This is a genomic window from Natrinema gari JCM 14663 (genome assembly GCF_000337175.1).
In the GTDB taxonomy this organism is placed as follows: Archaea; Halobacteriota; Halobacteria; order Halobacteriales; family Natrialbaceae; genus Natrinema; species Natrinema gari.
In genome coordinates, this window is the sequence record NZ_AOIJ01000057.1 from 1 (window position 1) to 57,208 (window position 57,208).

A 57,208-nucleotide genomic window follows, 5' to 3' on the forward strand; every position below is an offset into this window, starting at 1 on the left:
CTCCCTCGCGCCATCAGAGATGTGTATAAGAGACAGGTGTCCGGTCTGTCGGGTCGTGTCGGTCACGGTCGGCCTTCGCTTCCGCCGCGCGACTCGAGCCCGTTCAGTCGACGGTATCGCGGTCATCGTCGTCCCGACGGATACGGTTACCGTCCCCTCTCACGCGCTGGACACGGTTATCGCCCCACTCGAGGCGTCGCCGTCGCACGACCGCGTTCCGCTCCGCGTCGGACGGGTGGGGCAGCGAGGACGATGGCTGCGCCGGCTGTCCCATCCCCTCGCCCGGGTCGGCGCGTCGGGTGCGGTCGCCGAACAGCAGTTGCCGGGCGTGTACCCCGATCGACCGAGCGCGTTGCCCGGACGCTACCGCGATCGCGACGACGCCGCCGACGCCGAGCAGTACCTGGAGCGGTCGGGCGTCGCGTATCGTCAGGATCGCCGCAGCCAGCGGCGGGAGGTCGGCGGCGTGCGAGACGTCCAGCAGGACGCGGTCGGAATCGGCGTACAGCTCCCGAACGAACCGACCGTTGTCCGGTCGGTCGAGCATCGCGTTGATCACGAGGCTGGGATCGCCGACCGCGACGACCCGTCCCCGACCGACGTCCTCCACGGTCGCGACCGGATGGGTGCCGAGTTGGTCGCCCGGCTCGAGCGAATCATCCTCGGGGGTCAAATAGGCGAGATCGCTCGTCGTTGCGAGCACCGTCGTGTTCTCCGCTCCCGGTTCGATCGCCGTCGCGTAGTTGAGCGTCAACCGGTCGACCCCGTCGGTCAGCGAGTGGTTCTCGACGCCGGTCGCGACCGGCATCGCCGGCCCGCCGTCGTTCTCGTACTCGTCGCGTAGCAGGCGGCCGTCCGCGCGGGCCGTCGCACCGACGTCGGCCAGTAGCTCGTTCCCGTTCTCGCCGGCGTTCTCGAGGACGACGAGCGTCCCGCCGTTCTCGACGAACGTCCTGATCCGCGCGGCTTCCGCGTCGGTGTAGGAGCTCGCCGGTGCGACGACGAACGCGACCGTTCCGTTGGCGGCGGCTGTGTCGGCAAACGCCCCGTATCTCGTCGACTCCCGGACGAGTTCGCTCTCGACGCCGGGCTCGGCCGCGATCTCGTTGCGGAGGTCGGTCGTACCGTCCCAGGTGGGGTTGTGCGGGCTGAACGCCGCCGTGGATGTCGCCGCGACGATCACCAGCGCGACGACGGTCACCAGCGTGAGCGCGAACAGGAGGACGCGGGGCCAGACGAGTTCACCGTCGTCGACCATGCCGGCGTCCCATCTCATGGGATCACCTCCAGCGGAAGCACTGCGAGCAGCCGGCGGGCGACGAGCAGGGCGAACCCGATGACTCCGAGTACCGTGAGCCACCTCAGCCGCGACCGCCACCTCGGCGTCACGTTGCCCGGCACGGTGAGTTCGGTGACGACGAGCAACCCGATCAACGAACACGTGAAGAACAGTTCGGCGGAGAGTGAACCGAACACTGACAGGAGGAGTACCGTCGCTACCATCCAGGCGAGCTGTCCACGGACGAACCGCATCCGACGCGGGGTCGCCATTCAGCGTCCATTCGGCCTCGAGAGCTCTAACTATGTGGTGAGTACCGAGCGGTAGGGGGTCACTATTCCCAGCGGGTGCGACGCTGTCCGGGGTCCGAACAGGTGCGATTGCGACGCTACCCGGAGCCCTAACGGGCGCAATATCTCCCGACGTGGGTTCGTACTACGGCTCTCCTCGCATACTGACCGTGAGGGGAGCACGGATACGACCCGTCAGAGGATCACGGATACTAACTCGGTAATACTAGATGAAACGTCACACCCGTTTCCGGACGGCCCGCTGCTGAACGGGGGTGATCGATCGGATCGGCCAAGTATTACGAACATATGGATGTAAACCATCGGATAGTCGTCCGTCAGGGTCGCCTCGAGACCGGTTCGCGGGACTCGTCGGAACGGCCCCGCGCCGATGGAGCGGCTCGAAAGTCAGTGGCGGGGACTCGTCCATACTACCTGTAGACTGACCATTCTCTAGAAATAGTTTTTGTGTTATATTTCTGCGATCGGCTTTCTCCTGCTATCGACTCCCGGTCGGTTCCGTCCCGGCGTCGGCGGCGACCGAACTGGAACCACGCAGACTGACCGTTGATGAGCGCTATCGGGATGTGATTGTCTCGAGGGGTGGGCGGCTCGAGGCTATACGACTGATCAGCCCGATTATCTTCAATCTGCGGGTTCGGTTCTACCATACGTATTCTGACTATCTTTCTATTCTGGTAGTTCTGTAGGTGGCCGGTCCCTTGAATCAGTGGTGGCCCGTCACCCTCCTCGTCGTAATGGCGACACTGCCGAGCGCGGGACGAGCGTCGGCCTCCGCTATGGGCTCACACACTTTCCCGTGGTGTCCTGCGAGCCGACTCGAGCGGACCCGAAAGCGATACGGCCCCCTTCTCCCTAGAGCAACCAATGAGTACCCTGTCGGGGAACTGGCGAGAGGCCATCGACGACGTGGACGCGGCGCTGATCGACGGCTATCAGAGCGGCTTCCCGATCGAAGAACGTCCGTTTCGCCGCGTCGCTACCGACCTTGGAATCGACGAAGCGGCGGCAGTCGACCGCGTCCACACCCTGCGGGAGACCGGCATCGTCCGTCGGTTCGGTGCGGTCCTCAACCCGCCCGTCATCGGTTCGTCGACGCTCGCGGCGGTCCAGGCTCCCGCGGACCGCTTCGACGAGATCGCGACGATCATCAACGACTACCGGCAGGTCAACCACAACTACGCCCGCGACCACGAGTGGAACATGTGGTTCGTCGTCACCGCTGGCTCGCAGGACGCTCGCGACGAGATTCTCACCGACATCCAGCGCCGTACCGGCTGTGACGTTCTGCCCCTGCCGATGCTGACGGAGTATTACATCGACCTCGAGTTCCCCGTCGTCAACGGCGACCGCTTCGCACGCGAATCGCTCGCGGGGCGGCTGGACTCCGCCGCGACCCGAATCAGCGAAGAAGCGACGGGCGATCTCTCCGCGCTCGAAGCCGACCTCCTACTCGAGATTCAGGACGGGTTCCCGCTGTCGACGACGCCGTACCGCGATATCGCCGACGAGATCGGCTATACTGTTGCGGACGTGCTCGCGGCCGTCGAGCGACTGCTCGAGCGCGGCTGTATCAAGCGCATCGGCTGCGTGATCAACCACGTCGTGACCGGGTTCGACGCTAACTGCATGGTTGTCTGGGACGTGCCCGACGAGTCCCTCGACGAGTGGGGCGAGCGGGTGGGCGGGCTGCCGTACGTCACCCTCTGTTACCACCGGCCCCGCCGACCCGACCAGCAGTGGTCGTACAACCTGTTTACGATGATCCACGGCCGCGATCCCGAGGCCGTCGACGCGAAGATCGACGAACTCGCCGCCGACTACCTCCCCGTCGACCACGAGCGCCTGTACTCGACCGAGACGCTGAAACAGACCGGCGCACGCTACGACGAGCTGGTCGGTCGCTGAGTCGTCCGCCGCGGACCGGGCTTAGGAGTTATCGCCGAGCGCGGTCCGGTCTTGATCGTTGAGTTCGCCGCGCCCCGTCTCGAGCAGTCGCCGATGTCTCGGCTGTCGCTTCTTTCAGCGAGGGGGCTGTTGAAACAGGTCACGGTCCGGTCCGCGAGGCGTACCACAGCCACGCGTCGAGTGATATCGCTGGAGTACAGGCCGGAGAGCGGTTCCCGCCTCCGTTTCGGAACTCGAGACCCCAGCCGTCGAATGAAATTCGGTCCCGCCCAGCGAGTCGGATCGGGTGTCGGGCGCACTGGCTCGAATACCCCGGGCGTCGAATGTAAGTACGCAAAATCGTCCGATAGATGCTCTTGGAACGGGTTTTGCGAATCTGAGCACCCCAACCGTCGAGTGAACTGTGATAGCGAGACATGCCCCTCGAGCGGCGGGTGACCTGTCAGCCACCCCGGGTGTCGAGTGAAATCTCCCGAAAAACGGGTTCGGCCCACCGAGCGACTCCGACCGTCGAGTACGGGCCCGATCTAACGGACCACCCCGACTGTCGAGTGAATTCCAGCCGTTACGTTCGATCGAGTTCCGAAAACCGGTTGTCGTCGTGAATAACGGCCTGTACGACGGACGGGTCCTCCAGGAGGTAGTAGTAATTCGTCACGCCGCTACTGTACCCGCGTCCGACCCGCTCGGTCCGTCCGAGAATATCGAGGAAGACCTGCTCGTCGAGTTTATCGCTCATTCGGCGCTGGGAGAGCGTTTCGATTCCGAGCGCGCTATCCGACGTAATGGTCTGATACGTCTCGTAAATCTCGCGGGTCGCGAACTCCTCCCGGTCGCTGTGTTGCTCCGCGAGCAGCGACAGCGCGTATACGGACGCCTTGATTTGTGTCGGTTGCCCCTCGAGCAGTTGGGAAAACCGATCGATATCGGCTCTCTCTCGAGCGTTCCGTACGTGCTCTTCGGTGACTTCCTCGGCGTCTCCGTCCTTCGCCAGTTCGCCGGCGTTCCGGAGGATATCGAGTGCTTTCCGCGCATCGCCGTGCTCTTGGGCGGCGAACGCGGCACTCAATGGGATGACGTCGTCCGAGAGAACGCCGTCTCTGAAGGCATCCTCGCGGTTCGACATGATTTCGCGGAGTTGATTCGCATCGTACGGCGGAAACACGAACTCACGGTCTTGCAGGCTGCTGAGGATTCGTTCGTCGAGCGATTCCTTGAACGAGATCTTGTTGCTGATCGCGATGATCCCTACGTTACAGGAGTCGAGCTTTCCGGCTTCCCCCGCGCGGGACAGTTGCATAAGGATCTCGCTGTCCTGGAGTTTGTCGATCTCGTCGAGAATGATGATCGCGACATCGTAACAGTGGTCGAGAATCGACCAAAAGCGCTCGTAGTAGACATCGGTCGATAATCCGGTAACGGGGATGCTGATGCCCGTCTCTTCCGGGTCGTTCAGCGTTTGTGCCAGATTGATCACGACACGCGTTTCGGTCTTCGTCTGCGTACAGTCGACGTATGCCCGCCCCAGCTCGGTCCCGTTTTCGACCGAATACTGCTGAGCACTCCTGGTGACGTGTTTCGCGACGAGCGATTTCCCAGTTCCCGTTTTCCCATAAATGAGCGTATTACGAGGTGACTGGCCTTTCACCGCAGGATGAATGCTCGAGGCGACGTTCTTGATTTCGCTGTCCCTGCCGATGATCCGGTCCTCGTTCGGCACGAGATCGATATCGAGGAGCTCCTTGCGGCTGAATATCGGGTCCTCCGTCGCCCAGAAGTCCTCGAGGGACCCGTTTTCGCCATCGGTGCCGTCTTCCATACCCGTCACGTACCGATGGGGGTTATTTATAGACTGGTGATTCGAAGACACCAGCCGTCGGATGTAGAGTACGGAAATCGATGCAACGAGGGCCTGTATAAACGATACCATACAGCGGCTGATTATCCTCATGTCGAGTGAATTGGAGCGCACAGACGCAGGATGTACAGTCCGCGATCAGCGGCTGAGCATCCCTCTTGGAAACACGTCTCGTGGGCACGCAGTGAAACGTACTCCCACACCCCAGGTGTCGAGTGTAGGTGTCCGAGAAGATGCCGTAGAGTTCCTAATAGGCGAGTCTACGGATGCCCCCCTTTCTTATCCGAGTGGGAATATTAGTGGAGTACGGTTACAGTTTCTAGCTATTAGTTATAAATCTTTCCCACTTTAGTTCTCCCTATTTGATGCTATCCGCTCGTCCGATACCTAATTGCTGTCTGAACCGGCCGTAATCGGACGCTCCCCTAGCTATTCGACCATCTACACTCGACACCCGGGGTGCGCGTGCTATCTCAAATCCCAGATACATAATGATCGATCGAAACGGAGTGAGTGACGGGTGTGAGTGACGGACGTGAATTGACAGCTACAAGACACAGCAAGACACGACTGAGAGAGGCAGCAAAACACGATCGAGAAACGAAACACGTGATCATCGTCTCGAGTCAAAACGGCTACATCGCCGTGGTGCTCCATCGCCGCGGTATATGATCACACGGATACACCGCCACCGTTTCGAGTTACACGGCCGTCGATATCGGTTCCGTCTATCGACCGCCGGTCACTCGAGCGCGTCGGCGACGAGTTCGATCGGCGTCGGCGGCTCCGCCGGGGCGTCGGGTCTGTTCTCGAGTTGGGTCCGACAGGAGGCACCGGGGGCGACGACGCGGTCGCCCGCGCTGTCCGCGACCTGGTCGTACAGAATGCCGGCGATGGCGTCGCTCATCGAGGCGTGTTCGGACTCGTAGCCGAAACTGCCGGCCATGCCACAGCAGCCCGAATCGAGCGGGTCGACCGCGTAGCCGGCCCGCCGGAGGACGCCGACGGCGTGGTGATCCTTGGCCACCGACTTCTGGTGACAGTGGCCGTGATAGATCAGGTCGTCGGTCGCCGCACGCTCGTCGAACGCGATGGCCGCGTCCAGGCGGAACGTATCGACATACTCGCAGACGCCGTAGGTCGCGTCTGCGAGCGTCTCGGCGGCCGCCGAGGGAAGCAGATCGCGGTAATCGGACTGGAACATGACGGCATCGGAGGGCTCGATGACGACCACGTCCCAGCCGTTGGCCACCCGTGGTGCGAGCGCGTCGACGTTCTCGCGGGCGGCGTCTGCCGCCTGCTCGAGGAAGCCCTTCGAGAACGCCGGGCGGCCCGTATCGCCGAGGTCGTCGGGGACAGTGACGTGGACGCCGGCGGCCTCGAGCACGCGGACGGCGGCCCGTCCGGCCTCGGGATGGCTGTAGTTGGTGTAGGTATCGGGATAGAGGACGGCCTTGCGGGCGGCATCGGCTTCGCGCACGCGAGCGCCGCCTCGCGTCTCGAACCAGTCACGGAACGTCGTCCCGTGAAACGTCGGCAGCGGTCGGTCGGCATCGATGCCGAGGGTCACCTCGAGCACCTTGCGTGCGCCCGGAAGCTTCGGCAGGGCGTTCGAGAGCGGGGTGAGTTTGCTCCCCCATCGCGAGAGGCGTCCGACGTTGGCGAAGAGCCGATCCCGGAGCGTCGCGCCGTTTCGCTGGTGATACTCGTGGGTGACCTCGGCCTTGAGCTTCGCCATGTCGACTTCGCTCGGACAGTCGATAGCACAGCCCTTGCAGCCGATACACAGCCCCATCACTTCTTCGACGAATTCGTCGGAGACAGCCTCGCCGGGCTCGAGATCGCCGCTCATCGCCTGTCGGAGCGCGTTCGCCCGTCCCCGGGTCGCCGTGATCTCCTCGTGACTCGCCCGGTAGGTCGGACACATCACGCCGCCCGTCGTCTCCTGTTCGCCGCGACAGCCACCGCAGCCGTGACAGAGTTCGACCATCCCCTGCATGCCGTTGTCAGTATCCCACTCGAGGACGGGCTCGAAACCCGCATCGAACTCGTAGTCGGGATCGAACCGCAGGTTCTCCCGCAGGTCAGTGGGCTCGTCCTCGCGGAAGACGACCTGGCCCGGGTTGAGAAGCCAGTCGGGGTCGAACGCCGTTTTGAGGCTCTGAAACGTGTCCCAGAGCTCGTCGCCGTAGCGTTTCCGGTTCCACTGGGTGCGGGCCCGGCCGTCGCCGTGTTCGCCCGAGACTGACCCTCCCAACTCGACCACGAGGTCGGTCACGTCGTCCGCGATGCCGTGGAGTTGCTCGAGGCCGACCTCGGTCTTCGTGTTCACCAGCGGCCGGACGTGGAGCACGCCGGGGCCGGCGTGGGCGTAGAAACTGGCGTAGGTGTCGTGTCGTTCGAGGATCGCTTCGAACTCCGCGACGAACTCGGGGAGCTTCGCCGGCGGGATCGCGGTGTCCTCGATGAAGCTGATATGCTTCGCGTCGGTCGTCCGCGAGAGCAGGATCGGGAGGCCGGACTTGCGGAGCTTCCAGAGCTTCGCGCGCTCGGCCTCGTCGTAGGCCTCGAGCGCCTCGAGCGCGAGGGGATCGGCGTCGTTGGCTGGGGCGTCGTCGGCCGGCTCCCCCGCCGGCGTCGCCGACGGCACGCGGTCGGCCAGCAGGCCCGCGACCTGCTTCTCACCGTGGGCCGTCTCCTCGGCGTAGAACTCCACGAGCAGGACGGCGTTGGTCCCGGCGGGCAGCATCTCGGTGACTGGCCCGAACTCCGCGGTATCGCGCGCCAGATCGAGCAACACGTCGTCTAGCACCTCGACCGCCGCGGGGTCGTGTGCGAGGATCGGCTCGACGTCCCGCATCGCCTCATGGAGGTCGCGGTAGCACAGCAGGGCGACGGCCTTCGTCTCGGGGACCGGCTCGAGCGAGACGGTCGCTTCGGTGACGATCGCTAGGGTTCCCTCGCTGCCGGCGAGCAGGCGCGCGAGGTTGACAGTCCCCGGCTCGCCGGTGTCTTCACCGCCGGGAAGGTCCTCGCCGCGGGCCTCGGCGACGAGCCGGTCGAGGTTGTAGCCGGACACGTTGCGCTTGAGATCGGGATACGTGTCCGCGATGCGATCCGCATCCTCCGCGAGGATACGCTCGACCGCGGCGTAGATTCGGCTCTCGAGGTCGCCGTCGGGGTCGGCCCGATCGCCGATCTCCGCGACGGTGACCTCGCCGAACCGGGTCACGGTGCCGTCGGCGAGGACGACTTCGACCCCTTCGATATAGGCGTCGGTTTTGCCGTACTGCAGCGAGTGCGACCCGGTCGAGTTGTTGCCGATCGCGCCGCCGATGGCGCTCTTGTCGCCCCACGCGGGATCGGGTGCGAACTTGAGATCGTGGGGTGTGAGGGTCTCGTTGAGCGTCCCGAGGATCGTCCCGGGCTGGACCGTCGCGGTCCGGGCGTTTGGATCGATCTCGAGGATGTCGTTCATGTACCGCGTGAAGTCGAGCACGACGGCCCGGTTGACCGTCTGCCCGGCGAGGCTCGTCCCGCCACCTCGCGGGAGGACCGGAATCCGCCGTTCCGCACAGTACTCGAGGATGCCCGCGACGTCGGCGGTCGACTCGGGGAAGGCGACGGCGATCGGCGTCCGCTCGTAGGCGCTCGCATCGGTCGCGTACAGTTCGCGGGAGTAGGAGTCGGCCCGGACCTCGCAGTCGCCGACCGTCTCGAGGTCAGCGACCAGGGCCGGGCGATCGACGTCGTCGCTCCGATAGTCGTAGTTCGCTCGCCGGTCGGCGGCCGGGTCGGCGCTCGGCTCCAGGGACATACCTCACCCTTACGCAGGCGCAGCTAAAAGTACCCGCGTTCCGACGATTCGTCGCGGCTCTCCCGCGCCATATCGGAGTCGTCTACCCGGGCATCGGACCCGTCATATCGCTCGGCGGGAAACGGTGATGGCCGGCTGGCGGATCTCGAACCACCCGGCCGATACGCGAGCGTTTCGATGCCCGCGACGATGACCGAATCCGAAAGTGGCCCCGTCGTTTTTCCACGTGCGCCCCCGGGGCCGCCGCCCGACCGGCGGGCGGTATCCCTTCTACCCGCGGCGTCGAAACAAACGATTTGCCTAACTAGTTGGGGATACACTTCGTGACGAACCCGTCCCGTAACGCGGCGACCGACGACGGCAGCGTTACGCGTCGTCGCCCCACTCGCCGCTCATGCCGACGCGCTCGCCGTCTTCCCAGACGTAGTAGCCCTCGCCGGTCTTCTTGCCGAGCTTGCCCGCACGGACCTTCCGGCGCAGTGACTGGGGTGGCTTGAACCGCTCGCCGAGCTCTTTGCGGAGGTGTTCCGCGATGTGCAGACGAACGTCCAGCCCGACGTGGTCGGTCAACTCGAGGGGGCCCATCGGGTGGCCGTAGCCGATCGACATCCCCTCGTCGATGTCGGCCGGGCTGGCGACGCCCTGCTCGACCATCCGGATCGCCTCGAGCCCCAGCGCCAGTCCCAGCCGAGACGTGGCGAAGCCGGCGGTGTCCCGAACGACCACGTCCTCCTTGTCGATACCCCGGACGTAGTCGACGGCGAACGCCTCGGTCCGCTCGTCGGTCTGCTCGGCGATGACGATCTCGACGAGGTCCATGATATGCGGCGGGTTGAAGAAGTGCAGCCCTACCGCCCGCTCGGGATGCTCGAGGGCGCTTGCCATCTCGGTCACCGACAGCGAGGATGTGTTCGACGCGATGACCGTCTCCTCGCTCGCCGCGTCTTCGATGTCCGCGAAGACCTCCTGTTTGAGGTCCATGTCCTCCGGTACCGCTTCGACGACGAGGTCGGCGTCCGCGACCGCGCCGGCGAGGTCGGTCGTCCCCTCGATGCGCTCGAGGGTCGCTTCCATCTCGTCCGCGGTGAGTTTGTCCCGGTCGACACCGCCCTGGAGGTTCTCGCGGATTCCCTCGAGTCCGTCTTCGACGAGGGGCGCTTCGATGTCCCGCAGGACCACGTCGTGGCCCGCCATCGCGGAGACCTGTGCGATTCCGTGACCCATGCTACCGGCTCCGAGAACTGCGATTCGCATGTGTGGGGCCACAGCGGAAACGGTCAAAAGCGTTCCCGTTCGAACAACTGCGCCCCGTGGCCGCGCCCCGTCTCGTCCCTTCCATCCGCGAACACAGCGCGTGCCGTCGGCCGTGCTCGAGTCCGACGAGGGATGAGCAGCGGACAGGACGGTATGACCACGCACCGCTTCGCAAGCACGTATCCGGAGCACGAACAATCAAACGAAATATGTGTTTGCAGGAGCTATTTGAGCACGGATGATTGTCCCGCGCCGACTCCGAACGCTCGTCACAGTCGGCGTCTACGCCCTTTTCATCTTTATCCCTGGATTCGGGCTCGTAGCGGAGCCGACCGACGTACTGGTCGCGCTTCCGATCGGCTGTGGCTCACTGCTTCTCGTCCATGCAGTGACGACGAATCAACTCGACGAACTCGGGTATGCGATCATGGGCCTGTACGCAGCGCTTCTCCTCACCTCAGTGAGTCTCAGTCTCATGTCCGTGATCGCTCCTAATGTCGTTCCGTCCGATCTCGTCGGGACAACGGGACCGGTCGGCGTGACAACCGTACTGGTCGGCGGCTATCTGCTCGCGATGCGAGAACACGGGCTGCAGACGGTGCCGCCGCGCCACGGGAACTGAAAGCACCGCTCGAACGGAGCTCCTTTAGTGTCGGAGCGAGTCAGTCAGTACCAATGAGCGATCGCCAGCCAGTCGTCGTCCAGGCAGTCAGAACGCCGCAAGGGAAACACGGTGGCGTCTTCGCCGAAACCGGCAGCGAGGAGCTGTCGGTCCCGCTCGTCGACGAGCTGCTCGAGCGCACGGGCCTCTCGGGCGAGGACGTCGACGACATCCGGTGGGGGTGTGCCAAGCAGGTCAACGAGCAAAGCAACAACATCGCGCGGGTGATCGCCCTCCTGTCGGACTTGGGCGAGGGCGTCCCCGGTACTACGATCGACCGGCTCTGTGCCTCCTCGGCGGAGGCGATCATGAGCGCCAGCGACGCGATCCGGGCGGGCCAGCGCGATGTCATCGTCGCCGGCGGCGTCGAGAACATGTCCCGCAACGAGCGCCGGAAGGGGATCGACTCCTACGACGGCATCGCCGAGCAGTACGACGCGGCCGGGCTCGCGATGGGCCAGACCGCCGAAACCGTCGCCGAGGAGTTCGACATCAGTCGGGACCAGCAGGACGCGTACGGCGCGCGCAGCCAGCAACGGGCCTGCGAGGCCACCGCGGCGGGCGCGTTCGACGCGGAGATCGTCCCCATCGAGACGGCGGACGCGCTCGTCGAGGAGGACGAAGGCCTCCGCCCCGGAACGACCAAAGAGACGATCGCCGACCTCCCGCCGGCGTTCCGCGAGGAGGGCACCGTCACCGCCGCCAACGCTTCGCAGGTCTCCGACGGCGCTGCCGGCGTCCTCATTACGAGCCGCGAGTTCGCCGAACGGGAGGGCCTCGAGATCATGGCCGAGGTCGAGGACCACAACGTCGCCGGCGTCGACCCGACGATCATGGGGATCGGTCCGGTCCCCGCAGTCCGGGATATCTGGGATCGAAACGGCCGGTCGGCCGACGACTACGATCTCGTGGAGCTTAACGAGGCCTTCGCCAGCCAGACGATCTACTGCCGGGACGAACTCGGCTTCGATGACGACCGGGTCAACGTCAACGGCGGCGCGATCGCCATCGGCCACCCGCTCGGTGCGTCGGGCGCTCGCCTCCCTGTCACGCTGATCCACGAACTGCAGCGTCGGGGCGGCGGCCTCGGCCTCTCGACGATGTGCGTCGGCTACGGGCAGGGTGCGGCGATCGAGTTCCGTGTTCCCGAGCCGTAGGCTCGAGTCGGCAGTCGATCGCGTCTCGGCCCCGAAACCGACGGCGGCCGTCGGGACGGGGTACTGTCCGACACCAGGCCGTCTCCGTCCGACGGGCTCGCTCGCGGCCGATTAGAGGATCTGGTCGGCGATGATGTTCTTCTGGATCTCGCTGGTACCCTCGTAGATCTTCGTGATGCGGGCGTCGCGGTAGTAGCGCTCGGCGGGGTAGTCCGTGACGTAGCCCGAGCCGCCGTGGACCTGAATCCCCTCGTCGGCGACTTCGACTGAGATCTCGCTCGCGAAGTACTTCGCCATGCTCGAGTACTGCGCGGCGACGTCCTGGTTTTCCTGCTCGACCTGGGTCGCGGCGCGGTAGGTCAGCGAGCGAGCGGCCTCGACCTTGGTGGCCATCTCGGCGATCTTGTGCTGGATGGCCTGGAAGTCCGAGATCTTTTGGTCGAACTGCTCGCGCTGGGTGGCGTACTCGATGGCGGCATCGAGTGCACCCTGGGCGGCACCGACGGCCTGAGCGGCGACGCTGGTCCGGCCGGAGGCGAAGAACTCCATCAGCTGGTAGAAGCCCTTGTCGACCTCGCCGATGACGTTCTCCTCGGGGACGCGAACGTCGTCGACGACGACCTCCGCGAGGTCGGAGGCGCGAATACCCAGCTTGTTGGTGATCTTGTCGGTCTCGATGCCGTCGCGGTCCATCTCGACGAGGAAGGCGGTGATGCCCTTGTGGCCCTCGCCGGGGCTGGTCTTGGCCATCAGGACGCCGACATCGGCGACGGTGCCGTTGGTGATCCACATCTTGTTGCCGTTGAGGACGTACTCGTCGCCGTCCTTCTCGGCGACCGTCTCGATGCCGGCGACGTTCGAGCCGTGGGCGGGCTCGGAGATCATCGAACAGGAGGCGGTCTCCCCGTTGGCGATTTTGGGCAGCCACTCCGCTTTCATCCAGTCGTCCCCGAACTCGATGATCATGTCCGTTCCGAAGCCGGCGGAGCCGACGGCCGAGCCGATACCGGGGTCGGCACGCCAGAGCTCTTCGGTGACGATCGTCGAGGAAATCTTGTCCATCCCGGCACCGTCGTATTCGATCGGGATGTTCGGCGCGACGAAGTCGTATTCAGCGGCCTTCCTGCGCAGTTCTTCGGGATACTTGTGCTCGCGGTCGTGTTCCTCGGCGACCGGTTTCAGCTCGTTTTCGCCGAATTCGCGGACGGCGTCACGGATCGCCTCGTGCTCGGCGGACAGCTGGAATACCATATCGTTTGCTTGGTGTCGTCTTACAAAGTAGCTTCGGATACACCCGACATTTGTTTCTGTTAATCCTGTCGCTGTGTCGACTGCGCAGCGGAAACGGATCGGCGTTCGATGCGGTCCCGGAACCCGCAATGCCTACTCGTCGCGGAGTTCGAACTTCTGGACCTTGCCGGTCGTCGTTCGGGGAAGCTCCTGGACGAACTCGACTTCGCGGGGGGGTTTGTACTCCGCGAGGTTCGTCAGGCAGTACTGTTTGATATCTTCTGGGGTCGCGTCGGCGTCGGGTGTGGGGACGATAAATGCCTTGACGGTCTCCCCGCGGCGGTCGTCCGGAATCCCGACCACTGCGGCGTCGGCGACGTCCTCGTGTTCGAACAGCAACTCCTCGACTTCGCGCGGATAGACGTTGTAGCCGCCGGTGACGATCATGTGCTTCTCGCGATCAACGATGTAGAAGAAGTCGTCCTCGTCCCAGTAGCCGATGTCTCCGGTGTGGAACCACCGCTTGCCGTCCGCCTCGGTAAACGCCTCCTCGTTGGCCTCGGGGAGCCCGTAGTACTCCTTCATCACGTTGGGGCCGTGGATGACCAACTCGCCCGTGATCTCGTGGAGGTCAGCCGCCTCCTCGTCGATCGGTCCCTCCGCGACGCGGGGTACTTCCTCGAAGTGCTCGTCTACGATCTTCGCCTCGACGCCCTCGAGCGGTTGCCCGATGCTGCCCTTCCGACGCGCGTCGTTCGTGTTGGCGTGGGTGACCGGACTCGTCTCGGTCAGGCCATAGCCCTCGTTGAGTTGGACGTCCCACAGCTCCTCGAACCGGTCGAGGACCTCGAGCGGGAGACTCGCGCCCCCGGAGTTGGCAAAGCGCAGCGCCTCGAACTCGTACTCGGCGGCATCGGGCTGGTTGATCATGTCGTTGAACATCGCGGGAACGGCGAACATGATCGTGATCTCGTCGTCCTCGAGTTGGTCCATGACCGTCGGGGCGTCCCACTCGGGCACGGGGTAGTAGGTCCCGCCGCTGTACATCGCACCGTTCATGACGACGGACATGCCATAGATGTGGAACAGCGGAAGCGTGCCGATGAGCCGGTCGGACGCTTGGAACCCGCCCGGCGGGACGCTGGCGTTGGCCCGCGTCGTAAAGGCCAAATTGTGGTGGGTCAACAGAACGCCCTTCGGCGTGCCGGTCGTCCCCGAGGTGTACGGCTGGACCGCGACATCGTCGTCAGCACGCTCGACGATCGCTTTGGTGTCGTCCGCGAGGAAGTCGTCGAACGCGGTGGCACCCTCGACGGCTGCCCCCACGCTGATCACCTGTTCGACCGCGGTGTCGTCTTGCACCTCGAGAACGTTGGGGACGAGGTCCGCCAGCGAGACGACCGCTTTCGCCCCGCTGTCGCTCAGCATGTGGCTGATCTCGCGGGCCTTGTACTGGGGATTCATCGGGACGATGATCCCGCCGGCGCGGAGCGTGCCGTAGAAGGCGGTGACGAACTGCGGCAGGTTCGGGAGATAGACTCCGACGCGGTCGCCCTCGCCGATGCCGCGGTCCTCGAGCGCCTGTGCGAACTGCCCCGCTCGCTCCCAGAACTCCTCGTAGGTCCGTTCGGACCCCTGATACGCGATCGCGGCCGAATCGGGGTTCGCTTGCACGGTCTCGCCGACTTCCCTCACGAGATTTGTCATACCTTGTGTATGGTTGTCTGAGGCCCACAAAAGGGTTGTTACTCGGTAATTACATTTACTTCGGTTGTTCCCGAAACCGGGAGCGATACCCGGTCGCGGAGCGGTTAGTCGAGGGTCGATGTGTCGGGATGGGGCCCAGATTCGGGGTCGGTCGGTCGCTCATAGCCGACGACGTATCGAGCGTGTGCCAACACGCCGACGATCGCAGCCGCGGCAACGATTTGGACCCCGACGTGGACGATCGAGCCGAACATCGCACAGAGCGTGGCAGCGATGTAGAGGCCGCGGGCCGGTGCCGAGAGTTCTCGAGCCCCGTCGAAACCGATCGTCGCGACAATCAGGCCGACGGTGCCGGCGAGTACCACGGGGAAGGCGATGAGGGTCTCCCGTGACCAGTAGATCAGACTCTCGTTCGCGATGAACGCATAGGGAATGACGAATCCGGGAGCGCCGAGTCGAAGCGCCTGTTTACACGAATCGAGGAAGTTCGCGCCCGCGATTCGCGATCCGATGGCGACCGAAATCGCGACCGGTGGAGTGATCGCCGACAGCATCGCGAAGTAGAACACGAACATGTGCGTCGCGATCGGTGGTGTTCCGAGCTCGGTGATCGGTTTCGCGACCAGAATGGCCACGAGGATGTACGCCGCGGGTGTCGGCATCCCCAGCCCGAACAGGATACTGGCGATCATCGCGAGGACCAACACGACGAACAGTCCCCCGCCGAAGCCGAGCAGACTCACGTCGCCGAGGCTAACGATCGATGTCGCAACGCGGGCCGTCAGTCCCGTCCCCTCGAGCAGTTTGACGATCACGCCCATGGCCGCGAGGACGCCGACCAGCGGTGCCATGTCGACGCCGCCCTGTTTGAACCCGTCGACGGTCTGCTTGCTCGTCGCGACGAGGTTCCCAAGCAGGTCGTCGCCCCGTACTTCTCGACCGAGGATTTCGGCTGTCACTTCGTCAGAACCGATGCCGACGACACCGACGACGAAGTTCCGAACGAACATCACGCCGACGATCGCGAAGATCGTATTCATGCCTGCTGACAACGGTGTGTACCGCAAATAAACGAGCGTGTACAGGAGGACGCCCATCGGGACCGTGAAGTGGATCCCTTTGAGGAGGAGTCGCCACCTGAACGACGAGAGGTCGTTCGAGATCCAGCCGAACTTGAGGATCGTGAAATGAACCGCGAGACAGACGCTGAAGTAGAACAGCGCCGCCGGAATGATCCCCGCCCGAACGATGTCCAAATACGGGACCTGAACGATGTCAGCCATCAGGAACGCGGCCACGCCCATCACCGGCGGCAGCATCTGGCCGCCCGCGGAGGCGACCGCCTCGATCGACGCGGCGATGTCGTCGCTGACGCCCTGATCTTTGATCATCGGAATCGTGAAACTGCCCGTCGTCGCGGTGTTTGCCGCCGCACTCCCGGTGATCGAGCCCATGATCATACTCGAGATGACGGCGATCTGGACGACGCCGGTCCGGAGGCTCGTCCCGAGTTCCGTCCCGATCTCGCGGACGAACTCCATCAATCCGAACGCCTTCGCGATCCCGGCGAACATGATGAAGATCGCGACCCACGTCGACCCGATACCCATGAGCGTCTCGTGATAGACGCCACTGATCCCGATCGCGCCGTTCTCGGCGATCTGTTCCCAGCTTTGTCCCGAGTGCTGGAAGACGCCGAACAGTCGTGGACCGACTGCAGCATGGGCGTACGCGATCGCCGCGACGGCAACGGCCGCGATCACGGTCCCGAACGCCCGCCGAGTGGTATCGATCGCCAGCGCGATCAGGACGACGCCGACGAGGTGATCGGTGGTGGTGTAGCCGAGGATATATGCGTCCTCGTCGAGCCGCGTGAAGTTCGTGTAGACGTGATACATCGTGAGCAACGCCACGACCGCGAGGGCGAGGGCGGCGTACGGATCGATCCGCTCCCAGGCCCGCCGCACTCGCTCGAGTCCATCGCCGGCGCTTCCGCCGGTCGTCGAGGAGTCCGCTGCGGCGAAATCACCGTCGGCGTTCTCGTTGCGGAACGTTCTGTGAGCGTAGTCGAGGTAGTACAGCGCGATCCCAATGCCGAAGAAGAGGATCATGTACCGTGCGTCCCGCTTTATCCATCCTGGTTCCGGGACGAGTCCGCTGAGGGGCCACCCGCCTACGAGGGACACGGCGTACACGACAGTGTATCCCGTTAGGATGACCCCCAATCCATACACGAGGAGCCCGAGGGCAACCTCGAATCGCCCACGCTCGGAATATGTATCAGACATCGGTCCCGTTAGTTACCGCCGTCGGCGATGAAGAACCACGGCAGATCGTAGAAGTGGACGATCTGTGCCATCTCGAAGTCGAGTGCACTGTAGTTGCCAGCCCCGTCTTGGACCTCCTGTGCCGACCAGTTCTGGATGTACACCATCTCGGCGTCCTCCTGGTCGAGCGCACCGAGGTTGGCCTCGGTTCCCTGGCTGGTCTGGGCCTCGACGAACAGGTCGTCGGTCCCGTCGTTGACGGCGCTGGCCATCCCCTGGTTGGCGGTGTATGCCGTTGTCGTCGATGTCGATGTCCGCATCCGAACGTTGGTGTCACCGGTGGCTCCGCCGCTTGCGCTGCCGCCGGCGCGCTCGAACTCGTCGCCCCAGATGCCGATCTCCTCGTAGAAGTCGGCCGCGGCGTCATGGAAGGGCACTCCGTCATACATGTTTTCGATCCAGAACTCCTCGTCCTCGTAGGTAGCCAGGACACCGTTGTATTCCGCCAGTTCCTGTTTCTGTTCGTACAGCGTCTCGAGGAACGTATAGACCGTATCGTACTCGAGGTCGGCCCGGGAGACGAAGTTGTACGCGAAGGTCGGCGCGGGGACCTCGTCGGGGGCGTCGACGTTGTCGATCTGGCCTGTCTCGGCCGGCTGAATCAGCAGCCGGTCGTCGTCGTTCCAGGCTTGCTCGGTCTCGTCGGTCACATCGAGCACGCGGAGATCGTCGACCGTACTCGCCGTCTGCTGGAGCCAGCTGGGAACGATCGAGAAGTTCATCAGCGTCCCGACGCCGACATCGAGTTGGTTCTCGTTGATCGCGTTGCCCTGTTCGCCGTAGCTCGTACTCGCACGATCGTAGCCGTCGGTTGCATGCTCCAGCGCACGCTCGAGTGCCGGAGCGGTTCCCGACCCCGTCGGCGTCGGCGACACCGCCGTATTCTCACCGATATCGGAGAGGGTCTCGAGGTTCTGACCGCTACCGCTGTTCGTCTCACCGCCGATACAACCGGCGAGAGCCGTTGTGGCTCCAACACCAGTGGCTGCGAGGACTGATCTGCGAGTCATGCTCCTATCCGTGAACTTGTGCCTGTTCGCCATGCCACATTCCTTCATAGTTTCGTATTATAATACTTCCGCTATCAGTCGATCCGCCGCCGGCCGAGATATGAGACGACCAGAACCGAGCCACACCGAACTCTAACCGACCGGTCTGGGATGCGGACTATCCCTCAGAGCACTACGCGTTATCCGTCCACGGACGGCCGCCCGATGCCATCTCGCTGACCGGTCATGTGACAACTAGTATCGCAATACCTATTGTGCCATTTGCATACGTCTAGGTATGCTGGATTTCGTTCAGCTCGAGGCAGACCTCGGCCAAGAAGAGCGGATGATCCGGGACACGGCCCGCGAATTCGTCAACGAACACGTCAAGCCCGACATCGGCGAGCATTTCGAACAGGGGACGTTCCCCAAGGAACTCATTCCGAAGATGGGTGAGCTCGGCTTCTACGCCCCCAATCTCGAGGGCTATGGCTCGCCGAACGTCTCGGAGACGGCCTACGGCCTGTTGATGCAGGAACTCGAGGCGGGCGACTCGGGGCTGCGATCGATGGCGTCGGTGCAGGGTGCGCTCGTCATGTACCCGATCCACGCCTACGGGAGCGAGGAACAGAAAGCGGAGTGGCTGCCGGAGATGGGCCGCGGCGAGGCGATCGGCTGTTTCGGCCTCACCGAACCCGAACACGGCTCGAACCCGTCGGCGATGGAGACCCGCGCCGAGCGTGACGGCGACGGCTACGTCCTGAACGGCTCGAAGACGTGGATTACGAACTCGCCGATCGCCGACGTTGCGATCGTCTGGGCCCGCGACAAATCGACCGCGGACGATCCCGTTCGCGGGTTCCTCGTCGAAACCGACCGCGACGGCGTCACGACCAACAAGATCGACGACAAGCTCTCGCTGCGGGCCTCGATCACGGGCGAAATCGGACTGAACGACGTCCACGTGCCCGAGGAGAACGTCCTCCCGGGCGTCGAGGGGATGAAGGGGCCGCTGTCCTGTCTCACGCAGGCTCGCTACGGCATCGCCTGGGGTGCGGTCGGCGCGGCCCGGGACTGCTTCGAGGAGGCCCGCCAGTACGCGACGGATCGCGACCAGTTCGGCGGCCCGATCGGTCGGTTCCAGCTCCAGCAGCGCAAGCTCGCGGAGATGGGGACCCAGATCACGCTGGCGCAACTGCTGGCCCACCGACTCGCCGAACTCAAAGAGCGCGGTGAGATGCGACCACAGCACGTCTCGATGTCGAAGCGAAACAACGTGCGGATGGCCCGGAACCAGGCCCGGATCGCCCGGGAAATGCTCGGCGGGAACGGTATCACGACGGACTACTCGCCGATGCGTCACATGTCCAACATGGAGACGGTCTACACCTACGAGGGCACCCACGACATTCATACGCTCGTTCTCGGCGAGGAGTTCACCGGCATCCCCGCCTACCGGTAACCACCGACCGTTCGAACCCCTTTCCGCTTCTCGATCGCGTCCGTCTTCCGCACTCAGCGCCCAGCACGTCCGCTCGCCCCACCGGGCCGAGTCGAATCCGGAACGCCCGTTCCGCTCGGTGACATCCGAATCCCAGTATCCGGAACATTGATTGCGACGTGCGAAGAGTGTCGCGTATGGGTACGGATGGGGACGAGACCGGCGGAACGGGCGTCTCGACGACGCGGAAAACGTTTGCACTCCTCGAGGCGCTCAAAGACGAAGAGGGCGTCACGATCGCGGCGCTCACCGAGCGGACGGACCTCCCAAAGAGCACCGTCTACCGTCACCTCCAGACGCTGACCGATCTGGGGTACGTGATCGAGCGCGACGGGGCGTACTACGTCGGTTTCCGCTTCGTCGAACTCGGCGAGCAAGCCCGCTCCCGGAAAGTGGGATACACGGCGGCCAAGCGAGCCGTGTTCGAACTCGGTCAGGAGACGGACGAACGAGCGGTGTTCATCGTCGAAGAGGCCAGCGAGGCCGTCTACGTCCATCGCTACGGTAGCCTCTCGAACACGATGATCGGCCACCGGCGGCCGCTGCACTCGATGGCATCGGGCAAAGTCATTCTCGCAGAGTGGGACGACGCCGCGGTCGCCGACTACATCGACGACATCGGCCTCGAGACGATCACGCCGAACACGATCACCGATCCCGACGCGCTGTTCGACGAACTCGAGCGAATCCGCGGTCGGGGATACGGGGTAAACAATCAGGAACACATGGAAGGGCTTCGCGGGGTTGCCGTCCCGGTCTATACGCCCGACGACGACTTCCTCGGGTCGCTGGCCGTCTTCGGACCGACCAGTCGATTCAGCGACGACTACGTCCACGACGAACTTCCGACGCGACTGCGGAACAAAGCCGGCGAGATCAAGGTGACCCTCGCCTACGGCTAACCGGCCCGCGAGTATCGGTCGCGGCCATCCTCGTCCAGCCGAGCGTTTCACCGACCGAAACGCGGACGGCGAAAACCGATCGCCCAGGTCGATGGATGCTCGTCCCACGGCGCTTCTTTTGCCGCGCGGAACCTCTGTTCCAGAATACGGCCGAGCGGTTTCGCATACTGGAATAGCGTTTCATACTGGAACGTTGTTTCCTCAATTCTCGTCCGCGCGTAACGGCGCAGTCGATTCCGAGCCACCGGCCGTGTTTCCCCGTCGAGATCCGTGCTCAACTGCCTATCTGCAGTGTATGTCCGGTACTTGTCTCGAGATCCAGTCACCGTTCTCGGAACAGTGTTCCGCTCCCATTCCAGGAGGGCTAATTACCACAAAATATTACGATTCGATCCGTTAGTTGGGGTGTGAAGCTCGGCGACCGATCGACTCGGCTATCCGGACCCGTCCCCTCGACCGGACCCGACCGAGGGTTTATGAGTCAACCCGCGGCCAACGGTGGTATGTCGGATCATCTCCGACGATCGCGACGGATAGTTCTCCGAACAGTCGGTGCCCTGGGTACGGGAGCGGTCACCGCAGTGACGACTGCCGGCGTGACATCCGGACAGTCCGCCGACCGACCCGATCACGCGACGACCCCGAGACGTGGGCGACCACGCTCTCGAGGGGCGTCATCGTCGGCCGATGGCGGGATCGGCGATCGCCTCGATGGCACCGATCTGTACATCGGTGTCGTCGACCGCATCGTTGACGGGGAGCACGTCGTCCTCCTGTTGGAAGACGGCGAATCGGTCGTCGAGCAACTCGTGCTACCGGTCGACCGCTTCGCTACTATCGCGCCGGACGACATCCTGCTGGCTGTCGCTACGGACGGTCAGTTGCATGCGTCCCGACGCGTTCCCTCGAAACCGAACGGGTGTCCCGATCCGGATTTCCAACGGCTCCCGTCCGACGGGTGAGACGACCACCACTCGACTATCGTTCCAACTGCAACGGGTCACACTGATCGCACAGCGGTCGTGCGATCAGGTGTGCAGTGATTCAGTGGCTACCATAGCCGGCCACCGCGGTGCGTCCGTCCGCTCTCGGATCCGGTCACTGCCGGTCGTGTCTTGCCGCTATCGATGGGTGTGACCCAATTACACTGGCCGGAACCAGCAAGTACAACGCGTAATGCTCGGTGTCGCCTGGATCGAACTACGATGACGGAACCATCCCCGCTCGAGATCGGGTTCGATCGGCCGGGTCCCGCCAGCCTCCGCGCCGCGTTTTTCGGCGTCTGGTTCGTCGATCTCGTCGCGACGATCCTGTTCTTTACCGTCCCGTACGCGGCCGAACTGAATCCCATGACGGTTTTCCTGTACGATCTCTTCGGGCTCGTCGGCGTCGTTTTCGCCGCTCTCATCTACGCCGGATTCGTGATCGGTATCGGTCACGTCCTCTCGAGGCCGTTCGATGTCGGTTTCGTACTGGCCGTCGTGGTCCTGTACACCCTCTTCGCGAGCAACAACGTCGTTCTCCTGGTCTCTCGCGAGTCGTTGCTCGCACCGATCGTGCCGTAATCGAAATGCGTTCGCGGCCGACCCGTTCGGTCGCGGTGTGACCCGAAGCGAACGGTCCGCGATCGGACAGCCACGACCGTGTCGGTGGTGCTCGTCGCCGGTTCGTCGATGGACGACGACCCGCAGGATCGACGCGTTCACGACTGCTGCCGTCGCCGCCGAATCGATGCCCCACTTTACAACAGTATCTTTGTAATTAATGGCTTGCCCGACGCAGTCGATACGGGACCGACCGTTCTCGAGAGGCAATCGGGATCATCGGAGACTGCCGAACCCGATCCCCCGTGTCCCGCCGTCATGGCCCTCGCCAATATGATTTTCACCCGTCACGTATATAGTTGATACTGGAGCATATCGCACGCTTGTTTGAATACGTATGAATATATGCCGACTGAGCTTCGACTGCCGTTCTGCTTCACTATCGTTTCTAACTGGTCGGTACAAGGACTCTTCGGTGGTGATTCGTTAGGACGGTGTGAAAACGAACACTAAAACCGACTCGCCCTCTTTACGCCGTTCCACTGCGATAATTGGACGGCCCGAGCGACGGAAAACCGCCAACGCCGTCGAAATCAACTTCTTACGGCTCGGACACCGCTGGCAGTCAGCGACCGATCGCCTCGAAATGATGGGCGTGCTATCTGTCTGCATCTATAGTACTCTGTGATTCTGTGAGATAGTGTATTGTGCCGCTCTCGCCGGCGCGCGATTTCCGACGGAGACAGTTGCAGTCCGCTCCCGACCCGTCCGGTTGTAGCAGTCCTCAAGCGGTAACTGGCGGGACTGCTCACACGAGTTTCGTTGGATATGACTTCGGACGTCGGGTTTTCGTTCGACCGATATGACCCCTCACAGTAGCACGGACGCGTCATCCAGGAGTTCGCTCGTGACGAGCAGTGGTCCAACTCGGATTTGAACCACCGGAAGACGTTCCGGGTCGCTCACTTCGTTCGCTCCCGGGCTGTGACTTCCGTCATTCAAATCCGAGTAGGGTTCCATAGCTACGGCTCACGAGGTTGCTCGCAGCAGAAGTATGGGCCAACTCGGATTTGAACCGAGAGCCTCCACCTTATCAGAGTGGCGCTCAACCTAATTGAGCTATTGGCCCGCGTCGCCGTCTTCTTCGCACTCAGTAGTTGCTCGGTGGGACGTTTAAGCGTTTCTTTCTCCGGGACCCGTGGGAATCGCTACCGAGCGAGGGGATCGTCGTCCCGCTCATCGTCCGCGTCGTCGGCGTGTTCGTCGCCGAAGTCGATCGTATACGAGTCGTCGTTTTCGTCGACGGTGTAGGCGTCGTCGCCGAGATCGTACGTCCCGCTGTTGGTCGATTCGGTGGCGTTGCCCGCCGTCCCGTCATCCGGGAAGCCGAACGTCCAGACGGTGCCGCTGGCGAACCCACCCGTCTTCTTGTCCGCGTAGGGGACGATCACGAAGCGCTTGAGGGCGGCTCGGATCGGAATCCGTGTCAGCGGCACGGCGAGCAGGAAGCCGATGACGTCGGTCACCAGCCCGGGAGTCAACAGGAACGCTCCGGCGGCGATCAGCAGTCCTCCGTCGAGCAGTTCGTTGGTCGGCGGCTCCCCTGCGGCCATCGTCCGTTGCATCTTCCGGATCGTTCGCCGCCCTTCCGCACGAACGAGGAGCATCCCGACGAGTCCCGTCAACACGACGAGCAGCACCATCCCGACCCAACTGATGAATCCGAACTGGGTGACGATCACCGCGAGCAAGACGGCATCGAGAAACGGGATGAGCAACAGCGCGAAGATCCACCGGAGCATACACCGATATAGCCACCGAAGGGTGAAAATCCTTTACTCTCGTTCCACGAACGGAATCGACGCCGCTCGTGGCCCGCTCGAGGGGGTGCGAGCGAACGAAGGGCTTACGCCGTCGACTCACCTGGGTCCGGTATGGACGATACGACCCGCGTCGAGTGGCGCGAGTGGGGACGGGACGCCTTCGACGAGGCCGCGGCGGCTGACGTTCCCGTCTTGCTCTCGCTGACCGCGACGTGGTGCGATCACTGCCACGAGATGGACGCGGAAACCTACGCCGAGCCCCGTATCGCGGCCAACGTCAACGACAGTTTCGTCCCGGTACGGGTCGATGTGGACCGGTACCCGCGCGTTCGCGACCGATACAATATGGGTGGTTTTCCGTCGACGGTCTTTCTCGCACCCGACGGCGCGGTCCTGACCGGTGCGGGCTATCTCGGTCCCGACGGGATGCGACAGGTCCTCGACAGCGTCCGAACCATGTGGGACACGAAAGGCGACGGTGCAGCGCGCATCCCTCGACCGCTCCGCGAGGACAACCCGCCGGCCGGTGAGGTAACGGCCGACATCGAGTCGACCATGCTCGGCCAACTCTCGGAAAGCTATGACGAGACCGCGGGCGGCTGGGGTCAACACCCCAAGTTCCCGCTGCCCGACGCCCTCGAGTTCGCGCTCAAACGGGACCGCGAAATGGCGCTGCGATCGTACGACGCGGTCGGTGCGAACCTGCTAGACGAGTACGACGGCGGCTTCTATCGGTTCGCAACCGACCGCGACTGGGCCGGGCTCCAACGCGAGAAGCTCTTGGACTCGAACGGCGCGCTCGTGCGTGCGTTCGCCAACGCCTACCTTCACACCGGAACGGACGAGTACCGCGAGCCCGCCGATCGCACGATCGACTTCCTCACGACGACGCTGTGGAACGCCGAGGCCGACGCCTTCGCGAACAGTCAGGCTCCCGGCGAAGACGATGCCCACAGCCTCGACGCGACCGACCGAGCGGCCGCCGACGAGCCGCCGGTCGACGACGGCGTCTTCGCGGGTTCGAACTCGCTGGCGATCGACGGACTGCTCACTTATTACGCCTACACCGATGACGACCGGGCCCGCCGGTACGCCGAGCGCGCGCTCGCGACCCTCCGGGCGGACCTGCTCGAGGACGGCGTCGTCCGTCACGCACGCGAGCAGGCGGTCGAACGCGACGCCGACGACGCGGTCCCGCTCCTCGCGAACCAGGCCCGCGTGCTGGCGGCGCTGACGACGGCCGCCAGTACCATCGAGACCGCTGTCCTCGACGATGCGACGGCTGTCGCGGAAACGACGATCGACCGACTCCACGACGAGGACTCGTTCCTCGACGGTCCCGCCGAAGGCGTCGGTCTATGCGACCAGCCGCTCCGGCCACTGGACTCGAACGTCGCGTTCGCGGATGCGCTGATCGATCTGGCCGCCCTCACCGGGAACGACCGCTACCGCGAGTTCGCCCGGGAGACCCTCGAGGCATTCGCGGGGGCAAGCGACCGGTTTACCGTTCAGGTCGCTCGCTACGCGACGGCCGCGTCCCGACTGCTCGAGGGGCCGCTGGTGATCAGGGTCGCCGCCGCGCCCGGAACGGACCTCCACCGTGCGGCGCTCCGAGTCGCGGACCACGAAAAGGTCGTCGTCCCCGATGCCGATCTCGCGGCTGGAACGGCGCGAGCCGAACGGGGCGACCGCCTGTCGGCGGCTGCCGAAACTCCGGGCGAGTTGAGCGAACGCGTCCAGTCCCTTCTCGACTGATATTCAGCCCCGAAACGGCCGAGGACGACGACGTATCAAACTACCGTAGCGTTTATGTCGCTTCGGTCGGTCCGTTATGACATGGCCAGTCTCAGGGACCTCGGGCTCTCCGAGTACGAAGCTCGAGCCTACCGATCGCTGCTCACCACCGGCCCGACAACGGCCAAGGAGCTGTCACGAGCGAGTGACGTCCCGATGGGTCGGATCTACGACGTGCTCAACAGTATCGAACAGTACAACCTCGTCCGGACGCAGACCGCGAGCCGGCCGAAGAAGTACGTCGCCGTCGAACCCACGACGGCCCTCGACCGCCTGCTCGAGGACAAGAAACGGGAACTCGAGGAAAAGGCCGACCAGTACGAGTCGATCGTCGACGATCTGGCCGACGAACTCGACGCGGCCGAGCCGGTCGAAGAGCAGTTCTGGACCGCCGCCGTCGGTCCCGACGAGACGATCGACCTCCTCTTGGAGCGGCTGGCGGCCGCCGACCGGGACATCGTCATGGTGTCTTCACATCCCTCCCCTCAGTGGGACATGCAGGCGGTCAGCGAGGAGATCAACGCCCAACTCGAGCACGCGCTCGATCGCGGCGTCTCCGTCGACCTGTTGCTGACCCGTGAGATGGTCGGTTCGATGTCGGAGGCAGTGGGCCAACGCTATCGCGAGACCTTACAGCAACGCGACGACTTCGATGTCCGCACCTACGACGATGTCACGGGGTCGTTCAATATCATCGACGGCGTCGAAGTCTGCATTCAGGTCCCGAACCCGCTGTCCTCGGGGGAAGCATTCGGGATGATCGACCTCAAGGACCCCGAGTTCGCCGCGAACGTCCACGAGGAGTTCGTCCCGCGGTGGGAAGACGCCGACCCGCTCGAGTTCTAGTTCTCGATTTCCTCGCGGAGCGTCCCCATCTCGACGATACGCTCGGCGTGGGCGTTGTGCTGGTGGATCGACTCGTCGTTGGACTGGCTCATCGTGATCACCGCATCGTCGGCCAGGTGGTCGAACTCCTCGACGACGCCTTCCGCCAACGCACGGACGCAGTCCTCGACGAACTTCGCGTCGGCGTGGGCGTCGTACGTCATGTAGTCCTCGTCGGGCCGCTTCGCGAGGTTGTAGATGCGCGCGCTCATCGAGTCCCGAGCGATGTCGATGATGTCGTTCAGATCGACCGACGGGTCGCCGCTGGCTTCGACCGCCAGCGTCGCGTGCCCTCGCTGGGAGTGACCCGGCTGTGGCACCTCGTCGAGGAACGCCGTGATCGTTTCCTCGTCGACACCCAACTCCTCGAGCGTGTCCTTCGCACGGGCCGTCGACATGCCCTGTGAGCAGGGACAGACGGTCATCCCGGTGACCCGTGCACCGATCTCCTCGCGGGTGCCCTCCTCGGTCGCCGTCGCCGACGCGACGATGTCGACGGTGTGTTGGGTCTCGCGGTCGCTGGCGGGCGTCTGCTCGCGGCGCATGAATTCGGCTTCCATCGAGACTTCCGCCTTCGAGGTGTAGTCGTGGCGCTCGAGCAACCGCTCGGCGGCCTCGCCACAGACTTCCTCGACGCCGTAGGCCTCCTCGCGGGTGGCGTCCTCCAGAATCTCGTCGATGACCTCCATGTTGCGGCTCATGTCCGCGCCCTTGCGCCAACCCGGGAGGTCGACGAAAACCTCGAACTCGGCGGTGAGGACGATCGGACGCTTGTCCTCGCGGGCGATCTTGACGAGCTTGTCGACGCCGGTGACGCCGACCTGACTCAGGCCGACGGTCACGTCCGGCGACGTCGCCTGCACGTCCGGCAACTGATGACTCATTGACCGCATTCAGGGTAGCGGGTGATTCAACCTTTCGGAACCGGGTATCGATTGCGCGGCTCCGCTCGAGCCGTCCGGATCAATGGGTTCTCCGCATGCGTTGTGCTCCCACACGACTCGAGCCAAGACATCAGATTGGTTAGTTAAGCACGCTAATAACACTCCCAACAGCAGAGAACTAACTCCGATACTGATCGATCGAGCTGTATTTATATTACGTTATTCTAACACGTCTATGGGTCCTCGACGCTCGCGACGGGAGTCGCTCGAGTCCGGTCGGACCGTCACTCACCGCTGGCTGGAGCGGGCCGTACGGTTCGTTCGACCGAATTGTGCCGTGGTAGCGCCGTCCCCATCGAACGCGAAATCCGTGCGACGGCGTGACCGAAGCGATACGAGTGGTGCTGCGTCGAGGGGGTCATGAACCGACGCGAATTCCTCGCCGGCGCGGGTGCCCTGTCTGCTGTGCTCGGAGCGGGGTGTCAGACCCTCCGAGACGACCCGGACCCGGCGTTCGAAATCCGAACCGTCCGGACGTACCAACCCGACGGTGGAACGGTTCTGGTGGTGACGACAGTCGAAAAGCGAAACGGCGTCCCCGGGCACGTAACGCTCCGTGCGGAACTCCGGATCGACGGCGGCTACGACCACGCGTTCATCCAGGAGTACGTCGTTCCCGCGGACGTTTCCGAGCGAACGCTCGCAGTTCCGTTCGAGTCCGACGAACCGGTGTTCGAGAACGCGACGTACGACGCGCGAGTGAAACTCCTTCGCGAGGGCGAGGCGGATAGCCGCTGGACGACCGGCGACGGGACGGCAAACGAGACCCGATGAGGAACGTCCCGTCTCACTCTGCGACGCGTCCCGACGTTGACGTTTTGGGGGCCGAACGCTTCGAACGCGTTCTCTCGACGTTCGATGCGGCCTCTCGTATGGAATGTCGCGTCGCGGCACCGACCGAGTCAGGCACTCGATCGCTTCGCTGAAGTGGCGACCTGTCCGTTGGCTTCGCCGTTCTTTATATGCTTCTGGTCACAAGGTAAAGCTACGACGGGACGATGCCATTCTGCAGCCCGGTGAATTACACCCGATAGTCACGCCGCCGTATTTTCGGCTCTCGTTCGATTGGCAACTGGACGGCAGTTCCCGGCGACCGGCGGCGTCACGCATCGCTCGAGCCAGCGGAGAGTCGTTTCGCCGCGTCCCACGCGAAAGCGAGCACGAACGGAAAGCGCAGCGAGTCTCGTTTGAACTGTTCTCGCCGCGCATTCGTCGCACTCCGCTCCGTTCTTTAAGTGCTTCTGATCACAAGGTAAAGCTATGACGGGCATTCGTCACCCGGCCTTCTCGTCCCGTTTCCACGACCTCGAGTCACAGCCATGCCGTCCGTCCCGAAGCACGTCCACGAGACCGTCGACGGCCACCTCGCTGCGATCGAACGCGAGGCGGATGTCGCGGTCGCGCTGGCGGCCGCCCGCGGGAGCCGCGCCTGGGGTGCGGCGAGTCCCGACAGCGATTACGATGTCGGCCTCGTCTACGTTCCGACCGATCTGCGGCGGTATGCCCACCTCGACGGCGTCACGGAGGGCATCGTCGAGGACCGCGGCGAGTTTGAGTATCAGGGCTGGGACGTGCGGACGTTCGCGCGGCTGCTGGCCGACTCGAACGAGGGCGCGATCGACCTGCTTCGGAGCCCGATCCGCTACCGAACCGCGTACGACCCCGCCGACCTCCTCGCGTACATCCGGCGGACGTACAACTCCCTCGACCTCTATCACACGTGGCGCGGGATCGCGACGAGCAACTACCGGAAGTACGTCTCGCACCATCTGGTCAGCACTGACGACGAAACGTTTCCGATCCTCGACGCGGACAGCGCGGACGGCGACGTGTACACCGTCGAAACCGACGCCGGAACGCGGACGATCCCGGCCGACGACGAGCGATTTACCGAGACGCAGACCAAGCCCACGGTGAAGCGAAACCTGACGATCGTCCGGGCTGCCATGTCCGCCCGCTACCTCCGGGAGACGGGGGCTCGCGGTAGCCACGACCTGCCGGCGCTCGCGTTCGAGACGTTCCTGTGCGAGCAGGCACCCGCGGTCTTCGACACCGAGCGGATCGACTGCGCCCGCGAACTGCTCGAGCGGAAACGGGCGGGCGACGGGGACAGCGAGATCGGCGACGCCGTCGGTCGCGCGTTCGCACATCCGGCACGGGAAATCGATCCCGCGATTCACGCTCGGGACGGCCCCGAGATCGACCGACTGGACGGGTTCATCGACGACTTGATCGCCGCGGTTCGGTGACGCCGACGGACCCACCTCACCCCGACCGCTCCTTAAGTGTCTCTGGTCACAAGGTTAAGCTACGAAGGGCTTTTCGCGGACCGATCACCTCGACCGGCGAGCGCTCGGTCCCGCTCGAGGACTGGGACCCGTCGAGACGTGTTCGAGTGGCTGTTTGTCCGATGCTCTGGCATATCGGACGGAGCGAGCCTTTTTCACGCTCCCTCTCCGAGCGACAGACGATGCAAGACGACGGTGCCGACTCTGGTCCAGGTTCCGAGCGAGCCGTGGACGGCGTCGAACCGGAGCCCGCCCGTGACCGCCGCCTCGAGACCCGGCCCGGGTCCGGGTCGCTCTCGCGGGCCGACGTGCAGCGCGATTCGACGGTCCGCCAGTGGGGCGTCGTCACGCCGAGCGCGACGGTCATCGGCCGCGCGGACTCAGCCGACGCGGACATCTCCGAGAGCGTTCGTCGCCTCCACGACGAACAGCACGCGGCGACGCCGGGCTACAGCGAGCGTGCGCACCGACTCGACCGGCTCCGAACGACGCAGGCGCTTTGTAACGCGCTCGAGGTAACGCCGTGGCAACGTGACCTCGCGCTGGGCGTCATGGACGAGATCGATCTCACGGAGTTCGGGAGCCAGCGTGCGATCGAGAAGGTCGCGCTCGTGGTGATCCGTCACGTCGTCGATGTCGACCGCCAGCAGTACTTCGGGCTGGACGACATCGATGCTCAGGCGCTCTCCGCCGACCGGCTGGAGGAGCTGTTCGGCCGATATCGCGCACACGACATCACCGACGAGGCGGCATTCGAGCGGCTCGCGGCCGAGTACGGGCTGGACACGACGAGCTTGAACCGACTGCGCCGCGTCCTCAAGACCCAACTCGACGACGAACTCCCGGCCTACGGGCGCAACCCCTATCGCGACCCGAACCTGCCGGACGTGACGGGATCGGAGACCAAGGCCGCGGACACGGCCGTCGGCACCGAGAGCTAAGGACGCGGTCACCGCCCGGGTTCCGGTCCGCCTGCGGCCCTCGTCTCGAGTCGACTGCCGGTGACCGCCGGTGCCCTCCGAACGCCCGAGCGGCGCTCTGACCGGCGAGGACACCCGCTTGACGGCCGAGCCGCGCTGATCCTCGCTCGAGGTCGAGTGGCACCCGTCGACCTGCACAGCGGCACGCGGAACGTGGAGGCTCGATCGCTCACTCGAGTTTGTCGAGGCCGTCGAAGAAGTTCGCCTGCGGACCGACCAGCCTGACGGCTTCGTTCGCGAGCGAGACCGATACCTCAGCGGGGGGATCGAGACGCTGTCGGTTTCGGCCGTCGCTGATCGCGTAGGCGGCTTCGGTTTCGGAGACGGTGAGCGTGATCTCGGTCTCGGGTTCGACGACCAGCGGCGGCATCGACTCCGTCGCGGCCATCTGTGCGACGACGAGCGACTCCGCGGACGGATGGACCAGCGGTCCCCCCTCGCTCAAATTGTACGCGGTCGAGCCCGTCGGCGTCGCCACGAGCACCCCGTCCGCGTGACTCTCTGCGTACCGTTGGCCGTCGATGTCGATCCCGACAGTGGCCCCGCCCCCGCTCCCTCGCCGCGGTCCGTGGACGACAATCTCGTTGAGCGCCGGCTCGAGCGTCCAGTCCGTTTCGACGCCGGTCGCCCGCAGTCGCGCGAGTTCGCGCTCCGCGACGGTCCCCGTTTCGTCGAGTTCCGCGGCGAGTTCGGTGACGACGCCGAGCGCGTCGTCGGGCGCGACGGCGTTGAGAAAGCCGACTTCGCCGAGGTTGATTCCCAAGATCGGCGTCGAACCGACTTCGCGCGCGACGAACAGCAAGGTCCCGTCGCCGCCGATGCTCACGACGAGGTCCCGACTTGCCATCGCGGCGACCGGGACGGCACTCGTCCCGACCGCTCCGCCGGTCGCGTCGTCGACGACGACGCTGGCTCCCTCGCGCTCGAGGGCGTCGACGAGGCTCGCGGCGAGTGCCTGTGCACGTTCGTTGTCACGTTGGGCGACGATTCCGACGGCGACGTCCATCGTCGGCGGCTACCCGCCCCGTCATCAAAAAGCCACGCTTGTCCGGCCGCCGGCGATGGGGAGCGACCGAACGCCGCCGGATGTCCCGGCCGCCGCCCATCCCTCGCGCAGTGACTCGCGCAGCAGGCCACCGCGCCGTCGGTGTCGGGCCGGACTCCCTCGCTCGAGGCAAGTCTCGTTCCTCCATCGGGCGATTCGATCCTGCCCGCCCGCCGTTTCGAGTCCGCCCAACAAACCGTTACGGCCAGGCTCGATCCAGTAACAATCAGTTATCGACATGTTCATGCTCCATACTTTTGCGGACGGGAGGCCGACGGTTCCGCATGGCGCAACGGACGACGGCCGACGAAACACTGCCACGAGAGGAACTCGCCGCGTACCTCCAGGAACTTGCGACGGAGTTCGGGAGCGAGAGCGAGGAGGTCTCGATACGAGTCGGGAACAAGAACGTGTCGCTCAACCCGCCCCACAACGTCGACGTCTCGGTCGAGACCGTCGAGCGCTCCTCGATGCTCCGGGGGAACCGTGAAACAGTCGAAATCGAACTGAGTTGGAAACCCTAACATGGCTGCCGCGGACTCCATCCTGATCTTCGTCCTGAGCCTGCTGGTCGGAACGCTCGGCATCCTCGCGGGCGCGCGACTGGTGCTGGATCGCGACGCGGGCTTCGTGAACGCGGCCGTAACCGCCCTCATCGGGGCGGCCGCCTGGGGGATCACGAGTTTCTTCGTCGGCTGGGTCCCCATCCTCGGCGTGTTGCTCATGTTGATCATTTGGGTCGGCGTCATCAACTGGCGGTATCCCGGCGGCTGGGGGTCCGCGGCCGCGATCGGATTCGTCGCCTGGATCGTCGCGGTCGGCATCCTCTATGCGCTCGCGGTGGTCGGCTTCGTCACGGCCGATGCGCTCGGCATTCCCGGCGTCTAGCGGTCCGCCTCGTTCCCGTCGTCGAAGACGGAGGGAAACCCCTTTTTCCGTTCGGGCGAGTGGTCCACGTAGACAGCAATGTACGAGACGATCCTGCTTCCAACGGACGGCAGCGACCACGCGACGACCGTCGCGGACCACGCCATCGACGTCGCGGCCACCCGTGACGCGACCCTCCACGTCCTCTCGGTTGTCGACGACCGCGCGTTCCTCGTGCTCGATGACGACCGCATCGAGCAGGTCCGCGACGACCTTGAGGAGACCGCCCGCGCGGCGCTCGACGACGCGGTGACCCGCGCTGCCGAACACGGCGTCGAGACGACGACGGCCGTCGACACCGGTAACCCGGCCGAGTGTATCGTCGAGTACGCCGCGGACGCCGATGTCGATCTGATCGTTATGGGAACCAGCGGCGACGAGTACGAACGCAACGTCGTCGGCAGCGTCTCCCAGCGAGTCGTCCGCGAAGCACCGGTCCCGGTCACCACCGTCGGCCCCGACGTGTGAGCGTCCCCGGGAAGTGTGACCACCGCTCCCCGCTCGAGGTGACCGCCCAGTTCTGCACGGACGGGTGATGATACAGCGGGTTTGATGTGTCCATCCTCGCTAGTGACCAGGAGATGCGCCGATCGATCGTGATCGCGGCCGTGTTGCTCGTTCTCGCCGTCCTTCTGGTCGGCGGTCCGTCGCTGTTCCTGTCGCTGTCGACCAGTCAGACGGCGTCTGACCCACCCACCCGGTCGACCCAGACCGAATCGACGCCGGAACTCGTACCTCTCGAGGACTCCGAGAGCGGCTTCTGGGAGTATCTCAGCCCGGCCAAGCGGTTCCAGAAACGAAGTCCGATCAACGTGGTCGTCCGCGGTGACGTCGACGACGTCGAGCGGGTATTATCCGACGCCGAGGGCGGTGCCGGTGACTGGTCGAAAGTCAACGAATCCGAGGAGGAAGCCCTTCCGGAGACGTACTCGCTTACCGTCGGCAACGCCTCCGACAACGAAACGCAACCGGCGAACGCGACCGCCGACGGCGACCGGCCGGGCAACGAGACCGCCGCCGACTCGACGGCGAACGCCTCGTCGCAAAACGAGACCGCTGCGGAAGCCGCGTCGGGCGAGCAACGGGGCCCCATTCCAAACCTCAACTGGGGGCACGCCGACGGCGGCACCCGCTACGCCTACGTCGATCCCGGTCCGAACGAGAGCGGCTACTGGACGACCGAAACGCGCCAACTCGAGGACGGCGACTACTTCGGGCAACGGTATCACATCCGCCTCTACGAGAGCCCCAACGAGGACGACGACTGGGTCGCTATGCAGACACACTCGGAGCACTTCGACTGGTTTACCCTTCGGCATCGCGTCCACGGCTCCCAGGACGCCCAGACGAAGGTCGAGACCGACTTCATGAAACACCCACGTGTCGACGTTCAGGACGACGTGAGTCGGATCTACCTCGATAACAGGAACACCGTCGACGCCGACGGCTGGGCGACCCTCGTCGAACTCGCCGGCCTGCTCGTCGTCCCGACGCTCGTCGGCGTCCGCGCCGGACGACGCGGTGGCACCGCCGCGAGCGGTCCCGACCGAGCCGGGCGCGAGCGCGTCGCCGAGCGGACGCCCGGCGCGATCACCGATCACCTGACCGAGGTCGACCGGAAACGCCTCGCCGCGGCGTACGCTCGCCTCGAGGGCGGTCACGTGCTCCTCGTCTGTACCGTCTTGGCGCTGTATCTGGGCGTCCGGATGGGTGGCCTCGCGCTCGAACGGCACGCCGCGTTTCTCACGCCACACCAGATCGCCGGGCTCCTCTATCCGGTGATCGGTGTCGGTATCCCGGTCGCGACCTATCTGCTCGCACGCGGGCTCACGCGACGGCTCGACGCTGCCGTCGTCGCCGCGGGCTCGCTCGCGGTCGCGGTCTGGCTCGACTACAGTCTGCTCGGCGTCTCCTCGCTGCCCGTCGATGTCGTCGCCCAGCGAATGCTCGTCGTCGTCGCGCTCGGGCTGATCGCCGGCGGTGCGGCCAAACGGGCCGCTCGGAGCTCGCGGTTCAACGACATGTTGCTCGTCGGCACCGCGATGTGGCTGCTCGTCCTCGTCGGCACGCTCTTCGGCTACTTCTGAGGCGGTCGGCGGCCCGGGTTCCCGCTCCGGTTGGAGTCGATCGACGGTCCAAGCGTGGTCCTTCGGTGGCGAGCCCTTAAGTCCTTCCAACATCGTTATCAACACGACATGGCAAGCCCCACCCGGCAGCGCGAACGCGATCCTGAAACGACAGACAAAACGCAGGAACCGGAGCGTGAGCGGGTGTGTGACGAGTGCGACGGCGGGACGCTGGTGAAAAGCGAGGATCAGGGCGAACTCGTCTGCGATCAGTGCGGGCTCATCGTCGAAGGAACCAACATCGATCACGGTCCCGAATGGCGGGCGTTCAACCACTCCGAGCGCCAGAACAAGTCCCGCGTCGGCGCGCCGACGACCCAGACGATGCACGACAAGGGGCTGACCACCTCCATCGACTGGAAGAACCAGGACGCCTACGGCCGCTCGATCTCCTCGGACAAACGCAATCAGATGCGCCGGCTGCGAAAGTGGCAGGAACGGATCCGGACCAAAGACGCCGGCGAACGGAACCTCCAGTTCGCCCTCTCCGAAACCGATCGGATGGCCTCCTCGCTCGCCATCCCCCGCTCGGTCCGCGAGGTCGCCTGTGTCATCTACCGGCGTGCGCTCGACGAAGACCTCATCCGCGGGCGCTCGATCGAGGGCGTCGCGACGAGTACGCTCTATGCCGCCTGTCGCATGGAGGGTATCCCCCGATCGCTCGAGGAGGTCGCTGCCGTCTCCCGGGTCGAACGCAAGGAGATCGGCCGCACCTACCGCTACGTCGCCCAGGAACTCAACCTCGAGATGGAGCCGGTCAACCCGAAAAAGTACGTGCCGCGGTTCTGTTCGGAGCTCGAACTCTCCGAAGAGGTGCAGGTGAAGGCCAACGAGATCATCGATACGACGACCGAGAAGGGGCTGCTCTCGGGCAAGTCGCCGACGGGCTACGCCGCGGCCGCGATTTACGCTGCCTCGCTGCTCTGTAACGAGAAGAAGACCCAGCGCGAGGTTTCCGACGTCGCGCAGGTGACCGAGGTCACCATCCGGAACCGGTATCAGGAACAGATCGAGGCGATGGGCATTCACGAATAGGGCGGTTCGGATTCGTGGCGTCGGAGCGCAGGCGTTCGGGCCACTCGGACGCCGGCCGCGGTGGCAACTGCCCGCACGCGGTGGTACGACACGTCTCAGGGAACGCCGCCTCTATCGACCGTCTCGACGTGATTTCTGCCTTGCCAGTACCGCTCTCGATGAGCGCTGTGGCTGCCGCTCTCGGGCACGATTCGTTCCCAGTTCCGTGTCGGTGGTGCGGCGAGAGCGAATCATAAATAACCATCGCAAATAGATACTTGAACGGCGCGGGCGGAAGCATAAAATAGCCCCCCATCCAATTCGTTCGTATCGATGTCCTCTCACCGACGAACGCTCTTGACGCGGCTCGGCGGCGTGATCGCGGGCGGTGGCGCACTTCTCGGAACGAGTGCGTTCAGCTCCGTTGACGCTGCACGAACGGTAGCCGTCGAAACCGCCGGGGACGCGAACGCGTTCCTCGGTCTCGAACCCGGTGCTGAGGGCGACGCGTACGTCCGCGAGAACGGTACGATCGAGATCGATCTGACCGCGACGGGGGATGGCCGACACGGGGTTCCCGACCACGCAGTCACGGCCGTCGATCAACTCCTCGAGATCACGAACAACGGCCCGACCGAGATCGCGGTCGGGTTCAACGACGAGTACGCGCTCGAGCACGGCGACTACGACGATCCCCCTGGTGGCTGGGGATACACGGTCAATACGGACGAAACCGCCGTGGCCGTCGGGTGGGCGAGCCCGCTGCCGTCGGAGATGGACCACTCGTTGGCAGCGGTTCGACCGCGGCTGGTCACGACCGGGTTCGAGCGGAGTACGCTCGTTGATGGCCGCCTCAAAGACGAGGTCGACGCAAAGACCGAACGGACGATCCGCCCCGGTGGTCGTCTCAATATGGGGCTGATCGTCGACACCCGCGCGAGCACGGTTACTGAAAACCCGATTCCGGAGTCCCTGGACGAGACGCTCTCGCTCTACGCCGAATCGACCACTACGTAACGCCGGCCCCGCTCGAGTCGCTCACTATCCGACGGAGCACGCGAGAACGGACCCTTCACAAAGAGTCGCCGCAACGACCTCTCGAAATGCGCTGGCCGGGAATTGAACCCGGGCTATGAGCTTGGGAAGCTCATGTCCTACCACTAGACCACCAGCGCTCCACGTCGGTTGCGCCACTCGAGGGTAGCCGCCGGTTACACTTGAACGTAGCGCTCTCGAGTCGGCCGTCCCGTCGTCGACCAGAACCCTGCCTCGAGTCGCACCCACTGCGGGCCAGCAGTCCGTAGTACGGATGCTCCGTGGTAACAAGGACTGCTGCAGGATCGTGTGTCCGGGTTGAGGGAGAAGACAGTGTGTCCAGGTTGGAATCGTGGTGATCCGTCAGCCCGTGGCGACTCCAACCCGTCGTTCGGTTCTTGCACCCGGTTCTTCGGTATTCCGGACGGTCGCGGTCACTGTTCGGCACATCGAACCGGTAGCGGGCGTCCGAACCGACCGCCCGGTCAGTTTTTCCTGGCGAGGGGAGACTATTAGGTCACGCCGCCCCTAGTCCTATTCATGATCGACGTTCGCTTTTCGGAGGCGGAACTCGAGCAGCGACGCGAACACATCACGCAGTTCATTCGCGATCGAGTCGATGCCGCGGGTGCCGACGGTGTCGTCTTGGGCCTCTCAGGCGGGATCGACAGCACGCTGGTCGGGCACCTCGCCGTCGAGGCGCTCGGGGCCGACGCCGTCCACGGTCTCGTCCTGCCGGCGACCGTCAGCAGCGAAGGGAACATGAGCGACGCCGAACGGGTCGCGCAGGACCTCGAGATCACCTCCGACGTGATCGAAATCGAGCCGATCGTCGACTCGTTGCTATCGGCCTATCCCGAGGCCGAGGGCGACCACGAAGCGGTCGGCAACGCACGCGCCCGTGTCCGTGCAGTGTTCAACTACCTCGTCGCCAACCACGAGAGTCGCCTCGTTCTGGGGACCGGCAACCGCAGCGAGGCCGCGGTGGGCTACTTCACCAAGTACGGCGACGGGGCCGTCGACTGCCACCCGATCGGCAACCTCTACAAGGGACAGGTCCGCCAGCTCGCCCGTCACGTCGGCGTCCCCGAGGACCTCGCCGCCAAGACCGCCACCGCGGAGTTGTGGGCCGACCAGACCGATGAGGACGAACTCGGAATCAGCTACGACACGCTCGACTCGATCCTGGTGACACACGTCGACGGACCGCTGTCGGTCACCGCGACCGGGCGATTGCTCGAGGTCGACGAAGCGACCGTCGAACGGGTCCGCGGCATGTACGACCGCAGCGAGCACAAGCGAACCGTCCCGCCGGCACCGGACCCGCTGGACTAATCACTGCCATCGCTTCGCCACTCGTCCTCGAGAAGCCCGTACCAGTACGCGTCCCGGTACGCGCCGTCGATGAATTCGACGTCGCGGTGAACACCCTCCTGTGTAAACCCGACCGACTCGAGGAGCCGCCGTGACGGGTCATTACGCTCGAAGACGCGGGCCTCGATCCGGTGGAGGCCGAGCTGGTCGAAGGCGTACGCGACGATGCGCCCTGCCGCCTCGGAGCCGTAGCCCTCGCCGTGGAAGTCGGGTGCGAGCCAGTAGCCGAGTTCGGCGCGCTGTGTCTCCCAGTCGAACGAGTGGAGGCCGACCGTCCCGATCGGTGTCGAATCGGCGACGATCAGGAGGACGATGGTATCGTCACCACAGACGTCGGTTTCGAAGAACTCCCGCTCCTGCTCGCGGTTCATCGGCCTCGACCGACCGATTGGCCGCCAGATCCGCGGGTCGTTGACCTGCTTCTGGAGGAACTCGATGTCCTCCTCCTCGATCGGTCGCAGCGTGATTCGATCACCGTCCAGAAACACTGGGCCAGGCATACTTGCCCATAGTTGTCAGTGAGTATCTCACTTTTGATGGACCGGTTCCGATACCGCGCTGCCAGCGATATCGGTTTCGGAGTCGTACTACTCGAGCAACGCGTCGATATCGTCGGCGTGGGCGGCGACGAGGTCGGCGAACGAGTCAGCCTCGCGTCGTTCCTGGGTGGCGCGCTCGCCATCGTCCCGGAGCCGGCGTTTCAGGACCCCGAGTGCGTCCGCGGCGTTCCCCGCGATCTCCTCGGCGACGGACCGTGGGTCGTCCTCGAGACGCGAGATCAGACCCGTTCGGAGCGCTGTCTCGGCGTCGATCGACCGCCCCGACAGCGCGAACTCGAGGGCGTCCCCCTCGCCCATGACGCGTGGCAATCGGACGGTGCCGCCCCAGGCACCGAACAGCCCGAAACTGACCCCCGGTTCCCCGTAGGTCGAGTCCGGGGTTCCGACCCGGACATCACAGGCCAGCGCGAGCTCGAGGCCCCCGCCGCGTGCGGGACCGTCGATTCCAGCGACGACGATCGCCGGCGAGTCTTCGATGGTCCGGGCGACGCGCTGACCCAGGCGGGCGAACGCGGCCGCGCGGTCGCGATCCCCTTCGAGGGCCGCGACTTCGTTCAGATCGGCACCAGCACAGAACGCCGGACCGCGCCCGCGAAGGTAAACGACGGGTGCCTCGGCCTCGCCGATCGCGGACTCGAGGGCCTCGAGCCCATCGACCGTCAGTGCGTTACGCGCATCGGGGCGGTTCATCGTCACGGTGCGAATCGGTCCGTCAGCGTCGACCTCGATCATGTCAGCAGTCGATCCGGCGTTTCCAAAGGTCTTTGCCTCCCCCGTCGTAACCCCCCGCTAATGGAGAATGCCGACAGCTGTCGGCGTGCCGCCGTCGAGGCAATCGCGGACGTCGAACCACCACAGCTACACGACTACATCGAAGCCACCCTCGAGCGTACATCGATGGTGCCCGGCCTCCTCACCTTGGAGAGCGCCGCGATGATGGGGGCCGAGAGAGGCGTCGTCGGACCCGACTGCGAGCAGTCCTTCGATGCCGACTCCGCCACCGATGGAGGACGCGACCGATCGGCCAACTCCGACTCCGACGGCGTCGTCACGCACGCAGCCGGCGTCCAGCTCATCTACGAGGGGCTGCGTCTGACCCGCTCGCTCGCCCGCGACGAGCCCTGGACGGCGACCGACGTCAGCGCGGGCGACGGCGACCTCGCGATCCTCGCGGCCGATATCCTCGTCGCCCGCGGGTTCTACCTGCTGGCCCGTACCGACGCCGCCAACAAGGCGGTCCGAACCGTCCAGTCGTTCGGCCGCGACCAGACCCGGCGTACCGACCTCGCGACCGACGACGGCGACCTCGATCCGACGGCGTCCGATCTCGACGCCACCCTCGAGCGGGACGTGCTCGAACTCGCCGCCCTCACCGGGGCCGTCGCCGTCGACGAAACGCCGTCGCCGCGCCTGCTTGCCATCGTGGACTCGCTCGCCGACGCCGTCGGGACCTCGTTTCCGCCGGTCGAGGACTCGCTTGCCAACCTCGAGCCCTCGGCCCGCGAGCAGTCCCTCGAGGACCACGCGACCGATCGGGCCACGTCGGCGACGGACCCGTGATGTCGGTGTCGACCCCCGGAGGGGACCCCGACAATCCGGCGCACGGCCCGATCGAATCGAAACCCATAAAGACATCTCCGATCAACGAAGAAGTACGCGCCTGGGTAGCTTAGCGGTAAAGCGCGTCCTTGGTAAGGACGAGAGCCCGGGTTCAAATCCCGGCCTAGGCTTCCTGCGTTTTGGTTCCATCGCGAGCTTATACCGACCAATACTGGTCGGTCCGTCTCTCCCCCTTGCCTATAGTAGCAATTGAAACGATTTACACACTGATCGCAACGCTGTCGTGCGATCAGGTTTGCACTGACTTTCAGTTGCTACTATAGTCTACGATCGTGGCGGTCCGTCGGGAGGTGAGTAAGCGTCGTGTTCAGCATCCATGTCATCGCGAATGGGTTGTGCCACTGATAAACAATCCTTATGCGCGCCGAGTCGATTCCCTGAGACAGGATGGTACGTGAGAGTTGGGCGAGTCGTGCCGGATTTATCTTCGCCGCGGTCGGAAGTGCGATCGGGCTGGGGAACATCTGGCGATTTCCCTGGATGACCGCGGAGAACGGCGGGAGCGCCTTTCTGCTGTTGTATCTACTCATCGTCCTCGTCGTCGGGGTGCCGGGATTGCTGGCCGCGCTCGTGATCGGTCGCCGGTCGAATCGGAACCCAGTGGGGGCGTTCAAATCGCTCGCCGGATCGCGGTTCTGGACGGGGTTGGGCGCGCTCTGTGTCGTTACCTCGATCATGCTGATGTCGTTCTACAGCGTCGTCGGCGGGTGGATCCTTCGGTACTTCGTCGAGAGCGCGACGGGTGCCTATTTCGCGAATCCCGAAACCCACTTCGCGGCGATCAGCTACGGTGCCGAAGCGTTCGGCTACCAACTCGCCGTCCTCGCGGCCACGTCGCTGATCGTCGCCGCGGGGATCAGACGCGGCATCGAAGCGACGACGAAGGTGATGATACCCGGCGTCGTCGTGTTGCTCATCGGACTCGCGATCTGGGCGGCCCGTCAGCCCGGCGCTGCGCAGGGTTACGAGTTCTACCTCGAGTTCGACGGTGCCTACCTCGCGGCGAACTTCCTCTCGGTACTTGGAGGGGCCGCTGGCCAGGCGCTGTTTACCCTCTCGATCGGTAGCGGGACGATGATCACCTACGCCTCCTACGTCGACGATAACCGCTCGCTGCCTCTCGATGCCTCGGCTATCGCCGTGTTCAACCTTGGGATCGGTATTCTGGCCGGATTCGTGGTGTTCCCGCTGTTGTTCTCGTTCGCGCCGGGCCCGACTGCGGGTGGCCCCGGCGCGCTGTTCATCGGGATCGCCGGTGCGTTCGCGAGCCTGCCCGGCGGGCGACTGCTCGGCGCGGTCTTTTTCCTCGTCGTGTTGCTTGCAGCCCTGACGAGTCTGATCAGCATGCTCGAGATTCCGGTCTCGTTTCTGGTCGACGAGTTCGATCTCGAGCGATCGACGGCGACCCGGGGGCTGTTCGCGCTGATCGTCTTCACCGGCGGTGTGAACGCGTTCAGCCCCGTTGTGTTTACGCTGTTCGCGGATCACCTCGTCGACCTGCTCTTGATGCTCGGCTTGACCGGGTTCATGATCTATACGGCCTGGGTCCTCGGGCCGGCCGCGGTCGAGGAGTTCCTCGAAGGTGCCGGACGGCTCTCACGCCCCCTGGTGGTCCCGTGGCGATACGCGATCGGGACCCTCTTCCCGGCGTTTCTCCTCTTTACATTCTACGCCGACGTCGCGGCCTTAGTCGGGCTCGCAGCGGGCACGGGGCTGTTGGTGGTCGCGACGCTGCTGACGGTGCTGGCGCTCGTCGTCGTGGCTCGTCGGTCCGGCTCCGAAAACCGACCGCAGCCGAGCGAGCGTCCGGACTGACTGCGACGAGTTGCTCAGTACGACCCGAACGGCTGCGCTGCGAGCGCGACGACGTCGCGCAAATAGCAACAGTCTCCCTCGAGTGACCTCGCACCTGACGTGTCATTTTTAATACATTAGTCGTGGTTCCGAACCCGTCCTGCAGCTCGAAGCGGCGATCGGTCGGTCACTTCGTCACGCCGGTTGGATTCCTCGGAGACCGGCGGCCGTCCCGCTATCGCACGGCAACGTACTGGTTGAAGGCGGGGTCTCTCGATCGTTCGATACCAGACCCGGATCCGGGCTCACTCGAGGTCGACTCGACAGTCGGTGTCGGCTGACTCGAACGCGGCTTCGATGGCCTGCAAGTCCGTGAGGCCGTCTTCGCCGTCGGGTTCGGGGTGGGTGCCGGTTAGGACGCAGTAGCCGAAGTAGTCGAACTCCTCGCGGACCTCGTCGACCGGCGGGCCGGTGTACTCCATGCGAACGTCGCCGCTCTCGACGACCATCTCTTGGGGAACGACGCCGCCGAACGGCGACTCGATGTCGATCATGCCGTCGGTGCCGATCAGTTCGAGCGCGCTCCGGGCGTGAGCGTCGAGGCTCGCCGTACACGAGGCCGTCGCGCCGGTCTCGAATTCGAGTTGAAACGCGATCTGTTCTTCGACTGCGTCGAACGGCTCGCCCCGCGAATGGGTGGTCGCGTACACTCCTGTTAGGTCGCAGTCCAGGAGGAACCGGGTCGTGTTGAGCGGATAGACCCCGAGGTCGACCAGTGCGCCACCGCCGGCGAGTTCGGGATCGAGCCGCCACGTGTCGGGCGTTGCGTGCTCGAGCAACGGATTCGAGAACCCGCCGTGAACCTGGACGACATCACCGATCACCCCCTCACGGACGAGTTCCCGCGTGCGGCGAACCGTCGGTTCGGTCTGGAGCCGGTAGGCAGTCATCAGCGTCACGCCGGCATCGGCACAGGCGTCGACGACCGCCCGAGCGCGCTCGACGCTGATCTCGAGGGGTTTCTCGCAGAGGACGTGCTTCCCGAACGCGGCCGCTGCGGTCGCATAGTCGCCGTGGAACGCGTTCGGTGCCGCGACGTAGATCCCGTCGTAGGCGTCCGTCCGCTCCCCCGCGAGGAACACGTCGTAGTCGATGACGTGTGGGACGTCGTAGGCTTCGGCGACGTCCGCCACCCGGCCGGGCGAATTCGTGACCAGGACCGTCGTCTCACAGTTGTCGCCCTCGGAAATCGCGGGCAGCGCACGCTGGCGCGCGAAGCCGCCGATGCCGATAACCGCGAGGCGGACGGTTCCCTCGACCGATTCGTGCTCCCAGTCGCGTCGCGTGAAGTCCGTGAATGCGTCCTCGAGCGCCATACCCTTCCTAGGGCCCGCAGCGGAAAGGGCCACAGTGAACGCTGTCCTGACTGTCAGCGCGTGGGATCTATCGGTCCCGCGGAACAACCGATGACGGGTATTCGAACGCCGTATATATCGATAGTATTGCCCCGGAATGCCTTTTCGAAGGAAAAAGTTATTCAATGCCGCCCTCTGATATGCGAACAGCCACTGGTGACGTAAGATGGTCAAAATGGAAACGGCGGAGCTGGACACCGATCTGAGTCTGTTCAAATACGACAACCTCGAGCAACTCCCACCGAGATACCGGGAGCTCGAGGAAGACGAACGGACCGAACGTATCGATGCGGCGCTCGAGGACCTCGGTGACGATGTCGTTATCCTGGGGCACAACTACCAGCGACGGGAGATCGTCGAACACGCCGACTTCATCGGTGACTCCTACCAGCTCTCGAAGGAGGCGGCCGAGGCCGACGCCGAGTACGTGATCTTCGGCGGGGTCACGTTCATGGCCGAGAGCGCGGACATCATCACGGACGACGACCAGTCCGTGATCCTCCCGAGCATGGAGGCGTCGTGTCCGATGGCCGGGATGGCCGAGGCCCTCCAGGTCGACAGCGCATGGGCCGAGATCACGGCGGCCGCGCCCGACGCGGACATCATCCCGATCACCTACATGAACTCCTACGCGGACCTGAAGGCCTTCTGTGCGAGCCAGGGTGGGCTCGTCTGTACCTCCTCGAACGCCCACGAGGCGTTCGAGTACGCCTTCAACAAGGGTGACAAGGTCCTGTTCCTGCCCGACAAACACCTCGGGGAGAACACCGCCCACCGACTCGACATGGAAGAGGAAATCGCCGAGTGGGACCCCTGGGACCCCGAGGGGAAAGACGCCGACGAGGTCGCGGAAAGCGATATCATCCTCTGGGACGGCTACTGTCAGGTCCACGAACGGTTCCGCGAGGAGCACATCGACCAGGTCCGGGCGGACAACCCGGACGCGAACGTTATCGTCCACCCCGAGTGTCGCCGCGAGGTCGTCGAGGCGGCGGACAAAGCCGGGTCGACCGCCACGATCTGTGAAACCGTCGCGAACGCCGATCCCGGCGATACCTGGGCCATCGGCACCGAGATTCACTTGACGAATCACCTCCAGCGCTGGCACCCCGAGGTAAACGTCGTCCCGCTCTGTGGCGACGCCTGCATGGACTGCAACGCCATGCGCCAGATCGACCCGAACTACCTGACCTGGGTGCTCGAGGAACTCGCAGAGGGACGCGAACACAACGTGATCGAGGTCGCCCCCGAGGAGAAGGAACTCGCGGGCGTCGCGCTCGACCGCATGCTCGAGATCTAACCATGACCGAGACAGACACCGGGACGGCAACGACGACCGACGGCGAGGTCGCGGACGTCCTCATCGTCGGCAGCGGTATCGCGGGCTGTGCGGCCGCCCTGTCGGCCGCACGGGAGGGCGCGGACGTTCTCCTCCTGACCAAAGCGACCAAGCCGGACGACGCCAGCACCGACTGGGCGCAGGGCGGGATCTCGACGACGCGTGGGGATCCGGAGTCGCTCAAGACCGACATCATCGACGCCAGCGACGGCACTGCGGATCCGGACGCCGTCGATACCCTCGTCGAGAACGCCGACGACGCCGTCGAGGACGTGCTCGTCGACACCCTCGCGGTCGCGTTCGACGAGGGCGAGGACGGCGCGTTCGACTACACTCGCGAGGCCGCTCACTCGGCGTCTCGCATCCTCCACGTCGACGCCGCGACCGGGACGCATATCTTGCGACCGTTCCTCAACTACGTCGCCGACCACGAGCGGATCGAAGTGCGGCAGGATACCGCCGCCCTCGAGCTGATCACCGCCGAGGGGCGCGTCCACGGCGTGGTGAGCGACGAAGCGCCGACCGGGCACCCGATCTACGCTGGCGCGACGATCCTCGCGACCGGCGGAATCGGCGCGCTCTACGGCCGCTCGACCAATCCGGCGGACGCGACTGGCGACGGCATCGCCATGGCCGCGCTCGCCGGGGCCGAGATCGAGGACATGGAGTTCGTCCAGTTCCACCCAACGGCGTACGCCGGCGCGGACCCCTTCCTGCTCTCCGAGGCCCTCCGTGGCGAGGGGGCCGTCCTCCGCAACGGCGACGGCGAGCAGTTCATGCCCGAGTACCACCCGCAGGGCGATCTCGCGCCCAGAGATGTCGTCGCCCGCGCGGTCGAAACGGAACGCGAGGCAACCGGCGAGGTCGTCCTCGACGTGCGCCCCCTCGAGTTCGAGGCCGAGTACCCCGCCATCGCCGAGAAGTGCCGTGATCGGGGCATCGAGGGCGACGAGATCCCAGTCGCGCCCTGCGAGCACTTCCTGTGTGGCGGGATCGCCGTCGACGACCGTGGCCGGACCTCGCTCGATCGGCTCTACGCCGTCGGCGAGTGCGCCCGCACCGGCGTCCACGGCGCGAACCGACTGGCGAGTACCAGCCTGCTCGAGGGACTCGTCTGGGGGCTCCGAGCGGGCGACGATGCGGTCGGAGTCGACCCCGAAGCCGTCGCGGCTCCCGAACTCCTGAACCGGGACCCCGCTCTGCCCGACCGCTTCGCTGCTGAGAAGTTTACCCGCCTCAGGCGGACGATGGACGAGTACCTCGGTCTCGAGCGCGACCCCGACGAGATCGCCCGCGCGAGTAGCGTCCTACGGCGGCTCAAGGGCGAGGTCGACGCCTACATCCGAACGCGGACGGCGCGGGACCTCTACGAACTCCGCAACGCCAGCGTCGTCGCGCTGTTGATCGCGCGTGCGGCGAGCGAGAACACCGACTCGGTGGGCTGTCACTACGTCGTGACCGACGCCGACGAATCGACGGCCGAACCGCCGGCGGACGACTGAGATGATCACCGACGCACAGATCGAGCGCTGGCTCCGCGAGGACGTCGGCCACCACGACGTGACGAACCACGTTCCCGGCGAGACGACCGGCAGGCTCGTCGCGACGGAGGCGGGCGTCGCCGCCGGTCTCGAGGCCGCGGTGGCTGTCTTCGAGTATCTCGGCGTCGCCGTCGTCGATCGACTCGCGGACGGCACCGCCGTCGAACCGGGCGACGACCTGCTCCGTGTCGAGGGGACCACACGCGACCTCCTCCGCGGTGAGCGCGTCGCCGTCAACCTCGCGGGCCACGCGTCGGGAATCGCGACGCGGACGCGGACGGCGGTCGAACGCGCTCGGTCCGAGTCCGACGATGTCGCCATCGCTGCGACCCGCAAAACCACGCCCGGCCTGCGCGGCCTCGAAAAGCGCGCGGTCGTCGCGGGTGGCGGCGACACCCATCGGCTCGATCTCTCGCATATGGTCATGGTCAAGGACAACCACATCGCGGAGATGGGACTCGAGGACGCGATCGCTCGTTGTCGGGAGCGCACATCGTTCGCGACGAAGATCGACGTCGAGGTCGAGGCCGTCGCGGACGCCCCGCGGGCGGCCGCGGCCGGCGCGGACATCGTCCTGCTCGACAACATGACGCCCAAGGACACGCGGGCGGCCGTCGCTGCGCTCGCCGATCACGAGGGTGTTCTGGCCGAGGCCAGCGGCGGGATCACCGTCGCGGACGTGCCGGCCTACGCCGCGACCGGCGTCGACGTGATCTCGATGGGGTCGCTGACCCACTCGGCACCGGTGCTGGACCTCTCCTTTCGGACCGGCGAGTGACCGCCCTCAGTCGTCGTCCGGCCCCCACGCTCGCACGTCCGACTCCTCGAGAAAGAGCGACGGATCGTCGTGGGAGAAGCTGACCCACTGGTCCGTCGACGGCGTCGTCACGTGGGTCAGGAGCTGTTCCTCCAGCAGCGCCGTTTCGAACACGTCCCGACAGGCCGATAGATCGTACGTGAGCGGGACGAAAATGGCCGTTTCGCTCGATTCGTCGCGCTCGACCGTCAGCGCGAGTCGGCGCTCGCTCCCGTCGGCAGCGACCGGGCGGTAGTAGACGTTCGCCGACGTGATCGTGACCGCTCCCTCCTCGATGAGGTCCGCGACGAGCTCGTACTCCGCGGCGCTGACCGTGACGTCGAGTCCGACCCGCTCGTCCCGATCGACCGGCGAGACGGCGGTCGGCTCGAGGACGACGACGTCCCAGCCCGCATCGCGGTACTCCTCGGCGATAGCGCGCGCGTCCGCGAGGAGGGCCGCCCACAGCGATCCAGCGGGTGCCGCGCCGTCAGCGGCCGCTGACTCGGTCGTCGCGTCCGATCCGGCCGCTGGCTCCGACTCGTCGCGCGTCATCGGGACGCCTCCGGTCGCGTTCGTGTCGTCATACTCGAGGCCGACGACGCGGAGCCGAAAAACGTTACCTCACTCCCGCTTCGCGTCGGTCGGACCCGAGCGTGGCGGCCCGGCGGTGGCGTCCCCCTCGAGAGACCGATGCACTCGGCAACCCGCGTCTACGTCTCGCCGTCATCGCTCGAATCCGGCGGCGGCAGGTCGAGCGGCCCTATCGCGTCACGCCAGAGATCCTCGCCGTCGGGATCACACGCTGCTTGCCACTCCGCCGGCGGCAGTATCGTGGCGTCTATCTCTCCGTCCTGGGCCGCCACCGGCGGGTCGATCCGCACCAGGTGGAGCAACGTCCCGACTCGGTCGTGCGACCGGATCCGGTCCAGCGCGGCCGTCGCCTCGTCGACAGTCAGAAACGAGAGCATGCATTCGGTGACGAAGACATCGATCTCGTCGATCCCGAACGCCTCGCGCAGCGACGCGACGAGGTCCTCGTCGCGAACGTCCGCCTCGAGCAGTCGTTCCCGCGTTGAGGGTGCCGCCGTCTCCAGTATCGATCGGGAGGCGTCGAAGCCGTAGGCCGCCACGCCGGCCGCGCGCAATTCGGCGACGGTCGCCCCCGCGCCACAGCCCGCAACGACGACCACCGGCGCTCGGTCGTCGTCGGCGACGACCGCGGCGAACGCGGCGAGCGCCCGCGCCCTGTCGTGTGTCTCTCCCATACGATCCCGTCGGTCCGCACGTCGAAAACCCTCTCGGCGATGTCCGGCGTTGGGCGGCGGTCATGCCCCTCCCCTCGTGGGCCGGCGGTCGCTACCGTCCGTCGCCGATGCGTTCGATCGATACGTCGCTCGCGTCGCCGAGCAGCCCCTCCTCGAGCGCCGTTCGGACGGCGTCGGGATCGGACGGCCCGCCCGCGGCCGCGACGGTGCCGACCGACGCCGGATCGAGCGGCACCGCGAGCGCGTCGTAGACCCGCTCGAGCACGGCCGCGAGTTTCTCGCGGGCGGCTACGAGCACGATGCCGGCGACGAGGGCGGCGTCGCTCCGCACGCGCTGGGCGATGCCGACGACTTTTCGCTGCCGTCCGTCCGCGCTTGCGACCGACAGCGAGTGCGTTCCGGGGCAAAACGAGTCGTCGGGTTCGCCACGGATCGGCTCGAGGCCGAGCGTCCGAAGCGCCCGCTCGAGGGCTGCCGACGCGCGGTCGTAGCGCTCGGTCGAGCCGGTCCGGAAGTCCGCGACCGGTTCGGCGCGGGCGAACGCCAGCGTCGTCGTCCCGTCGTAGGCGACCGCCCGCCCGCCGACGCCGCGCTCGACCGGCGGAAAATCCCGCTCGTCGGCGCGCTCACGGGCGCGGTCGTACCCTTCGAGGCGCGCGTCCCGGCGGCCGAACGCGACCTGTCGGTGGGGTGTCCAGACGCGGACGGCCGACTCGCCGTCGGCGGCCACCGAGAGCAGTCGCTGACTCACATCGCGATCGGCCGCGATGGACGCCGCCCGTCCACGAAACACGCGCATACCGGCCGTTCGACCCGGTGCATCTAAACGTTCACGCTACCCAGACCGAGACGACGATGGCCGTCACGCTTCCCGAGGCCGTACTGGCGCGCTACGAGCGCTTCTCGCTGTACAACTCCCCGTATCCCGCCCACGACGGCGGCTGTGCGGTCGATCTCTACCCTGGAACCCTCGAAAACGGGCGGACGACCGCCGCGCCGAGTCCGGTCGCGGGCACCGTCCGCGAGACTCGAACCGTTCGCGCGCCGTCGAAGCCCTACGCACCCGAACACGACCACCTGATCCTGCTCGAGCCCGCGGACTCCAGCCCGGTCGCCGGGTTGACGGTTCGAATCCTGCACGTCGATCCGGCGGTCGATGCCGGCGATCGCATCGACCGGGGTGACTCGCTCGGTCGGCTCGTCCGCGCGGGGTTTTTCGCACCCTGGGTCGACAACCACCTTCACGTCGGGTTTCGCAGCCCGGATCAGAACCCCTATCGGGCGGCGGGATCGCTCCCGATCGACCTCGACGCGGCGGTGCGCCCGCTCGAGTGGGACGGCACCGGCCGGGTTCGATCGACCGGCGACACCTACGCGGTACTCAATGCGCCGACTCACCCCGAACCGGGCGCGGCGTTCGTCGGCGTGCGGGCCGACTGCGGTGGCGTCCTTGACGGGGGCGTCCCCCACTACGACGGCGGCGGGCTGCTCGAGCAGCCCGAGTCGGCGGCGGACGAGCCGACCGAGACGGCCGTCTCGCTGAACGGCGACCGCCTCGGCGTCGCCGACGGCCGCACGATCGCGTGGGACGACGTGACCGTCACCGCAAACGGCGAGCCGATCACCGGACTGTCGCTGTTCTGCGCTCGCGACGGCGAATTCGGCGCGAAACTGATCTGTCCGGAGCGCTCGTTCGCACGCGGCGACCGGGTCCGGGTCCGGGTTCGCTCGAGCGACGACGTCTGCAAGGACACTACCCCGTGCCGATGAACGCCGAACAACGGCCACGCCGGGAAGCGTAGCTGTCAAGACCGTTGCCGACGCACGGGTGGCCATGACCGAGGAGACGCCAACGATGGACGCACTCGACGAGTGCGACGATCTCGAGGGGATGCTGCAGTACCTTCTCGACGAGAACCAGGAGTTCCTCTCGTGGCTCGGGACGACCGTCGACGATGTCGGCGACGGAACGATGACGATGTCGATCCCCTACGACGAGAAACTGACGAACACGCGACCTACCGCGTCGGCCGACGAGCAGGCGGACCTCCACGGTGGCGTCGCGGCCACGCTCATCGACACCGTCGGCGGCCTCTCCCTGCGGACGGCTATGGACGACCCGTTCGATGCGCGGATCGCGACGATCAACCTGAACGTCAACTACCTCCGGCCGGCGACGAGCGACCTCGTGGCAACCGCGGACGTGATCCGAGTCGGCGGCAGCGTCGGCGTCAGCGAGATCACCGTCGAAAGCACGACCCCCGACGGAACGACGAACCCCGTGGCGATCGGCCAGGGCGCATACCGCGTGTTCCGGTCCGAGTAGCAGCCGTCGGTCGCTCCGTCGGCGCGCCTCGGGTTTTCGGCGCGGACTCGGCAGCGGGACGGGCCCCGTTTCCGGCGTAAGATCCGCAACTGCTCTCTCCGCTCTCACCCTCCCGGCGACTCCGGGACGCGCCCGGGACAGCTGCTCGCCGTCGCCGAGCCGGAACCGACTGTCGGTGCGGAGCCGCTGGGTGCTCGCGCTCACCGCGACCTTCGCGGTCTGCAGCCTCGAGATCGATGAGGCCGAACCGATACTGGGTCTCGAGCCGTCCGGGCCGACCGAGACGCCGTGTCGGGTCAGTCGTCGGCGGTCACGGTCCGGAGACGGAACAGGAGTACCACCGTCACGAGCCCGAACACGGCGGCGTACGCCGTTGCACCGAACGAGAGGTAGTACCAGAGCGCGTACGCGCTGCCTGCGATGCCGAGCAGGTACACCGGTCGTAGCCGTTGCTCGTTCATTCGCGATCCCGCTCCGTTCTCGATCCGAGCCGCGCCCGACGGATCGGTTCGGTCGCTCCTGGTTGCGCGCCGTTCATATCCACTCGTTCGATCGACGATCGGAAAAGCCTCTCACTCGAGGCCGACCGTCGGACTCACCTCTCAGCGATCGGCGGACAGCATCCGTAGACGCACCACGAGATACACCGCCACGAACGCGAACGCGGCGGCGTACAGCCACGTTCCGCTCGTGACCGCGTACGCGAACGCCACCGCGTTCAGTGCGATGCCAGCCAGATAGAGCGGTCGCAACCGCCGCCGGTTCATTCGTTCTCACCGTCGCTTGGCCGCTCGAGGCGCGAGCAGTGTGCCGTCGCGGGGAGCAGTCGGATCGCGATCATACCCAGTGTTGGATCGAGGCCGTGAAAAATCGCCGGTGTGGCCGCGTCGCCGGTCGGTTACGCGAACGCGATCGCGTCGCTCGGTTCGACCTCGCCGAACAGCCACGCGGCGTGCTCGAGGGCGTACTCGCGGTGGTCGTCCTCGATCGCGCCGATACAGTCCTCGACCATGATCGGGCGGAAGTCACGCAGCCCCGCGCTGCCGCCGGTGTGGAGCACGCAGACGTTCGCGAGGGTGCCACAGATAACGAGGTCGTCGATCCCGCGGGCGTTGAGCCACCCCTCGAGTTCCGTGTTGTGGAAGGCGTCGTAGGTGTGTTTCTCCACGACGTTGTCGGCCGCGTCGACGGGGAGTTCGTCGACGACCTCGGCCTCCCAAGATCCCTCGAGAACGTGCTCGCCCCACTGTTCGAACTCGTCGTAGTAGTGGGCGTCGTCGAACTGGTCCGGCGGGTGGACATCGCGGGTGAACAGCAGCCACGCGCCGGCGTCGCGGGCGCGAGCGACGAGGTCGGCGATCGGTTCGATGACAGCCTCGCTGCCCGGCGCGTACAGCGATCCGTCCGGGTGACAAAACCCGTTTTGCATGTCGACGACGACCACCGCCGTGCTGTCCGGCTCGAGGTGCATGACTACGCGACGATACGTCCGGGACCGACAAAACGTTCGCGGGACCCGCGAGCGCGCCACCGGTGAGCCGTCGAGCGGCGACCCGTCGGTTGCCGGCCGTACTCCGTCATGGTGGCGCGCGCTGGGCTGCGGTGAGTCGCCGACGAACCGCAGGCGGAAGCCGTGCGAGGGATGAGCGAGTGGTGCGAGCGGGCGCGTCGCGCCCGCGAGCAAAACGAGCGAATCGGCTGGGGAGGATGTGGCGACTCCCTGCCGTCATCAGCAGTGCGTCCCGGTTCGGCAGTGTGGTTCCGGTTCGTCAGTGTGTCGCTAGTTCGACTCGGACGACACACTCGCGCCCCGTTTACAGCCCGGCCGACCGACGTACGATGTCGACGGTCGCGGTGGTGCTGTGGTGTGGTGGTGATTTCGATGGCCCGCCAACCGGCCGGATGACTGCCGGGGCTCGAGCGAGCCCCCGCCAAGACCACCTGCACCGATCCACACACCCATCGCACAACCGCCGTGCGACGGTGTGCAGTGACGGTCAGTGGCGACCAGCGTCGTCGGGCTGGACGAGATTCGGCGGCACCGTACAGCCACACGGGCTGGCCGAGGCCGTCATGGGGCCGGACACGGTGAGGAACCCGACCGGCTCACCGCAGCGCGGACACGTCGGCGGCGACGCGTCACCGTCCCGGTCGCCGTCACAACCGCTACACATCAGTCCCACCCCTCGAGCAACGGAGCAGCGGTGACACTCCTGCAGTCTGGCGATTCCGTCGTCTTGCGGGAGGTTTATATCCCGATAGAACGTATGCAATCATTGCTTGCAATCCCCTCGGGAGGGTTGGAAGCTCCGTCTCGGGTGCTGTTTCCACCCGGGGCATTTCGAGAACGCCCACTTTTCTGGAACGTCGCTTCTGTCCGAATATCTATCTCGTTGTGACTTATATCTATTGCTCCAGTCATGAAATCTACCCGGTCGCGAGCACACGCAGCCCCTACGGACAGCGCGAGACTCGATCTCCTTGCCACTGACGACGGCGCGCGGTCCGAGCACGCGATCCGTCTCGAGCAACGACCCGGTCGTCGACGGCCGCCGTCGCGGGACTGCCGCCCGGCGTAGCCGTTCCCGTAATCGTCGTCCTTTTTACACTCCTCTCCTTACGGATAGCTATCCGATTCAGATGACATGGATGCGCACCCGTTCGTCAACCGCCCTCCTCGCAGTCGCTCTCGCGACACTCCTCATCACCAGCGGGCTCGCCGGCCCGGCCCTCGCGGCGGGGCCGGCCGCCGGCCCGCCCGACGCCACCGTCCAGTCCACGACCGCCGGGTCGTCCCTCGACTCGACGACCGCCGTGGGATCGACGGCCACGGGGACGACGGCCTCGAGTCCGACAAGCGCGGCCGTTCAGGACGCCCGTCCCGACACCCCCTCGACCGAGGACACCGTCGGCTACGTCGAGGGTTACTGGTACGACGATCCACTGCCGGTCGACAACCAGTCCGACGCGGTCGTCGACGAGGACGACCTCGACCCCGTCGTCTACCGAGCGATGGCCCGCGTCGAGCGAATCCGCAACCTCACCTTCTCCGAGGAAGTCACCGTCGACGTCATCTCCCGGTCGGAGTACCGTGAGACCAACGGCGATCGCTTTACCAACATCTCCTCGGCGAACCGTCTCGAGGCGAACGTCGGCTACGAGGCGCTGTTCATGGTCGACCGGGAGACCGACGCGGCCAACGCGACCCAGACGGTCTACGGCGGTTCCGTCGGCGGGTCCTATCACCCCGAGACCGACCAGATCGTGATCGTCTCCGAGAACCCCGACACCCCCGAGTTAGACGAGGTCACGCTCGGGCACGAACTCGTCCACGCGCTCCAGGACCAGCGGTACAACCTGTCGCGGTTCCACGGGACGACCCAGGACGAGGAGACCGCCATGAGCGGGCTGATCGAAGGCGACGCGAGCCGCGTCGAACGCGAGTACAAAGCGACCTGCGGTCGCGAGTGGGACTGTCTCGTCCCGCGCAACGACGGCAGTGGCCAGCTCCCCGATATCAACTGGGGAATCTACTTCAGCGTCTACCAGCCCTACAGCGACGGGCCGGACTACGTCAACTACCTGCGCACCCAGGGCAACGACTGGGAAGCGGTCAACGCGGCGTACGACGACCCGCCGCGGACGACCTCGGCGGTGATCCACCCCGGCTCGGGGCGCGAGCCCGCGAACGTCTCCGTCCCCGATCGCTCGAGCGAGGACTGGCGACAGCTCCGAACCGACGGCGAGGTCGCCACGGATACCATCGGCGAGGCGGGCATGGTCGCGATGTTCGCCGCTGATGCGGTCGAGAGCGACCGGGACGCGGTGATCGAGGCCGCAGACCTCTTCGAGAGTGCGGAAAACTACAACTACAACCACTCGTACACGAACGGCTGGGCCGGCGACAAACTGGTCGCCTACACGAACGACGAGGCCGATAGCGCGAGCAAGCCGGCCGCTGCGGCCGGCCACGCCGGCTACGTCTGGCGGACGCAGTGGGAGTCCGGGACCGACACTCAGCAGTTCGTCAACGGCTATCTCCGACTGCTCGAGAACCACGGTGCCGACGCCGTCGACGGGCGACAGGACACCTACGTGATCGAGGACGGCGGCTATTCCGGCGCGTACTATCTCAACCGGACGGGAGAGACGCTGACGATCGTCCGCGCGCCCGCCGTCGACGACCTGTCGAACGTCGAGGCCGGTGCCGCACCGGAGGGCGAGGACACCCTCGAAATCACCGACCGGAGCGATACCGTGTCCGGCTTCGGTCCGGGGGCCGCAGTGGGCGCGATCGCGACCGCCCTGCTCGGCACCGGGTACCGAGCCGTCGCCGACCGCCACGATCAGGACTGACTGACGCGGCCGATCGACGCCCATTTTACCGTCTCGGCGAACACTGACGCAATGAGGCTTCGCCTGTTCGCGGTGCTCGCACTGGTCGTTCTCTCGGGCTGTGCACTCCCCGGCAGCCAGAGCGGGTTCGACACCGACCGCGATCTCGGATACGTCGGCGACTACGCCCACGACGATACCTTCGCGTTCGATACGGCCGACGGCCTCACCGAGCCCCAACTCGAGGCGGTGAAGTACCGGTCGATGGCCCGGATCGAGGTCGTCCGCGGGCTGAAGTACGAGCGCGATGTCTCCCTCGAGGTCGTGAGCCGCGCCGCCTACCGCGACCAGCGGGCGGGCGGAACCGGGAACGCGTCGGCGTTCGAGAACGAGATCTGGCGGGGCGCGTTCGTCGTCGACGGCGAGACCGACGTCGAGCGGGCGTTCGACGACCTCTACGGCGATTCGATCCAGGGCTACTACGTCGACGACCGGATCGTCATCATCACCGAGGACGCCGACGATATCCGGATCGATCGCCGGACCCTGGTCCACGAGCTGACACACGCCTTACAGGACCAGCACTTCGGCATCGGACGCGAGAGCGAGACGATCGACGGCGTCCGCGCCGAAAACGGGCTGCTCGAGGGCGACGCGGACTACGTTCCCGACCGGTACGATCGCCGCTGCGGGGCCGAGTGGCAGTGTCTCTCCGACACCCAGCCGCCGGCGGCGTCCGGCGCGGGGCTGACCGACCGTCCGTTCAACGTCGGCCTGTTCCTCTCGATCTACGCCCCCTACGCCGAGGGGCCGCCGTTCGTCGCCGCCCTCCACGAGCGCGGCGGCTGGGAGGCCGTCGATCGCGCTCACGACGAGCCGCCCCGAAGCACCGCCCAACTGATTCACCCCGAGCGCTATCCCGACACGCGGCCGGTCGACATCACCGTTGCGGACCGCTCGAGCGACGACTGGCACCCCATTACCGACCGAGCGGATGCGACCGACGACGGGAACGGAACCGCCGGTACCGGCGGCGAGCCCCGCACGGAGACGGTCGGCGAGGCGACGCTGTTCGCGACCCTCTGGGCTAACGGCGTGATCGACCGCCCGCTCACCGCGGGGACACCGAACCGCGCCCAGTACAACTACTCGCATCCCGCGACCGAGGGCTGGGCCGGCGACAGCATTCAGGTCTATCGGCACGCGGACGAGCCGACCCGGACCGGCCACGTCTGGCGACTCGAGTGGGACACACCGACGGACGCGGCCGAGTTCGCCGACGCGTACCGTCGGCTCCTCGAGACTCGGGGGGCCGAGCCGGTCGAATCCACTGCCGGCGTCTTTCGGATTCCGGACGACGACCCCTTTGCCGGCGCGTATCGCGTTTCGAGTACCGGAACGACGGTCGACATCGTCGGCGCGCCGGCCGTCGGCGACCTCGGAGCGATCCACGCCACAGCTCCCGGCTCGACGTCGCCGCCCGAGTCCGCGGCCGCTCTCGAGTCGGAGACCACCGCCGCGTCGACGGCGACTG

50 protein-coding genes and 3 tRNA genes (1 of these 53 cut by a window edge) are annotated in these 57,208 nt (G+C 65.5%); 28 read left to right on the forward strand and 25 right to left on the reverse strand.

Going from position 1 to position 57,208, the window contains the following annotated elements:
• Positions 1-103: 103 nt before the first annotated feature.
• Both C486_RS12630 and C486_RS12635 read right to left on the reverse strand, forming a co-directional pair.
• Entirely contained in the window at positions 104-1,258 is a 1,155-nt protein-coding gene (locus C486_RS12630; RefSeq protein ID WP_008456728.1) for a DUF4350 domain-containing protein, read from the reverse strand.
• A gap of 14 nt (positions 1,259-1,272) precedes the next feature.
• The gene (locus tag C486_RS12635) at positions 1,273-1,551 is read right to left on the reverse strand and encodes a hypothetical protein (RefSeq protein ID WP_008456731.1); all 279 of its coding nucleotides are present in this window, start codon (positions 1,549-1,551) and stop codon (positions 1,273-1,275) included.
• 906 nt (positions 1,552-2,457) lie between these two features.
• On the opposite strand from C486_RS12635, the gene ahbB reads away from it, so the two are divergent.
• Complete coding sequence (ahbB, locus tag C486_RS12640; RefSeq protein WP_008456733.1) at positions 2,458-3,498, forward strand: siroheme decarboxylase subunit beta; 1,041 nt, start codon at positions 2,458-2,460, stop codon at positions 3,496-3,498.
• A 565-nt stretch (positions 3,499-4,063) separates the two neighbouring features.
• Here the strand turns inward: ahbB and C486_RS12645 are convergent.
• From C486_RS12645 to C486_RS12655, 3 genes are all read right to left on the reverse strand, one after another.
• Entirely contained in the window at positions 4,064-5,317 is a 1,254-nt protein-coding gene (locus C486_RS12645; RefSeq protein ID WP_008456735.1) for a Cdc6/Cdc18 family protein, read from the reverse strand.
• A 781-nt stretch (positions 5,318-6,098) separates the two neighbouring features.
• On the reverse strand, positions 6,099-9,173 hold the full coding sequence (locus C486_RS12650) for an FAD-binding and (Fe-S)-binding domain-containing protein (protein WP_008456736.1): 3,075 nt from the start codon (positions 9,171-9,173) through the stop codon (positions 6,099-6,101).
• 366 nt (positions 9,174-9,539) lie between these two features.
• Positions 9,540-10,427, reverse strand: coding sequence for a 3-hydroxyacyl-CoA dehydrogenase family protein (locus tag C486_RS12655; protein ID WP_008456737.1), 888 nt, complete (start codon positions 10,425-10,427; stop codon positions 9,540-9,542).
• A gap of 238 nt (positions 10,428-10,665) precedes the next feature.
• On the opposite strand from C486_RS12655, the gene C486_RS12660 reads away from it, so the two are divergent.
• Both C486_RS12660 and C486_RS12665 read left to right on the forward strand, forming a co-directional pair.
• A complete protein-coding gene (locus tag C486_RS12660) occupies positions 10,666-11,049 on the forward strand; it encodes a hypothetical protein (protein ID WP_008456739.1) in 384 nt (127 codons plus the stop codon).
• 53 nt (positions 11,050-11,102) lie between these two features.
• The gene (locus C486_RS12665; protein WP_008456741.1) at positions 11,103-12,245 is read left to right on the forward strand and encodes a thiolase family protein; all 1,143 of its coding nucleotides are present in this window, start codon (positions 11,103-11,105) and stop codon (positions 12,243-12,245) included.
• A gap of 111 nt (positions 12,246-12,356) precedes the next feature.
• On the opposite strand, the gene C486_RS12670 is transcribed toward C486_RS12665, so the two are convergent.
• The 4 genes from C486_RS12670 to C486_RS12685 all read right to left on the reverse strand — a co-directional run bounded on the left by C486_RS12670 (position 12,357) and on the right by C486_RS12685 (position 18,519).
• A complete protein-coding gene (locus C486_RS12670) occupies positions 12,357-13,496 on the reverse strand; it encodes an acyl-CoA dehydrogenase family protein (RefSeq protein WP_008456745.1) in 1,140 nt (379 codons plus the stop codon).
• A gap of 132 nt (positions 13,497-13,628) precedes the next feature.
• Positions 13,629-15,182, reverse strand: a complete 1,554-nt coding sequence (locus tag C486_RS12675; protein ID WP_008456747.1) for a long-chain-fatty-acid--CoA ligase — start codon at positions 15,180-15,182, stop codon at positions 13,629-13,631.
• A gap of 104 nt (positions 15,183-15,286) precedes the next feature.
• On the reverse strand, positions 15,287-17,470 hold the full coding sequence (locus C486_RS12680; protein WP_049910528.1) for a TRAP transporter permease: 2,184 nt from the start codon (positions 17,468-17,470) through the stop codon (positions 15,287-15,289).
• An 8-nt stretch (positions 17,471-17,478) separates the two neighbouring features.
• Complete coding sequence (locus C486_RS12685) at positions 17,479-18,519, reverse strand: TAXI family TRAP transporter solute-binding subunit (protein ID WP_008456750.1); 1,041 nt, start codon at positions 18,517-18,519, stop codon at positions 17,479-17,481.
• A 277-nt stretch (positions 18,520-18,796) separates the two neighbouring features.
• On the opposite strand from C486_RS12685, the gene C486_RS12690 reads away from it, so the two are divergent.
• Both C486_RS12690 and C486_RS12695 read left to right on the forward strand, forming a co-directional pair.
• Complete coding sequence (locus tag C486_RS12690; protein ID WP_008456752.1) at positions 18,797-19,960, forward strand: acyl-CoA dehydrogenase family protein; 1,164 nt, start codon at positions 18,797-18,799, stop codon at positions 19,958-19,960.
• 176 nt (positions 19,961-20,136) lie between these two features.
• Positions 20,137-20,901 (forward strand): IclR family transcriptional regulator, encoded by a 765-nt coding sequence (locus tag C486_RS12695; RefSeq protein WP_008456754.1) that lies wholly within the window; start codon positions 20,137-20,139, stop codon positions 20,899-20,901.
• Positions 20,902-21,575: 674 nt separating this feature from the next.
• On the opposite strand, the gene C486_RS22660 is transcribed toward C486_RS12695, so the two are convergent.
• Positions 21,576-21,707, reverse strand: coding sequence for a hypothetical protein (locus C486_RS22660; protein ID WP_008456756.1), 132 nt, complete (start codon positions 21,705-21,707; stop codon positions 21,576-21,578).
• Positions 21,708-22,106: 399 nt separating this feature from the next.
• Between C486_RS22660 and C486_RS12705 the strand changes: the two genes are divergently transcribed.
• Positions 22,107-22,466: a hypothetical protein gene (locus tag C486_RS12705; RefSeq protein WP_008456758.1), complete on the forward strand. Its 360-nt coding sequence runs from the start codon at positions 22,107-22,109 to the stop codon at positions 22,464-22,466.
• A gap of 1,034 nt (positions 22,467-23,500) precedes the next feature.
• Here C486_RS12705 and C486_RS12710 read toward each other — a convergent pair.
• Positions 23,501-23,574 (reverse strand) — tRNA-Ile (locus C486_RS12710).
• A gap of 79 nt (positions 23,575-23,653) precedes the next feature.
• Positions 23,654-24,247 carry an FxsA family protein gene (locus tag C486_RS12715; RefSeq protein WP_008456759.1) on the reverse strand — a complete coding sequence of 198 codons (594 nt, stop codon included), beginning with the start codon at positions 24,245-24,247 and terminating at the stop codon, positions 23,654-23,656.
• A gap of 132 nt (positions 24,248-24,379) precedes the next feature.
• Here C486_RS12715 and C486_RS12720 point away from each other — a divergent pair, with 132 nt between their 5' ends.
• A complete protein-coding gene (locus C486_RS12720; RefSeq protein ID WP_008456761.1) occupies positions 24,380-26,023 on the forward strand; it encodes a DUF255 domain-containing protein in 1,644 nt (547 codons plus the stop codon).
• An 81-nt stretch (positions 26,024-26,104) separates the two neighbouring features.
• The gene (locus tag C486_RS12725; protein ID WP_008456764.1) at positions 26,105-26,908 is read left to right on the forward strand and encodes a TrmB family transcriptional regulator; all 804 of its coding nucleotides are present in this window, start codon (positions 26,105-26,107) and stop codon (positions 26,906-26,908) included.
• Here C486_RS12725 and mptA read toward each other — a convergent pair.
• Positions 26,905-27,831, reverse strand: coding sequence for a GTP cyclohydrolase MptA (gene mptA / locus C486_RS12730; RefSeq protein ID WP_008456765.1), 927 nt, complete (start codon positions 27,829-27,831; stop codon positions 26,905-26,907). The genes C486_RS12725 and mptA overlap by 4 nt on opposite strands.
• Before the next feature lie 420 nt (positions 27,832-28,251).
• Between mptA and C486_RS12735 the strand changes: the two genes are divergently transcribed.
• The 3 genes from C486_RS12735 (at position 28,252) to C486_RS12745 (ending at position 31,120) form a co-directional block, all read left to right on the forward strand.
• Complete coding sequence (locus tag C486_RS12735; protein WP_008456767.1) at positions 28,252-28,665, forward strand: hypothetical protein; 414 nt, start codon at positions 28,252-28,254, stop codon at positions 28,663-28,665.
• A 545-nt stretch (positions 28,666-29,210) separates the two neighbouring features.
• Positions 29,211-30,140, forward strand: a complete 930-nt coding sequence (locus tag C486_RS12740; RefSeq protein ID WP_008456769.1) for a nucleotidyltransferase domain-containing protein — start codon at positions 29,211-29,213, stop codon at positions 30,138-30,140.
• A gap of 221 nt (positions 30,141-30,361) precedes the next feature.
• On the forward strand, positions 30,362-31,120 hold the full coding sequence (locus C486_RS12745; RefSeq protein ID WP_049910545.1) for a hypothetical protein: 759 nt from the start codon (positions 30,362-30,364) through the stop codon (positions 31,118-31,120).
• A 208-nt stretch (positions 31,121-31,328) separates the two neighbouring features.
• Here the strand turns inward: C486_RS12745 and C486_RS12750 are convergent, their stop codons facing one another.
• The gene (locus C486_RS12750; protein WP_008456772.1) at positions 31,329-32,165 is read right to left on the reverse strand and encodes an NAD(+)/NADH kinase; all 837 of its coding nucleotides are present in this window, start codon (positions 32,163-32,165) and stop codon (positions 31,329-31,331) included.
• Positions 32,166-32,488: 323 nt separating this feature from the next.
• On the opposite strand from C486_RS12750, the gene C486_RS12755 reads away from it, so the two are divergent.
• From C486_RS12755 to C486_RS12780, 6 genes are all read left to right on the forward strand, one after another.
• On the forward strand, positions 32,489-32,728 hold the full coding sequence (locus C486_RS12755) for an amphi-Trp domain-containing protein (RefSeq protein ID WP_006183924.1): 240 nt from the start codon (positions 32,489-32,491) through the stop codon (positions 32,726-32,728).
• A gap of 1 nt (position 32,729) precedes the next feature.
• Positions 32,730-33,092 (forward strand): hypothetical protein, encoded by a 363-nt coding sequence (locus C486_RS12760; RefSeq protein WP_008456775.1) that lies wholly within the window; start codon positions 32,730-32,732, stop codon positions 33,090-33,092.
• 78 nt (positions 33,093-33,170) lie between these two features.
• A complete protein-coding gene (locus C486_RS12765) occupies positions 33,171-33,599 on the forward strand; it encodes a universal stress protein (RefSeq protein WP_008456776.1) in 429 nt (142 codons plus the stop codon).
• 113 nt (positions 33,600-33,712) lie between these two features.
• On the forward strand, positions 33,713-35,218 hold the full coding sequence (locus C486_RS12770) for a hypothetical protein (protein WP_008456778.1): 1,506 nt from the start codon (positions 33,713-33,715) through the stop codon (positions 35,216-35,218).
• Positions 35,219-35,326: 108 nt separating this feature from the next.
• Positions 35,327-36,292: a transcription initiation factor IIB gene (locus C486_RS12775; protein ID WP_008456780.1), complete on the forward strand. Its 966-nt coding sequence runs from the start codon at positions 35,327-35,329 to the stop codon at positions 36,290-36,292.
• Between the two features lie 312 nt (positions 36,293-36,604).
• Positions 36,605-37,288 (forward strand): hypothetical protein, encoded by a 684-nt coding sequence (locus C486_RS12780; RefSeq protein ID WP_008456782.1) that lies wholly within the window; start codon positions 36,605-36,607, stop codon positions 37,286-37,288.
• 87 nt (positions 37,289-37,375) lie between these two features.
• Here the strand turns inward: C486_RS12780 and C486_RS12785 are convergent.
• Positions 37,376-37,446: transfer RNA gene (locus C486_RS12785), tRNA-Gly, on the reverse strand.
• Between the two features lie 400 nt (positions 37,447-37,846).
• On the opposite strand from C486_RS12785, the gene C486_RS12790 reads away from it, so the two are divergent.
• Positions 37,847-38,641 (forward strand): NAD+ synthase, encoded by a 795-nt coding sequence (locus tag C486_RS12790; RefSeq protein ID WP_008456784.1) that lies wholly within the window; start codon positions 37,847-37,849, stop codon positions 38,639-38,641.
• On the opposite strand, the gene C486_RS12795 is transcribed toward C486_RS12790, so the two are convergent.
• A complete protein-coding gene (locus tag C486_RS12795) occupies positions 38,638-39,180 on the reverse strand; it encodes a GNAT family N-acetyltransferase (protein ID WP_049910535.1) in 543 nt (180 codons plus the stop codon). The two genes, C486_RS12790 and C486_RS12795, sit on opposite strands and share 4 nt — an antisense overlap.
• 87 nt (positions 39,181-39,267) lie before the next feature.
• A complete protein-coding gene (locus C486_RS12800; RefSeq protein WP_008456788.1) occupies positions 39,268-39,972 on the reverse strand; it encodes an enoyl-CoA hydratase/isomerase family protein in 705 nt (234 codons plus the stop codon).
• A 60-nt stretch (positions 39,973-40,032) separates the two neighbouring features.
• Here C486_RS12800 and C486_RS12805 point away from each other — a divergent pair, with 60 nt between their 5' ends.
• The 3 genes from C486_RS12805 (at position 40,033) to C486_RS12815 (ending at position 42,675) form a co-directional block, all read left to right on the forward strand.
• A complete protein-coding gene (locus tag C486_RS12805) occupies positions 40,033-40,800 on the forward strand; it encodes a DUF7114 family protein (RefSeq protein ID WP_008456790.1) in 768 nt (255 codons plus the stop codon).
• 98 nt (positions 40,801-40,898) lie between these two features.
• Positions 40,899-40,970 (forward strand) — tRNA-Thr (locus C486_RS12810).
• Between the two features lie 277 nt (positions 40,971-41,247).
• Entirely contained in the window at positions 41,248-42,675 is a 1,428-nt protein-coding gene (locus C486_RS12815) for a sodium-dependent transporter (protein ID WP_008456792.1), read from the forward strand.
• Between the two features lie 284 nt (positions 42,676-42,959).
• Here C486_RS12815 and gfo6 read toward each other — a convergent pair whose 3' ends face one another.
• Entirely contained in the window at positions 42,960-44,030 is a 1,071-nt protein-coding gene (gene gfo6 / locus C486_RS12820) for a D-xylose 1-dehydrogenase Gfo6 (RefSeq protein WP_008456794.1), read from the reverse strand.
• A 205-nt stretch (positions 44,031-44,235) separates the two neighbouring features.
• Between gfo6 and nadA the strand changes: the two genes are divergently transcribed.
• From nadA to nadC, 3 genes are read left to right on the forward strand one after another with little or no spacing between them, the layout of a single operon-like run.
• Entirely contained in the window at positions 44,236-45,369 is a 1,134-nt protein-coding gene (gene nadA, locus C486_RS12825; protein ID WP_008456796.1) for a quinolinate synthase NadA, read from the forward strand.
• 2 nt (positions 45,370-45,371) lie between these two features.
• Positions 45,372-46,910: an L-aspartate oxidase gene (locus tag C486_RS12830; RefSeq protein ID WP_008456798.1), complete on the forward strand. Its 1,539-nt coding sequence runs from the start codon at positions 45,372-45,374 to the stop codon at positions 46,908-46,910.
• Position 46,911: 1 nt separating this feature from the next.
• Complete coding sequence (nadC, locus tag C486_RS12835) at positions 46,912-47,727, forward strand: carboxylating nicotinate-nucleotide diphosphorylase (protein ID WP_008456799.1); 816 nt, start codon at positions 46,912-46,914, stop codon at positions 47,725-47,727.
• 6 nt (positions 47,728-47,733) lie between these two features.
• Here nadC and C486_RS12840 read toward each other — a convergent pair whose 3' ends face one another.
• From C486_RS12840 to C486_RS12850, 3 genes are all read right to left on the reverse strand, one after another.
• Positions 47,734-48,300 carry a DUF7529 family protein gene (locus tag C486_RS12840; protein ID WP_008456801.1) on the reverse strand — a complete coding sequence of 189 codons (567 nt, stop codon included), beginning with the start codon at positions 48,298-48,300 and terminating at the stop codon, positions 47,734-47,736.
• A 158-nt stretch (positions 48,301-48,458) separates the two neighbouring features.
• Positions 48,459-49,013 (reverse strand): class I SAM-dependent methyltransferase, encoded by a 555-nt coding sequence (locus tag C486_RS12845; protein ID WP_008456803.1) that lies wholly within the window; start codon positions 49,011-49,013, stop codon positions 48,459-48,461.
• Positions 49,014-49,104: 91 nt separating this feature from the next.
• The gene (locus C486_RS12850) at positions 49,105-49,812 is read right to left on the reverse strand and encodes a lipoyl protein ligase domain-containing protein (protein WP_008456805.1); all 708 of its coding nucleotides are present in this window, start codon (positions 49,810-49,812) and stop codon (positions 49,105-49,107) included.
• A gap of 56 nt (positions 49,813-49,868) precedes the next feature.
• On the opposite strand from C486_RS12850, the gene C486_RS12855 reads away from it, so the two are divergent.
• Together C486_RS12855 and C486_RS12860 are read left to right on the forward strand one after the other, a co-directional pair.
• Complete coding sequence (locus tag C486_RS12855; protein ID WP_049910548.1) at positions 49,869-50,783, forward strand: hypothetical protein; 915 nt, start codon at positions 49,869-49,871, stop codon at positions 50,781-50,783.
• Positions 50,784-50,847: 64 nt separating this feature from the next.
• Entirely contained in the window at positions 50,848-51,339 is a 492-nt protein-coding gene (locus C486_RS12860) for a PaaI family thioesterase (RefSeq protein WP_008456808.1), read from the forward strand.
• A 296-nt stretch (positions 51,340-51,635) separates the two neighbouring features.
• On the opposite strand, the gene C486_RS21715 is transcribed toward C486_RS12860, so the two are convergent.
• From C486_RS21715 to C486_RS21725, 4 genes are all read right to left on the reverse strand, one after another.
• The gene (locus C486_RS21715) at positions 51,636-51,800 is read right to left on the reverse strand and encodes a hypothetical protein (RefSeq protein ID WP_008456810.1); all 165 of its coding nucleotides are present in this window, start codon (positions 51,798-51,800) and stop codon (positions 51,636-51,638) included.
• Positions 51,801-51,941: 141 nt separating this feature from the next.
• Entirely contained in the window at positions 51,942-52,106 is a 165-nt protein-coding gene (locus C486_RS21720; RefSeq protein ID WP_008456812.1) for a hypothetical protein, read from the reverse strand.
• Positions 52,107-52,237: 131 nt separating this feature from the next.
• Positions 52,238-52,810 (reverse strand): cysteine hydrolase family protein, encoded by a 573-nt coding sequence (locus tag C486_RS12865; protein ID WP_008456814.1) that lies wholly within the window; start codon positions 52,808-52,810, stop codon positions 52,238-52,240.
• Between the two features lie 526 nt (positions 52,811-53,336).
• Entirely contained in the window at positions 53,337-53,513 is a 177-nt protein-coding gene (locus C486_RS21725) for a hypothetical protein (RefSeq protein ID WP_008456815.1), read from the reverse strand.
• Between the two features lie 475 nt (positions 53,514-53,988).
• Here C486_RS21725 and C486_RS12870 point away from each other — a divergent pair, with 475 nt between their 5' ends.
• Together C486_RS12870 and C486_RS12875 are read left to right on the forward strand one after the other, a co-directional pair.
• Positions 53,989-55,695 (forward strand): Hvo_1808 family surface protein, encoded by a 1,707-nt coding sequence (locus tag C486_RS12870; RefSeq protein ID WP_008456818.1) that lies wholly within the window; start codon positions 53,989-53,991, stop codon positions 55,693-55,695.
• Positions 55,696-55,746: 51 nt separating this feature from the next.
• Positions 55,747-57,208: the 5' portion of an Hvo_1808 family surface protein gene (locus C486_RS12875; RefSeq protein ID WP_008456820.1), read on the forward strand. It continues 101 nt past the right edge of the window; only the first 1,462 of its 1,563 coding nucleotides appear in the window; its start codon is at positions 55,747-55,749; its stop codon lies beyond the right edge, outside the window.

What these genes read in the sequence shown, in the direction of transcription:
- C486_RS12865 (WP_008456814.1), bottom strand. Translation starts at nt 52,810, where the DNA reads ATGCACCTCGAGCCGGACAGCACGGCGGTGGTCGTCGTCGACATGCAA.
- C486_RS12830 (WP_008456798.1), top strand. Translation starts at nt 45,372, where the DNA reads ATGACCGAGACAGACACCGGGACGGCAACGACGACCGACGGCGAGGTC.
- nadA (WP_008456796.1), top strand. Translation starts at nt 44,236, where the DNA reads ATGGTCAAAATGGAAACGGCGGAGCTGGACACCGATCTGAGTCTGTTC.
- C486_RS12715 (WP_008456759.1), bottom strand. Translation starts at nt 24,247, where the DNA reads ATGCTCCGGTGGATCTTCGCGCTGTTGCTCATCCCGTTTCTCGATGCC.
- C486_RS12630 (WP_008456728.1), bottom strand. Translation starts at nt 1,258, where the DNA reads ATGGTCGACGACGGTGAACTCGTCTGGCCCCGCGTCCTCCTGTTCGCG.
- C486_RS12845 (WP_008456803.1), bottom strand. Translation starts at nt 49,013, where the DNA reads ATGGGAGAGACACACGACAGGGCGCGGGCGCTCGCCGCGTTCGCCGCG.
- C486_RS12680 (WP_049910528.1), bottom strand. Translation starts at nt 17,470, where the DNA reads ATGTCTGATACATATTCCGAGCGTGGGCGATTCGAGGTTGCCCTCGGG.
- ahbB (WP_008456733.1), top strand. Translation starts at nt 2,458, where the DNA reads ATGAGTACCCTGTCGGGGAACTGGCGAGAGGCCATCGACGACGTGGAC.
- C486_RS12800 (WP_008456788.1), bottom strand. Translation starts at nt 39,972, where the DNA reads ATGATCGAGGTCGACGCTGACGGACCGATTCGCACCGTGACGATGAAC.
- C486_RS12720 (WP_008456761.1), top strand. Translation starts at nt 24,380, where the DNA reads ATGGACGATACGACCCGCGTCGAGTGGCGCGAGTGGGGACGGGACGCC.
- C486_RS12795 (WP_049910535.1), bottom strand. Translation starts at nt 39,180, where the DNA reads ATGCCTGGCCCAGTGTTTCTGGACGGTGATCGAATCACGCTGCGACCG.
- C486_RS12725 (WP_008456764.1), top strand. Translation starts at nt 26,105, where the DNA reads ATGGCCAGTCTCAGGGACCTCGGGCTCTCCGAGTACGAAGCTCGAGCC.
- C486_RS12790 (WP_008456784.1), top strand. Translation starts at nt 37,847, where the DNA reads ATGATCGACGTTCGCTTTTCGGAGGCGGAACTCGAGCAGCGACGCGAA.
- C486_RS12745 (WP_049910545.1), top strand. Translation starts at nt 30,362, where the DNA reads ATGCAAGACGACGGTGCCGACTCTGGTCCAGGTTCCGAGCGAGCCGTG.
- C486_RS12670 (WP_008456745.1), bottom strand. Translation starts at nt 13,496, where the DNA reads ATGGTATTCCAGCTGTCCGCCGAGCACGAGGCGATCCGTGACGCCGTC.
- C486_RS12755 (WP_006183924.1), top strand. Translation starts at nt 32,489, where the DNA reads ATGGCGCAACGGACGACGGCCGACGAAACACTGCCACGAGAGGAACTC.
- C486_RS12770 (WP_008456778.1), top strand. Translation starts at nt 33,713, where the DNA reads ATGCGCCGATCGATCGTGATCGCGGCCGTGTTGCTCGTTCTCGCCGTC.
- C486_RS12635 (WP_008456731.1), bottom strand. Translation starts at nt 1,551, where the DNA reads ATGGCGACCCCGCGTCGGATGCGGTTCGTCCGTGGACAGCTCGCCTGG.
- C486_RS12840 (WP_008456801.1), bottom strand. Translation starts at nt 48,300, where the DNA reads ATGACGCGCGACGAGTCGGAGCCAGCGGCCGGATCGGACGCGACGACC.
- C486_RS12660 (WP_008456739.1), top strand. Translation starts at nt 10,666, where the DNA reads ATGATTGTCCCGCGCCGACTCCGAACGCTCGTCACAGTCGGCGTCTAC.
- C486_RS12740 (WP_008456769.1), top strand. Translation starts at nt 29,211, where the DNA reads ATGCCGTCCGTCCCGAAGCACGTCCACGAGACCGTCGACGGCCACCTC.
- C486_RS21720 (WP_008456812.1), bottom strand. Translation starts at nt 52,106, where the DNA reads ATGAACCGGCGGCGGTTGCGACCGCTCTATCTGGCTGGCATCGCACTG.
- nadC (WP_008456799.1), top strand. Translation starts at nt 46,912, where the DNA reads ATGATCACCGACGCACAGATCGAGCGCTGGCTCCGCGAGGACGTCGGC.
- C486_RS12805 (WP_008456790.1), top strand. Translation starts at nt 40,033, where the DNA reads ATGGAGAATGCCGACAGCTGTCGGCGTGCCGCCGTCGAGGCAATCGCG.
- mptA (WP_008456765.1), bottom strand. Translation starts at nt 27,831, where the DNA reads ATGAGTCATCAGTTGCCGGACGTGCAGGCGACGTCGCCGGACGTGACC.
- gfo6 (WP_008456794.1), bottom strand. Translation starts at nt 44,030, where the DNA reads ATGGCGCTCGAGGACGCATTCACGGACTTCACGCGACGCGACTGGGAG.
- C486_RS12655 (WP_008456737.1), bottom strand. Translation starts at nt 10,427, where the DNA reads ATGCGAATCGCAGTTCTCGGAGCCGGTAGCATGGGTCACGGAATCGCA.
- C486_RS12850 (WP_008456805.1), bottom strand. Translation starts at nt 49,812, where the DNA reads ATGCGCGTGTTTCGTGGACGGGCGGCGTCCATCGCGGCCGATCGCGAT.
- C486_RS12780 (WP_008456782.1), top strand. Translation starts at nt 36,605, where the DNA reads ATGTCCTCTCACCGACGAACGCTCTTGACGCGGCTCGGCGGCGTGATC.
- C486_RS12750 (WP_008456772.1), bottom strand. Translation starts at nt 32,165, where the DNA reads ATGGACGTCGCCGTCGGAATCGTCGCCCAACGTGACAACGAACGTGCA.
- C486_RS12735 (WP_008456767.1), top strand. Translation starts at nt 28,252, where the DNA reads ATGAACCGACGCGAATTCCTCGCCGGCGCGGGTGCCCTGTCTGCTGTG.
- C486_RS21715 (WP_008456810.1), bottom strand. Translation starts at nt 51,800, where the DNA reads ATGAACGAGCAACGGCTACGACCGGTGTACCTGCTCGGCATCGCAGGC.
- C486_RS12665 (WP_008456741.1), top strand. Translation starts at nt 11,103, where the DNA reads ATGAGCGATCGCCAGCCAGTCGTCGTCCAGGCAGTCAGAACGCCGCAA.
- C486_RS12870 (WP_008456818.1), top strand. Translation starts at nt 53,989, where the DNA reads ATGCGCACCCGTTCGTCAACCGCCCTCCTCGCAGTCGCTCTCGCGACA.
- C486_RS12685 (WP_008456750.1), bottom strand. Translation starts at nt 18,519, where the DNA reads ATGACTCGCAGATCAGTCCTCGCAGCCACTGGTGTTGGAGCCACAACG.
- C486_RS12815 (WP_008456792.1), top strand. Translation starts at nt 41,248, where the DNA reads ATGGTACGTGAGAGTTGGGCGAGTCGTGCCGGATTTATCTTCGCCGCG.
- C486_RS12695 (WP_008456754.1), top strand. Translation starts at nt 20,137, where the DNA reads ATGGGTACGGATGGGGACGAGACCGGCGGAACGGGCGTCTCGACGACG.
- C486_RS12650 (WP_008456736.1), bottom strand. Translation starts at nt 9,173, where the DNA reads ATGTCCCTGGAGCCGAGCGCCGACCCGGCCGCCGACCGGCGAGCGAAC.
- C486_RS12765 (WP_008456776.1), top strand. Translation starts at nt 33,171, where the DNA reads ATGTACGAGACGATCCTGCTTCCAACGGACGGCAGCGACCACGCGACG.
- C486_RS12705 (WP_008456758.1), top strand. Translation starts at nt 22,107, where the DNA reads ATGACGGAACCATCCCCGCTCGAGATCGGGTTCGATCGGCCGGGTCCC.
- C486_RS12775 (WP_008456780.1), top strand. Translation starts at nt 35,327, where the DNA reads ATGGCAAGCCCCACCCGGCAGCGCGAACGCGATCCTGAAACGACAGAC.
- C486_RS12860 (WP_008456808.1), top strand. Translation starts at nt 50,848, where the DNA reads ATGACCGAGGAGACGCCAACGATGGACGCACTCGACGAGTGCGACGAT.
- C486_RS12855 (WP_049910548.1), top strand. Translation starts at nt 49,869, where the DNA reads ATGGCCGTCACGCTTCCCGAGGCCGTACTGGCGCGCTACGAGCGCTTC.
- C486_RS12760 (WP_008456775.1), top strand. Translation starts at nt 32,730, where the DNA reads ATGGCTGCCGCGGACTCCATCCTGATCTTCGTCCTGAGCCTGCTGGTC.
- C486_RS21725 (WP_008456815.1), bottom strand. Translation starts at nt 53,513, where the DNA reads ATGTGTAGCGGTTGTGACGGCGACCGGGACGGTGACGCGTCGCCGCCG.
- C486_RS12675 (WP_008456747.1), bottom strand. Translation starts at nt 15,182, where the DNA reads ATGACAAATCTCGTGAGGGAAGTCGGCGAGACCGTGCAAGCGAACCCC.
- C486_RS12645 (WP_008456735.1), bottom strand. Translation starts at nt 5,317, where the DNA reads ATGGAAGACGGCACCGATGGCGAAAACGGGTCCCTCGAGGACTTCTGG.
- C486_RS12690 (WP_008456752.1), top strand. Translation starts at nt 18,797, where the DNA reads ATGCTGGATTTCGTTCAGCTCGAGGCAGACCTCGGCCAAGAAGAGCGG.